At 35.9% G+C, this 57671-nt stretch carries 56 protein-coding genes and 1 riboswitch (1 of these 57 running past the window's edge); of the genes, 43 read left to right on the top strand and 13 right to left on the bottom strand.

The window, feature by feature from the left end; genetic code table 11:
• The 11 genes from BMY14_RS16375 to rsgA all read left to right on the top strand — a co-directional run.
• On the top strand, positions 1 to 13 hold the final stretch of the coding sequence (locus BMY14_RS16375; RefSeq protein WP_019554613.1) for an aconitase X catalytic domain-containing protein. 1187 nt of this gene lie to the left of the window's left edge; the window shows 13 of its 1200 coding nt (coding positions 1188-1200); its start codon lies off the left edge, out of view; the stop codon is at positions 11 to 13.
• A gap of 1 nt (position 14) precedes the next feature.
• Positions 15 to 419, top strand: a complete 405-nt coding sequence (locus BMY14_RS16370; RefSeq protein WP_019554612.1) for an aconitase X swivel domain-containing protein — start codon at positions 15 to 17, stop codon at positions 417 to 419.
• A 13-nt stretch (positions 420 to 432) separates the two neighbouring features.
• A complete protein-coding gene (locus BMY14_RS16365) occupies positions 433 to 1398 on the top strand; it encodes a C-terminal binding protein (protein ID WP_019554611.1) in 966 nt (321 codons plus the stop codon).
• A 93-nt stretch (positions 1399 to 1491) separates the two neighbouring features.
• Positions 1492 to 2526 (top strand): ABC transporter substrate-binding protein, encoded by a 1035-nt coding sequence (locus BMY14_RS16360; RefSeq protein ID WP_091834194.1) that lies wholly within the window; start codon positions 1492 to 1494, stop codon positions 2524 to 2526.
• Positions 2527 to 2601: 75 nt separating this feature from the next.
• The gene (locus tag BMY14_RS16355) at positions 2602 to 4620 is read left to right on the top strand and encodes a urocanate hydratase (RefSeq protein WP_091834191.1); all 2019 of its coding nucleotides are present in this window, start codon (positions 2602 to 2604) and stop codon (positions 4618 to 4620) included.
• 34 nt (positions 4621 to 4654) lie between these two features.
• Complete coding sequence (gene hutI / locus BMY14_RS16350; RefSeq protein WP_091834189.1) at positions 4655 to 5902, top strand: imidazolonepropionase; 1248 nt, start codon at positions 4655 to 4657, stop codon at positions 5900 to 5902.
• The gene (locus BMY14_RS16345) at positions 5896 to 6789 is read left to right on the top strand and encodes an ABC transporter permease (protein WP_091834186.1); all 894 of its coding nucleotides are present in this window, start codon (positions 5896 to 5898) and stop codon (positions 6787 to 6789) included. The genes hutI and BMY14_RS16345 overlap by 7 nt, the downstream gene beginning before the upstream one ends.
• 16 nt (positions 6790 to 6805) lie before the next feature.
• Positions 6806 to 7612, top strand: a complete 807-nt coding sequence (locus BMY14_RS16340; RefSeq protein ID WP_091834183.1) for an ABC transporter ATP-binding protein — start codon at positions 6806 to 6808, stop codon at positions 7610 to 7612.
• Between the two features lie 10 nt (positions 7613 to 7622).
• Positions 7623 to 8216 (top strand): HutD/Ves family protein, encoded by a 594-nt coding sequence (locus BMY14_RS16335; RefSeq protein WP_091834180.1) that lies wholly within the window; start codon positions 7623 to 7625, stop codon positions 8214 to 8216.
• 363 nt (positions 8217 to 8579) lie between these two features.
• The gene (locus BMY14_RS16330; RefSeq protein ID WP_019554604.1) at positions 8580 to 8849 is read left to right on the top strand and encodes a CD3324 family protein; all 270 of its coding nucleotides are present in this window, start codon (positions 8580 to 8582) and stop codon (positions 8847 to 8849) included.
• Positions 8850 to 9018: 169 nt separating this feature from the next.
• Positions 9019 to 10098 carry a ribosome small subunit-dependent GTPase A gene (gene rsgA, locus BMY14_RS16325; RefSeq protein ID WP_091834177.1) on the top strand — a complete coding sequence of 360 codons (1080 nt, stop codon included), beginning with the start codon at positions 9019 to 9021 and terminating at the stop codon, positions 10096 to 10098.
• A gap of 49 nt (positions 10099 to 10147) precedes the next feature.
• Here rsgA and BMY14_RS16320 read toward each other — a convergent pair whose 3' ends face one another.
• Positions 10148 to 10489 carry a winged helix-turn-helix transcriptional regulator gene (locus BMY14_RS16320; protein WP_091834174.1) on the bottom strand — a complete coding sequence of 114 codons (342 nt, stop codon included), beginning with the start codon at positions 10487 to 10489 and terminating at the stop codon, positions 10148 to 10150.
• A 105-nt stretch (positions 10490 to 10594) separates the two neighbouring features.
• Between BMY14_RS16320 and BMY14_RS16315 the strand changes: the two genes are divergently transcribed.
• Together BMY14_RS16315 and BMY14_RS20675 are read left to right on the top strand one after the other, a co-directional pair.
• Positions 10595 to 10978, top strand: a complete 384-nt coding sequence (locus BMY14_RS16315; RefSeq protein WP_091834171.1) for a RidA family protein — start codon at positions 10595 to 10597, stop codon at positions 10976 to 10978.
• Between the two features lie 547 nt (positions 10979 to 11525).
• Positions 11526 to 11681: a hypothetical protein gene (locus BMY14_RS20675; RefSeq protein ID WP_177177633.1), complete on the top strand. Its 156-nt coding sequence runs from the start codon at positions 11526 to 11528 to the stop codon at positions 11679 to 11681.
• Positions 11682 to 11701: 20 nt separating this feature from the next.
• Here BMY14_RS20675 and BMY14_RS16310 read toward each other — a convergent pair whose 3' ends face one another.
• Both BMY14_RS16310 and BMY14_RS16305 read right to left on the bottom strand, forming a co-directional pair.
• Positions 11702 to 12607: a DUF6179 domain-containing protein gene (locus BMY14_RS16310; RefSeq protein ID WP_091834168.1), complete on the bottom strand. Its 906-nt coding sequence runs from the start codon at positions 12605 to 12607 to the stop codon at positions 11702 to 11704.
• A complete protein-coding gene (locus BMY14_RS16305; RefSeq protein WP_091834165.1) occupies positions 12604 to 13056 on the bottom strand; it encodes a DUF6323 family protein in 453 nt (150 codons plus the stop codon). Before BMY14_RS16305 ends, BMY14_RS16310 begins: the two co-directional genes overlap by 4 nt.
• 186 nt (positions 13057 to 13242) lie before the next feature.
• Here BMY14_RS16305 and BMY14_RS16300 point away from each other — a divergent pair, with 186 nt between their 5' ends.
• Complete coding sequence (locus BMY14_RS16300; protein WP_091834160.1) at positions 13243 to 13908, top strand: class I SAM-dependent methyltransferase; 666 nt, start codon at positions 13243 to 13245, stop codon at positions 13906 to 13908.
• 118 nt (positions 13909 to 14026) lie between these two features.
• Here the strand turns inward: BMY14_RS16300 and BMY14_RS16295 are convergent, their stop codons facing one another.
• On the bottom strand, positions 14027 to 14341 hold the full coding sequence (locus BMY14_RS16295) for a winged helix-turn-helix transcriptional regulator (RefSeq protein WP_281246466.1): 315 nt from the start codon (positions 14339 to 14341) through the stop codon (positions 14027 to 14029).
• 233 nt (positions 14342 to 14574) lie between these two features.
• Between BMY14_RS16295 and BMY14_RS16290 the strand changes: the two genes are divergently transcribed.
• The gene (locus BMY14_RS16290) at positions 14575 to 15105 is read left to right on the top strand and encodes an NAD(P)H-dependent oxidoreductase (protein WP_091834155.1); all 531 of its coding nucleotides are present in this window, start codon (positions 14575 to 14577) and stop codon (positions 15103 to 15105) included.
• A gap of 11 nt (positions 15106 to 15116) precedes the next feature.
• Here BMY14_RS16290 and BMY14_RS16285 read toward each other — a convergent pair whose 3' ends face one another.
• On the bottom strand, positions 15117 to 16001 hold the full coding sequence (locus BMY14_RS16285; RefSeq protein WP_091834152.1) for a LysR family transcriptional regulator: 885 nt from the start codon (positions 15999 to 16001) through the stop codon (positions 15117 to 15119).
• A gap of 149 nt (positions 16002 to 16150) precedes the next feature.
• Between BMY14_RS16285 and dapA the strand changes: the two genes are divergently transcribed.
• Positions 16151 to 17014, top strand: coding sequence for a 4-hydroxy-tetrahydrodipicolinate synthase (dapA, locus tag BMY14_RS16280; RefSeq protein WP_091834148.1), 864 nt, complete (start codon positions 16151 to 16153; stop codon positions 17012 to 17014).
• Positions 17015 to 17113: 99 nt separating this feature from the next.
• On the opposite strand, the gene BMY14_RS16275 is transcribed toward dapA, so the two are convergent.
• Entirely contained in the window at positions 17114 to 17962 is an 849-nt protein-coding gene (locus BMY14_RS16275) for a helix-turn-helix transcriptional regulator (protein WP_091834146.1), read from the bottom strand.
• Between the two features lie 189 nt (positions 17963 to 18151).
• On the opposite strand from BMY14_RS16275, the gene BMY14_RS16270 reads away from it, so the two are divergent.
• Positions 18152 to 19282: an MFS transporter gene (locus tag BMY14_RS16270; RefSeq protein ID WP_177177632.1), complete on the top strand. Its 1131-nt coding sequence runs from the start codon at positions 18152 to 18154 to the stop codon at positions 19280 to 19282.
• A gap of 170 nt (positions 19283 to 19452) precedes the next feature.
• Positions 19453 to 20238 (top strand): glutamate racemase, encoded by a 786-nt coding sequence (gene murI, locus BMY14_RS16265; RefSeq protein ID WP_091834140.1) that lies wholly within the window; start codon positions 19453 to 19455, stop codon positions 20236 to 20238.
• A gap of 37 nt (positions 20239 to 20275) precedes the next feature.
• On the opposite strand, the gene BMY14_RS16260 is transcribed toward murI, so the two are convergent.
• Positions 20276 to 21229: a DMT family transporter gene (locus BMY14_RS16260; protein ID WP_091834138.1), complete on the bottom strand. Its 954-nt coding sequence runs from the start codon at positions 21227 to 21229 to the stop codon at positions 20276 to 20278.
• 117 nt (positions 21230 to 21346) lie between these two features.
• Between BMY14_RS16260 and pdxR the strand changes: the two genes are divergently transcribed.
• The 10 genes from pdxR (at position 21347) to BMY14_RS16210 (ending at position 31532) form a co-directional block, all read left to right on the top strand.
• Positions 21347 to 22729: a MocR-like pyridoxine biosynthesis transcription factor PdxR gene (gene pdxR / locus BMY14_RS16255; protein WP_091834135.1), complete on the top strand. Its 1383-nt coding sequence runs from the start codon at positions 21347 to 21349 to the stop codon at positions 22727 to 22729.
• A gap of 51 nt (positions 22730 to 22780) precedes the next feature.
• Positions 22781 to 23113, top strand: coding sequence for a nitrous oxide-stimulated promoter family protein (locus BMY14_RS16250; protein ID WP_091834132.1), 333 nt, complete (start codon positions 22781 to 22783; stop codon positions 23111 to 23113).
• A gap of 94 nt (positions 23114 to 23207) precedes the next feature.
• Positions 23208 to 23864 (top strand): DNA-3-methyladenine glycosylase family protein, encoded by a 657-nt coding sequence (locus BMY14_RS16245; protein WP_091834129.1) that lies wholly within the window; start codon positions 23208 to 23210, stop codon positions 23862 to 23864.
• Positions 23861 to 24409 carry a bifunctional transcriptional activator/DNA repair enzyme AdaA gene (locus BMY14_RS16240; protein WP_091834126.1) on the top strand — a complete coding sequence of 183 codons (549 nt, stop codon included), beginning with the start codon at positions 23861 to 23863 and terminating at the stop codon, positions 24407 to 24409. The genes BMY14_RS16245 and BMY14_RS16240 overlap by 4 nt, the downstream gene beginning before the upstream one ends.
• Positions 24406 to 25665, top strand: coding sequence for a methylated-DNA--[protein]-cysteine S-methyltransferase (locus BMY14_RS21225; protein WP_091834122.1), 1260 nt, complete (start codon positions 24406 to 24408; stop codon positions 25663 to 25665). Before BMY14_RS16240 ends, BMY14_RS21225 begins: the two co-directional genes overlap by 4 nt.
• Positions 25666 to 25879: 214 nt before the next feature.
• Positions 25880 to 26905, top strand: coding sequence for a ParB N-terminal domain-containing protein (locus tag BMY14_RS16230; RefSeq protein WP_091834119.1), 1026 nt, complete (start codon positions 25880 to 25882; stop codon positions 26903 to 26905).
• Positions 26906 to 27184: 279 nt separating this feature from the next.
• Positions 27185 to 28168 (top strand): Ppx/GppA phosphatase family protein, encoded by a 984-nt coding sequence (locus tag BMY14_RS16225; protein WP_091834116.1) that lies wholly within the window; start codon positions 27185 to 27187, stop codon positions 28166 to 28168.
• A gap of 415 nt (positions 28169 to 28583) precedes the next feature.
• On the top strand, positions 28584 to 29870 hold the full coding sequence (locus BMY14_RS16220) for a magnesium transporter MgtE N-terminal domain-containing protein (protein WP_091834113.1): 1287 nt from the start codon (positions 28584 to 28586) through the stop codon (positions 29868 to 29870).
• Complete coding sequence (locus BMY14_RS16215) at positions 29867 to 31132, top strand: Nramp family divalent metal transporter (RefSeq protein ID WP_091834111.1); 1266 nt, start codon at positions 29867 to 29869, stop codon at positions 31130 to 31132. Before BMY14_RS16220 ends, BMY14_RS16215 begins: the two co-directional genes overlap by 4 nt.
• Positions 31133 to 31181: 49 nt before the next feature.
• Entirely contained in the window at positions 31182 to 31532 is a 351-nt protein-coding gene (locus tag BMY14_RS16210; protein ID WP_019554578.1) for a DUF4260 domain-containing protein, read from the top strand.
• A 171-nt stretch (positions 31533 to 31703) separates the two neighbouring features.
• Here BMY14_RS16210 and BMY14_RS16205 read toward each other — a convergent pair whose 3' ends face one another.
• The 3 genes from BMY14_RS16205 to BMY14_RS16195 all read right to left on the bottom strand — a co-directional run bounded on the left by BMY14_RS16205 (position 31704) and on the right by BMY14_RS16195 (position 34451).
• The gene (locus tag BMY14_RS16205; protein ID WP_091834109.1) at positions 31704 to 33008 is read right to left on the bottom strand and encodes a sensor domain-containing diguanylate cyclase; all 1305 of its coding nucleotides are present in this window, start codon (positions 33006 to 33008) and stop codon (positions 31704 to 31706) included.
• 85 nt (positions 33009 to 33093) lie between these two features.
• Positions 33094 to 33612 carry a hypothetical protein gene (locus tag BMY14_RS16200; RefSeq protein ID WP_091834106.1) on the bottom strand — a complete coding sequence of 173 codons (519 nt, stop codon included), beginning with the start codon at positions 33610 to 33612 and terminating at the stop codon, positions 33094 to 33096.
• A gap of 203 nt (positions 33613 to 33815) precedes the next feature.
• On the bottom strand, positions 33816 to 34451 hold the full coding sequence (locus BMY14_RS16195) for an MCP four helix bundle domain-containing protein (protein ID WP_091834103.1): 636 nt from the start codon (positions 34449 to 34451) through the stop codon (positions 33816 to 33818).
• A 350-nt stretch (positions 34452 to 34801) separates the two neighbouring features.
• Between BMY14_RS16195 and BMY14_RS16190 the strand changes: the two genes are divergently transcribed.
• The 3 genes from BMY14_RS16190 (at position 34802) to BMY14_RS16180 (ending at position 37285) form a co-directional block, all read left to right on the top strand.
• Positions 34802 to 35122, top strand: a complete 321-nt coding sequence (locus BMY14_RS16190) for a DUF3781 domain-containing protein (protein WP_245741455.1) — start codon at positions 34802 to 34804, stop codon at positions 35120 to 35122.
• Between the two features lie 158 nt (positions 35123 to 35280).
• A complete protein-coding gene (locus BMY14_RS16185; RefSeq protein WP_091834099.1) occupies positions 35281 to 35760 on the top strand; it encodes a DUF4405 domain-containing protein in 480 nt (159 codons plus the stop codon).
• Positions 35761 to 36007: 247 nt separating this feature from the next.
• A complete protein-coding gene (locus BMY14_RS16180; RefSeq protein ID WP_091834096.1) occupies positions 36008 to 37285 on the top strand; it encodes an MFS transporter in 1278 nt (425 codons plus the stop codon).
• 110 nt (positions 37286 to 37395) lie between these two features.
• On the opposite strand, the gene BMY14_RS16175 is transcribed toward BMY14_RS16180, so the two are convergent.
• On the bottom strand, positions 37396 to 37743 hold the full coding sequence (locus BMY14_RS16175; protein WP_091834093.1) for a hypothetical protein: 348 nt from the start codon (positions 37741 to 37743) through the stop codon (positions 37396 to 37398).
• A gap of 147 nt (positions 37744 to 37890) precedes the next feature.
• A riboswitch (cyclic di-GMP riboswitch) is annotated at positions 37891 to 37974 on the bottom strand.
• Between the two features lie 484 nt (positions 37975 to 38458).
• On the opposite strand from BMY14_RS16175, the gene BMY14_RS16170 reads away from it, so the two are divergent.
• Entirely contained in the window at positions 38459 to 39928 is a 1470-nt protein-coding gene (locus BMY14_RS16170) for a multicopper oxidase family protein (protein WP_143063188.1), read from the top strand.
• A gap of 3 nt (positions 39929 to 39931) precedes the next feature.
• Here BMY14_RS16170 and BMY14_RS16165 read toward each other — a convergent pair whose 3' ends face one another.
• Both BMY14_RS16165 and BMY14_RS16160 read right to left on the bottom strand, forming a co-directional pair.
• Positions 39932 to 41347 (bottom strand): sensor domain-containing diguanylate cyclase, encoded by a 1416-nt coding sequence (locus tag BMY14_RS16165; RefSeq protein WP_177177631.1) that lies wholly within the window; start codon positions 41345 to 41347, stop codon positions 39932 to 39934.
• Between the two features lie 363 nt (positions 41348 to 41710).
• Positions 41711 to 43432, bottom strand: a complete 1722-nt coding sequence (locus tag BMY14_RS16160) for a methyl-accepting chemotaxis protein (protein ID WP_091834088.1) — start codon at positions 43430 to 43432, stop codon at positions 41711 to 41713.
• A gap of 646 nt (positions 43433 to 44078) precedes the next feature.
• On the opposite strand from BMY14_RS16160, the gene BMY14_RS16155 reads away from it, so the two are divergent.
• The 11 genes from BMY14_RS16155 to BMY14_RS16105 all read left to right on the top strand — a co-directional run.
• Positions 44079 to 45836: a DUF4153 domain-containing protein gene (locus BMY14_RS16155; protein ID WP_091834085.1), complete on the top strand. Its 1758-nt coding sequence runs from the start codon at positions 44079 to 44081 to the stop codon at positions 45834 to 45836.
• Positions 45837 to 46585: 749 nt separating this feature from the next.
• A complete protein-coding gene (locus BMY14_RS16150; protein WP_091834082.1) occupies positions 46586 to 49468 on the top strand; it encodes a sigma 54-interacting transcriptional regulator in 2883 nt (960 codons plus the stop codon).
• A gap of 212 nt (positions 49469 to 49680) precedes the next feature.
• Complete coding sequence (locus BMY14_RS16145; RefSeq protein WP_091834079.1) at positions 49681 to 50127, top strand: PTS sugar transporter subunit IIA; 447 nt, start codon at positions 49681 to 49683, stop codon at positions 50125 to 50127.
• A gap of 21 nt (positions 50128 to 50148) precedes the next feature.
• A complete protein-coding gene (locus BMY14_RS16140; RefSeq protein WP_091834077.1) occupies positions 50149 to 50451 on the top strand; it encodes a PTS sugar transporter subunit IIB in 303 nt (100 codons plus the stop codon).
• Positions 50452 to 50496: 45 nt separating this feature from the next.
• A complete protein-coding gene (locus tag BMY14_RS16135) occupies positions 50497 to 51879 on the top strand; it encodes a PTS galactitol transporter subunit IIC (protein ID WP_218144923.1) in 1383 nt (460 codons plus the stop codon).
• Positions 51880 to 51901: 22 nt separating this feature from the next.
• On the top strand, positions 51902 to 53242 hold the full coding sequence (locus tag BMY14_RS16130; RefSeq protein WP_091834072.1) for a sn-glycerol-1-phosphate dehydrogenase: 1341 nt from the start codon (positions 51902 to 51904) through the stop codon (positions 53240 to 53242).
• Positions 53243 to 53336: 94 nt separating this feature from the next.
• Positions 53337 to 54380, top strand: a complete 1044-nt coding sequence (locus BMY14_RS16125) for a 2-hydroxyacid dehydrogenase (protein ID WP_091834069.1) — start codon at positions 53337 to 53339, stop codon at positions 54378 to 54380.
• A 24-nt stretch (positions 54381 to 54404) separates the two neighbouring features.
• On the top strand, positions 54405 to 55100 hold the full coding sequence (locus BMY14_RS16120) for an L-ribulose-5-phosphate 4-epimerase (protein WP_091834066.1): 696 nt from the start codon (positions 54405 to 54407) through the stop codon (positions 55098 to 55100).
• A 29-nt stretch (positions 55101 to 55129) separates the two neighbouring features.
• Complete coding sequence (gene rhaD, locus BMY14_RS16115) at positions 55130 to 55948, top strand: rhamnulose-1-phosphate aldolase (RefSeq protein WP_091834063.1); 819 nt, start codon at positions 55130 to 55132, stop codon at positions 55946 to 55948.
• Between the two features lie 41 nt (positions 55949 to 55989).
• Positions 55990 to 56826 carry an HAD-IIA family hydrolase gene (locus BMY14_RS16110; RefSeq protein WP_245741454.1) on the top strand — a complete coding sequence of 279 codons (837 nt, stop codon included), beginning with the start codon at positions 55990 to 55992 and terminating at the stop codon, positions 56824 to 56826.
• Positions 56827 to 56889: 63 nt separating this feature from the next.
• Positions 56890 to 57671, top strand: a 782-nt coding sequence (locus tag BMY14_RS16105; protein ID WP_143063189.1) for an FAD-dependent oxidoreductase, incomplete at its 3' end; no start/stop codon positions are given.

Here is a 57671-nt window from a genome sequence, read left to right as displayed (position 1 = left end):
AGGGATGTATTAAGATGGGGCAGAGTTATTCATGTCATAAAATTTCTGGTGGCAAGGTACAAGGTGAAATATTGTTTTCGCAGGATGGCTTATGCTTTTATCTGGTTGATCCAAAAACAGGAGTTGTTATTGAAAAAGAACATTGCTTATATGGCAAATCAATTGCCGGAAAAATCATTGTTTTTCCTTATGGAAAGGGAAGTTCTGTTGTACAAGCAGATGGAATGTATCAGATGAAGATGACAGGCATGAGTCCTGCAGGAATGATTGTAGAAAATGCCGATACGACGTTGGCTGCCAGCGCAATTATTTTAGAAGCTCCAATGGTCAATAAAGCAGCAACTGAATTTTATAGAGATGTATCCGATGGAACCAGAGTGGAACTTGATGCAGAAAATGGTGTAATCACTTTGTTATAGGAGGAAAAGGGAGATGTCATTTTTAGTTTGGATTATAGATGAGGAATGGTCAGATTATAAGGATGAAATAGAAATTTTACAAAAAGAACTGCCAAATTGTGAGCTTCGTTTTTCAACCTATACGTATGAAAAAGACCTTACATCTTTTGGCCGACACGCAGATCTTATTTTTGCACAAATTTATGCAAAAATTCCGGCATCTGTGATAGCACAGTTGGAACATTGTAAAGGAATTGCCGTTTATGGTGGTGGGTACGATCGTGTAGATATCAAAGCTGCTAGAGCAAAAAATATTGGGGTAACGAATGTCCGGGGATATTGCTTGGAAGATATTGAAGATTATGTAATGGCAGCAATTTACCGCAGTAATAAGCAGCTGGATACTTATGCGGAGGCGATTCATCAGGGGAAATGGGGTGCTCAGGCTGTACGTGAACCAATACATCGGGTTAGTTCAAGTACTTTATTTATTGCTGGCTGCGGAACAATTGGTTCAGGCGTTGCAAAAAAAGCAAGGGCATTAGGAATGCAAGTCCTAATTTATGATCCGTATGTAAAAACTGATAAAATAACATCCTTAGGTGCTTGTAAAGTAACATTGGAAGAGGGCTTTGCTGCAGCTGATTTTGTCAGTATTCATATAAAGTGTGATGAGACTACCGAAAATCTTATAACGAAAAAACATTTTGATTTAATGAAACCGACGGCGTATCTCATCAATACTTCAAGGGGGAAAATTTTAAATGAACAGGAGTTGATCAAGGCGGTTTCTTCAAAAAAAATGGCAGGTGCAATCTTAGATGTGATTGTTCAGGAACCACCACAAGGAAACGAAAATATCTTTGCACAGAAAAATATACTTATAACACCACATATTTCCTATATATCAATTGAATCTTATAAAGAACTTAAACGGAGAACTGTAGAAAATGCATTAAAAATGTTAAAAGGAGAACGCCCCGCTGATTTGGTGAATTAAATTCGTTAAATTCTCAAATATAAAGGTTAAAAATTTTAAGTAGCAATGACTAGTAACTTTGTTTGTAATAGAAAATAAAAGGAGAGTTAAAAAATGAAAACATACTTAAAAAAAATTGTATCCGTTGCAATGGCCGGTGTATTTCTTTTTTCAGTTGCTGGCTGTGGTACCAATTCTACGGCAAAAGACACAGCGAAAGCATCTTCTTCAAGGGCTGCTTATGATGGTGAGATTATCTTAGGACAGTCTTCCTGGATTGGATTTGCACCATTGTATATTGCTGAAGAAAAAGGTTTTTTTAAAAAGCATGGTGCAAATGTAAAAATACAGTCGATAGAAAGCAAGGCAGATAGTAAGAGTGCTTTGGCTGCAAATCGTATTCAGGGAGTTTCTACTTCAGCGGATACACATGTTGTAAATGCAGCAGCAGGAATTGATGAAGTACAAATTTTGGCACTCGATACTTCGGCGGGTGGTGATGGAATTGTCGCAAAAAAAGAAATTAAGACAATTGAAGAGCTGAAAGGGAAAAAAATTGCCTTGGACACTACGGGCGGGGCGGACTTTTTCTGGTTTCAATATTTACTAAGCGCAAAGGGAATGAGTCTTAAAGACTTTGATGTGCAGGCAATGTCAGCGGGGGATGCTGGTGCAGCCTTTGTTGCCGGAAAAGTAGATGCCGCGATTACCTGGCAGCCATGGCTTTCAAGGGCAGCTGCTACGGACTTTGGTTATACTATGATGGATAGTAAGCAAAGTCCTGGTGTGATTGTTGATACCTTTGCAATGAAAAAAGACTTTATAGCACAACATCCAGAATCGGCACAGGCTATTGTAGATGCCTGGTATGATGCTTTGGATTATTTAAAATCAAATGAAGACGATGCTTTGCAGATCATGGCAAAACGTCTTGGTGAAAAACCAGAAAAACTCAAAGCAGAATTAAAGGATGTACAATTTTATGATGAAGCCGGAAACAAAGCATATTTCGGAACAAAAGAAAAACCTGGTGATTTTTACAAAATTGTAAAAATGGCATCAGACCTTTGGTTACAGACTAAATTAATTGATCAAGCAGTTAATCCGGCTTCTATTATTGATGATTCGTTCTTGACGAGATCAAAATAAATCATGGATTCGTATTGTGATGAGGCCGTTTTTGCCTCATCCAATATTATTTTTAGTTTTGGAGGAAAATGTTTTATGACATCTGATAATAAAAAATTTGTAATTGGTCCGGAAACAGAATTGCCGTCTATGCCTAAATTTAAAGAAGGTATACGACGGGCGCCTTCGAGAGGTTTTCATTTATCTTCAGCACAGACTGAGGTGGCTTTGAAAAATGCGCTGCGTTATATTGATCCAAAGCTGCATAAACAGTTGGTTCCTGAATTTTTGGAAGAGCTAATAAAGTATGGTCGTATTTATGCCTATAGATTTCGTCCGGTAGAACATATTTATGGAAAACCAATCGAAGAATATTCAGGGAATTGTATTGAAGGCAAAGCATTTCAGGTAATGATAGACAATAATCTTGATTTTGCAGTAGCTCTTTACCCATATGAGCTTGTTACCTATGGTGAAACAGGCAGTGTATGTCAAAATTGGCTTCAGTATCGTTTAATCAAGAAGTATTTGCAAGTTATGACAGATTCTCAGACATTAGTGATGGAATCAGGACATCCTTTGGGATTGTTTAAATCGAAACCGGAAGCCCCGCGTATCATTATTACAAATGCTTTGATGATTGGAATGTTTGATAATCAAAAAGATTGGGAAATTGCTGAAGAAATGGGCGTTGCTAATTATGGACAAATGACTGCAGGTGGTTGGATGTATATTGGGCCGCAAGGGATTGTTCATGGGACATACAACACTTTGCTGAATGCTGGCAGAATGCATTTGGGAATACCAAACGATGGCGATTTGACGGGGCATTTGTTTGTAAGTTCCGGTCTTGGCGGAATGAGCGGTGCACAACCGAAGGCCGCAGAAATTGCCAATGCGGTTGGAATTGTGGCTGAGGTCGATTTTTTACGGATTAAAACACGTTTGGATCAAGGCTGGATTAGCGAATGTTATGAAAATTTGGCAGATGTCTTTGCTTCGGCACAGAAACATCTTAAAGATAAAACAACTATCTCGATTGCTTATTGCGGTAATATTGTTGATTTGTTAGAGTACGCGGTAGAACATAAAATTAAGATTGACCTGCTGTCTGATCAGACATCCTGTCATGTCGCTTATGATGGCGGCTATTGTCCACAGGGAGTAACCTTTGATGAACGTACAGAAATGCTGGCAAAAGACCGTATCAAATTTATGCATATGGTCGATCAAAGTTTACGGCATCATTATGAATTAATTAAATGTTGTGTAGAACAGGGGACATTCTTTTTTGATTATGGGAATTCGTTTCTTAAAGCCGTTTATGATGCTGGAGTTAAAGAACTTTCAAAAAATGGAATCGATGAAAAGGATGGGTTTATTTTACCATCTTATGTGGAAGATATTATGGGACCACAACTTTTTGATTATGGCTATGGCCCGTTTCGCTGGATTTGCCTGAGCGGGAAACGGGAAGATTTATTAAAGACAGATCATGCTGCAATGGAATGTATAGATCCAAATCGTCGGTATCAGGATCGTGATAACTATAATTGGATTCGTGATGCAGAAAAAAATGATATGGTTGTTGGAACACAGGCCCGTATCTTATACCAAGATGCAGAAGGGCGCATTCGTATTGCTTTAAAATTTAATGAAATGGTCAAGACTGGCGAAATTGGTCCAGTTATGATGGGACGTGATCATCATGATGTAAGCGGGACGGATTCGCCTTTTCGAGAAACGGCAAATATCAAAGATGGTAGTAATGTCATGGCCGATATGGCAGTTCAATGTTACGCGGGGAATGCTGCCCGTGGAATGAGTCTGGTGGCGTTGCATAATGGTGGTGGTGTTGGTATCGGCAAATCAATTAATGGCGGATTTGGTCTGGTTTTGGATGGCAGTACGCGAGTTGATCAAATTATAAAAAGTGCCCTGCTTTGGGATGTTATGGGTGGCGTAGCACGCCGCAGCTGGGCAAGAAATGAACATTCAATCGAAACCGTGAAAAAATACAATAGAGAATATGCGGATGAAAGTCATATTACAGAACCGTGCTTGGCAGATGATAATCTAATTAAAAAAGCAGTTGCAGGATATTTTACAAAGTAATTTTAGAAAAAGGACTGGGAGGATGGGAAGGAACATGGAAAAACTCTTAATTCAAAATATCTCGCAGCTTGTTACTTCAAAAGGAAAATCAGCACGGCATGGAAATGCAATGCAACAGATCGAAATTCAGGAAAATGCGGCAATTTATATTGAAGCCGGAATTATTGAAAAAGTCGGTAACAATGCTGAGGTTGAGACCTATGCGAAAAAAAATGGTGATGATTTTAAAATTGTAAATGCTCAGGGGAAATGTGCGATTCCCGGCTTTATTGATCCACATACACATTTTCTCTTTGGTGGAAGTCGCGCGGACGAATTCATGGATCGTTTGGCAGGTGTTCCTTATTTGGAACTTTTGAAGCAAGGTGGTGGTATTTGTTCCACTATGCAGTCAACAAGAGACAGCTCAGAAGAAAGTCTATATCAAAGTGGTCGGGCTGTCTTGAACAATATGCTGAAATTGGGAGTTACTTCGGTAGAGGGAAAAAGTGGTTATGGGTTAGATAAAGATACAGAACTGAAACAGCTTCGTGTTATGCATCGCTTGAATCAGGATTTGCCGATTTCATTACAAACAACTTTTTTAGGAGCGCATGCCGTTCCGCCAGAATATAAGGGGAATGGCGATCAATATATAGATTTTTTAGTGAGCGATGTATTAACGCAGGTTAAAAAAGAAAATTTAGCGGATTTTTGTGATGTGTTCTGTGAACCTGACGTTTTTTCTTTGGAACAATCCGAACGTTTCTTATCAAGAGCAGCTCAGATGGGTTTTAAATTAAAAATGCATGCGGATGAAATTAATTCTATAGGGGGAGCAGCTTTAGCTCATAAACTAAAAGCCATTTCCGCCGATCATTTATTAGCCGTTACGGAAGCAGATATCCAAGCCTTGTCTTCAGGTAATACAATAGCAGTTCTTTTACCGGCAACAGCTTTTTGTATGAGAAAACCATTTGCTCCGGCAAGAAAAATGATTGATGCTGGCTGTGCAGTTGCTTTAGCAAGTGATTTTAATCCGGGAAGCTGCTATACGTATTCTATACCATTAATATTAGCCTTGGCAGTGATTTCAATGTGTATGACATTGGAAGAAGCTTTAACCGCGATTACGTTGAATGCTGCAGCGGCAATCGATCAGGCAGATTCTGTCGGCAGCATTGAACCGGGAAAAAGAGCCGACATATTATTACTAGCATATCCGGACTATCGTTTTTTGGTATATCATACGGGCATTAATATTGTTCAACATGTAATAAAGGATGGTGAATTCTTATGGTGAATGAAAAAGTAAATATGCAGGTAGAGCCAATGTTTATTGCAAAAGAGCAAACAGCAAACCGTAATTTAAAAACAGAAAGAAAAATAATTACTAAATTAAAGGATGCTTTTACGCCGAAGGGCAGAATAAAAAAAGTTTATACAATACTACTTGCTGTAGGAGCTTTTCTTTCTATTATTTTACTATGGATGTTTTTGACAGCTTCTGGGACCGTAGATGCATTGTTTTTACCAACAATAGAAAATACCGTGCATGTTGCAATTGATTTATTGTCGGATGGAGACTTTCTGAAAGGCATTGAAATGACAGTATATCGGGTTATGAGTGGATTTTTTATTTCTGTTGTAATTGCTATACCACTGGGGCTTTTAATAGGAACCTATGCACCAGCTTCGGCTTTGCTGGAATATGTTTTTTCATTTATTCGTTATTTACCAGCATCGGCGTTTATTCCTTTATTTATTTTATGGATAGGCATTGATGAGTCGGAAAAAATAGCTATTATTATTTTGGGCAGTTTACCCCAACTTATTTTGATGATTGCAACAAATGTCCGCAATGTTCCCATGTCGATGATTGAGGTTTCGTATACGTTAGGAACTTCAAAATGGGATGTTCTCTGGAAAGTTATTTTACCAAAAGCAATGCCAGATATTGTGGATACCTTGAGAACCGTGCTTGGATGGGCGTGGACTTATGTTATTGTTGCTGAAATGGTAGGAGCTTCCTCGGGGATCGGCTATATGATTATTCAGTCACAGCGAATGATGGATACATCTCGTATTTTTGTGGGGATTTTAACAATTGGATTTATAGGAATGATTATTGATATTTTGTTTAAAGAAGGTCATAACCAATTGTTTTACTGGAATAAAGATAGTCATTGAAGGAAGGTGTAATTTTATGAACACACAGATAGAACAAGGGCTTGATGTTATAGGTGTAAGCAAAATTTATCCTAGTAAAAATGGTGATGTTTTTGCTTTAGATGAGATAAATTTACATGTAAAACCAAAAGAATTTGTGTCTTTATTAGGAACTTCTGGTTGTGGTAAAAGTACGTTACTGCGGATCATTTGCGGTCTTGAAAAAGCAACGCAGGGGAAAATTATGCATTGTGGAAAAGAACTTACTGGTCCTGGAGCTGATAGAGGAATGGTATTTCAAGCATATACTCTTTTTCCGTGGATGAGTGTTTCAGAAAATATTCAATTTGGGTTGAAACAACAAAAAATAAACACTAAAAATGCAAAAGAAATTGCGGCTCATTACATTGATTTAGTGGGCCTTAGAGGATTTGAACATCAACATCCCAATTCTTTATCTGGTGGCATGCGGCAACGGGTTGCAATTGCCAGGGCTTTAGCTAATAATCCCGATATTTTATTATTGGATGAACCATTTGGTGCCTTAGATATGCAAACGCGAGGGGTCATGCAGGAATTACTGCTTGATGTATGGCAAAAATCGCCTAAGATGATTCTTATGGTTACACATGATATTGATGAAGCTATTTTTTTAGCAGATCGTGTAGCTTTAATGAGCTCGCGTCCAGGAAAAATTAAAGAAATATTAAATATTTCTTTAGAAAGACCAAGAGATTATCATGTAAAAACAACACAAAAATTTATGGAATATAAGGCTCAGGCGACAGAACTTATTCGTACGGAAAGTATGAAGCTATTGAAAGGCGTTCAAACGGGAGCCTGATGGTAAAACGATGATGAACATAGAAATATTTGAGAAAAGAGATCAAAATACAACGAAATGGTCGGGTGGCACAACTACAGAACTTTACATTACACCAACTAACAGTCGTTATGCTGAACGAAACTTTTTACTTAGGATTAGTTCAGCAACCGTAGAAATTGAAAAATCGATTTTTACAGAGCTTCCCAACTATGATCGGTTTCTTATGGTTTTGGAAAATAACATTAGGTTACAGCATAAGAATCAAGTGAGTCAAATGCTTCAGCCGTTTGTCGTTGATGCATTTGACGGTGCTGATGATACAGTCAGCTGGGGATGCTGTAAAGATTTTAATGTTATGGTACGAAAGAATAGTGGATCGAAAGTCAATCTGCAGGCATATATTCATTTGCCTAAAAAAATTATAATGAAAGGAAAAGAACACTTTTTTTATTCTGTGGACGGCACTTTTATTTTGCAAACCAACTTGGAAAGAATAAAAGTAAAAAAGGAAACCTTGATTCATATAAGAAAAGCCATAGAGACTATTGTAATTTATGCGGATGTAGAATCGACTACCGTGATACACGTTGAAGTTACTCCTCCGATCAAGGATGTTAGTTGATTGTTTTATAAAAATATCTATAATTCAAAGTCTTCATGATTGACACCTGTTTTAGTATTAATGTAAGAAAATGCTGAAACAGGTGTCAATCTATATGGGGACTTTTTGAATGCGATAATAAGGGAATATTATCATAAAATAAAATTTGAAAACTATTGTTGTATAAGCAGTTTGCTGTTTGACATGTTAGAAAAATCTATATAAAATAATATTAATTGATGATGAAGGGAGAAATGACTTATTAAGTTGTTGATGAAATCGATGATTGTTTACTACAAATAGCAAAAGCTGTTTGTAGTAAAATTAAAGCTCGAATAGCTTTTGCTAAATCCTAAAAAATATTTTTCTTTAGGAGGAAGCAAAATGAGCTATCAGAATGGTAAAGCGGTATTGCCGGAGTCTTTGCTTGCAGCGATCCAAAAATATGTTGATGGTGAGTACATCTATATTCCTCGCAAAAAGGATAATCGACAGCCATGGGATGCGGATGGTCAAAGTCGGCAGATTACGTTCGCGCGAAACCAGGAGATTTTTAGGAAATATGCAGCGGGAATTTCGGTAAAAGAAATTGCGAAGACATATTTTTTGTCGGATAAAACGGTTTATGGAATTTTAACTAAAATGAAAATATGAATTTGTTATTAAGAAAGAGAACGCTATGCAGACTGCAGCGTTCTCTTTCTTTTTTCTGAAAGAAAAAAGGGGAATACATTTTTTGCGAAACAAAATATAATGATATAAAATCAAAGAACTAAAAGTGATATTGTGATTTTTGAATTTTTTTTAACTTTTGGAGGTAAAAATGAGCAAAATAGATATGGAAAATTTGGGATTCAGTGAACGGTTTGTTGTTGAAGCTAATTTTTACAAGAATCTTTATGTAGGCCGAATCGCATCGCAATACAAAAATATGTATAAAGTAATAACGGAGGCGGGCGAGCTGTCGGCAGAAATATTTGGGAAGTTTCGTTTTGAGGTTAAGACTTTGTCTGATTTTCCGGCAGTAGGTGATTTCGTTATGCTTGACCGTAATGAAAATATCAGGGGGAATGCAATCATCCGGCATGTTTTGCCAAGAAAAAGTGCTTTTATCAGAAAAGCTGCGGGAACATCGGAGGATGAACAGGTCGTAGCCTCAAATATTGATACTATTTTTATCTGCATGTCACTTAATAATGATTTTAATATCCGTAGGCTGGAGCGATATCTTAGTGTTGCTTGGAGTAGTCAGGCCATTCCGGTTATCGTGCTCACCAAAGCGGATTTATGCGTGGATCTTACGGAAAAGTTGTCTGAAGTCAACACAGTTTCTTGTGGAGTGGATGTGTTGGTTACTTCAAGTTTAAGCGACCGTGCACTATCTATTGAAAAGTATCTTGGCAAGGGCAAAACAGTTGCATTTATTGGCTCATCAGGTGTAGGAAAATCTACTTTGATAAATAGGCTCGTTGGTAAAAATGTTTTGGAAACTAAAAAAATTAGACATGATGATAAGGGACGGCATATGACTACCAGACGGGAACTTATTGCTCTTCCGGGTTTAGGTGTCGTTATTGACACACCGGGAATGCGGGCATTAGGAATTGAAAGTGCTGATATGTCAAAAGCCTTTGCAGATATTGATGAACTATCCCGAGAATGTAAATTTCAAGATTGTACGCATACGAGTGAGCCTGCTTGTGCAGTGCGAAAAGCCATAAATGATGGGATGGTATCAGCGGATCGGTTTGCGAACTATTTGAAGCTCCAAAAAGAAGCCAAGTATGAAAGATTAAATTCAAAACAGATTGAGATTGAAAAGTTTAATACTATGTTCGCAGGGGTAGGTGGAATGAAAAATGCACGAAAGTTTAGTAAAGAAAAAAACAAAAAACATTTCTAAGCTAGATGAAAAGGCGGCAGTCATTAAAAAAATTGCCTGAACGGGCAGCTTATTTATTTTGATTTCTTGCTCCCCATTCGCATAATCCTTCTAAAACAGGCAAGAGCGTTTCTGCTTTAGCTGTTAAACGGTATTCAACTTTAGGAGGAATTTGAGGATACTCTTTTCGTTCTATCAAACCATCTGATTCCAGTTCTTTCAGTTGTGAACTCAATATCTTAAAGGTAATTGAGCCAATTTGTCTTTTTAGTTCATTAAAGCGAATTGGCTGGTTTTCTGCCAAAAGGTATATGATAACCATTTTCCATTTACCGCCAATCACTGACAAGGTGTATCCAAAAGGTGTATCTTGGATATTTTTTACTTGCCCCTTATATGCAGCCATTCCCATAATTTACACTATCCTTTCTAATAGTACCTATCAATAAAGTGCGTACTATTTTTTTGTTTGCTGTCTTGTTATACTAAATTTACTTTAAAGTAAAGGAGAGAGAAAATGACTAATATTAAAACTTATAATCATAATCTTTGGGATCATGGTATTTCCCAAGCCTACAGCGTGAATGGCACGATTTATATTTCAGGGCAATTTTCTCATGATTCGGAAGGCATATTTATTGGCGAAGGTGATATTGAAACGCAAACTCGCCAGACACTTAAAAATCTTGATCATGTTTTAGCGGAGTTTGGCATCACGAAATCCAACCTCGCTTATGTGGAAATTTATCTGGCAGATGCTGGGGATCATTCGGATTCCGCCATTAAGCTGTTCAAGGAATACTTAGGGAAGCACCGCCCCGCGGGAACTCTTATAGGCGTGCCATATTTTGCTTTTTTGTCACAATTAGTTGAAATAAGTGCTGTTGCATATACAGACTGATGTATAAAACAATCTCTATCTGGCTGTCAGGTAGGGATTTGTTTTATATAGGAATATTGAAGGATTCCCTGTTTATGTAGAAGAATTATACTTTAAAACGGTTGAAAACTATCATATAAAAAGTAATTGATGGTCATATGATTATTGCTGAGGCTACTGTTAATGCATGCAAGATGCAGCCGATAGTTTTGGTATTTGAACGAGAAAGTAACGGGATACGTTTGTGCTAAATCGTTCTTTTTTATCCAGCGCTACTTGTAGAAAAGGGTGTACTAATAGCTTTCTTTGGTCTGTTGGATTGGCACCACTTTTTGGTTCTTTCCATAGCTAACTGCCTTTTTAATTAATTGTGGAAAGAACTAAATTTATTTTTACATTTATAACCATTGAAATTAGCATAAATTTATTATATCATTTTTTTTTAGTAGGAGAGCAGAATCGTTTGGATTTTACATTGTAACAACATATAAAAGAGTTATCATTATAAAATTTGAAGAAACATCATGGGGGATATTCGTGTCGAGTATCAATAGCAAGGAGAAGTTATATGGAAAATTTGCTGAATTCAAAACTCAAAGTAAACAAGTTTAAATTTGCAATCTTTATTCTGATGATAGTTTTGTCTCTTATGGACAATGGAGCGGAGGCAGCTACGACCGCTGTAAACGCAAAAGCTGACATAGAATATAAGTTTGCAGCATAATCTGCCCCCTGACGATAGGGTTACCATGACATAAAAATTCCGTTTAGATTTTGTGCATTTAAAGCGACTTTTAGGCGGGGAATCAAAGAGTCGATGGTATGCTGTAAATAGTCTGTTTCGATAGGAGTGGATAATGAAAGTTCGATTGTAAGCTTTTTGGCAGAAGCGGCGGCTAAGTGGTGAAGCTCTGGTGATGAAAGGTGTTGGAAAAGCTGTTGAAGGAGACCTTTTTCTTGGTGGCTGATATTCAAGGTGTTGTTTGTTTGTACGAGCAGTTGGTGTCCCCAGGCATTTATAGCAACTGGCTCATAGAGATTGATAAGTGATGATTCGTAGTTGGGAATATAGACGGATAACAGGCAGTTCAAATCTCTGATCGAGAAACATTGCAGAAAATGATTTTCTATGAGTAGTTGCTGCAGATACTGCAAAATGTATTCGATACCATATAGGGTTTCAGGAACAGGACAGGCTAAAGGATAATCTATTATACAGGGAATCTGATGGGCAAAGAGATATATATCATATTTTTGAAAAAAGATACCGATATTGGTCAGTGTATCTTCGAGAAAATCGTTTTTGATTTTTGGCAGACTTTGCTGGGTTCTTGTATAAAGGCTTTTCGCCTGGGATATCCTGACTTTTGCAAGTGAGCGGGATTCTTTTAAAAGTTCTTTGAAATCCGCATCCAAAAGCTTTTGCCATGGAATATGGCTTTCTCTTTGATAAAGTTGCAGCAAGAAGCAGATTGAAGTGAAAAGTTCCTCTGCTGTTTCGATACGAAGTGAACTGCTATCCCCCATAGTGTAACGCTTGCTTTGGTAGGAAACGAGCTGCCAAAGCTTTATCTGCAGCCGTTCCGTATCCTGCAAGCTCAAATCGTCTACTAATGGATCTATGAATGGAAACAAAGCCGATGTATTCATAGAGACTCTCCTTCGTCTAGTTTATAACCATAGCGGGCATTGCGGCAAAGTTCCTCAAGCGAGGTTTCTGCCAGATATTCCAGTGAGCCTTGCGCTTTACCGTCAAAGGTCTGCTTCATGAAGGTAATAAGTTCATCATCGGAAAGACGGTCATCGGATTCATTCTTGAAATAATAAAAAGTTTCCTGCAATGCAGCAATCGTATCCTCATAATCAAACTGGTAAAGATAAGGTGAACTGCAGAATGCATAAACGAGTTTTTTTAGTACACCTTCGCCAAATTCAATGCGTCCATTTTCCTGCAAAGTTTCAAAGCGTTCATTCACTAGTCTTTGAATCTGCTCTTCGGTCAAAGTAAGACCAAATTTTTCTGTGAATTGATTGCATTTCTGTAATTCCTGTATAGCTGCAAGTTGTTGCAGTTTTATAGTTTCTAAAGCAAACGTCATATTCATCGCCTCCGTATAGTATAGGATAAGCTTATACTAGAAACTATACAAGTCTTGAAATTTTGCGAATTTTGTGGTAATATAATAGTATAAAATTTATAAAATATAACTTGTTTTTATATAGCACAAAAAAGCGAATGCTGACGGAGAGCATTCGCTTTTTAATTTATGAAGAAGGAAGAGACTATGATAAAATCAAAATCATGGAAATGGGAAATTGTCGATGAGAATAATGCGAAATGTTGGAGAAATCCAGCAATCGAAAGCTATTATCTTATTAATCGTTGGAAACAGCAAGACAAGAATAAGTTCTTGGATCTTGGTTGTGGACTTGGCAGACACAGTATACTTTTTGCTGGAAATGGTTTTACTACCTGGGCCTTTGATCTAAGTGCGTATGCTGTTACAAGAACAAAAGAATGGGCAAAGACCGAAGAACTTGCAATCAATTGTACTGTTGGTGATATGCTTCAATTACCTTATGACGATAGTCAGTTTGACTGCATCCTATGCAGAAATGTTATATCACATTCAGATACCGAAGGCGTAAAAAAGATATTGGAGGAAATATTTCGTGTTATGCGACCTCGCGGAGAATGTTATGTAACTCTGGGTTCTAAAAATGCATGGGGATTTCATCAATCTTGGCCGGTTGTGGATGAAAATACAAAAATTCGTGTAGAAAATGGTCCGGAAAATGGCATTCCACATTTTTATGCAGATATAAATTTAATAGAAAAACTATTTAAAAAATTTGAGATCATTTCAGTACAGCATATTAACGAATTTATCAATGATAATGAATTACATTCGGTAGGCTGGCATTGGCATATTTTGTTTTGTAAACATTAACTGGTAAAAATAGTTTTGCTGGTATTTTCCGACACAATAAGAAGAGCTGCTAATAAAAGCGGCTCTTCTTATTGCTTTGCCTTAGAGGAATATGGTAAAGAATCAATTAAGGCTATAATTATAGTTCATTTTCCAATAATTCTACGGCTTCCCCCTTTTCTTGTCGCATTTTAATATTCTTTCTTCCCCAAGAACACATTACATCGATGATTTTATTCGCGGTAACTCCATATTCAGTTATATAATATTCAACTTTGGGTGGCATTTCATTATATGCGTGCCGACCTACAATGCCATCCCTTTCAAGTTCACGGAGTTGCTGTATGAGAACCTTCTGTGAGATAGCTGGGATAAGACGTTGCAATTCGCCCGTTCTTTTAGTCCCCGTTATAAGTAGACATACAATAAGGGCTTTCCATTTTCCACCGAGTATTTCGAGTGTTGCCTCGATACCTAAATTATATTGCTTAATAGTATCATCTCCTATGCATTGAAAATTATAAATTTTAAATGATAATGCTAGTATGACATATATTTACTTTCAAGTCTAATACATACTTATAGGTAAGCTTTTTACTGACTTTATGGTGCGTATTTACTAATAGTGGGTTGTATATGATAATGGAGTTATCATATGAAAGCAGTTTGAAAGGAAGATGATTTACCATGAAATCACTTATAATTTTAGCGCATCCCTGCATTAAAGATTCAAGAGTAAACAAAAGGTGGAAACAGGAGCTCATTCAACATCCAAGTGAAATTGTGATTCACGAGCTTTATAAAGAATATCCAAACATGGATATTGATGTTAAACGCGAACAAAAACTCTTAGAGACTTACGATCATATTATTCTCCAGTTTCCGTTGTATTGGTATAGCTATCCACCTTTACTAAAAAAATGGTTCGATGAGGTTTTTACTCATGGCTGGGCTTATGGTTCAAAGGGTAATAAACTAAAAGGGAAAAAAATCGGCATAGCAATGTCGATAGGGGATAAAAAAGAAAATTACACATGTACAGGGTCGGTTTCATTTACAATAGATGAATTAATTACGCCATTTAAAGCTAGTACAATACATGTTGGAGCAATTGCATTACCATATTTCGCTGTTTTTGGTTCATCTTTTCAGGCAAGCGATGCAGAAATCAACCAGAGCGCTGATCATTATATTGATTATATAGTTAAGCATAAGTAATCCAGAAACTTTTATTCCAACGTAGAATGCGAAGAACAGTCGTTTAAAAATAGTTTTATAGCGTTAGCGGATGTCTTGTTTTTTCTGGTGGCAATTTGAGTGAACATGTCCGTTTTTTGTCCGATTAATTTTAGGGGGTGCAGTTTGTTTGCTGTGATTTGGTTTAATACAGAAATTTCAGGTAAAAAGGTAACTCCCTGACAGGTGTGGATTAATTCAAGGATTGCGGAAATACTGTTGATCTCTACAATTTTTCGTGGGGTGATATGGTTTTTTTTGATATAGCGAATAAATAAATCATGATAACTGCAGCCTTTTTCTGTCAGAATTATATCAAGTTGATGGAAATCAGCAGGTGTAAGTTCTTCCTTTTTTGCGAGAGGATGCTCTGGGGAAACCAAGACACTCAGTGATTCTTGCGAAAAGACTTGTATGGAAAATTCGGGATCAATAATTTTGGGTGCGAGAACAATCGCAATGTCTACTTTTCCCTGGCGCAGTTGATTGAGATTATCCGTGCAGTTGCCGTAATTTATAACTAAATTGATATTGGGATGGGTAGCCGGATAAGCATGAAAGAGATCTTTTAGGCGAGTTCGACTCAAAGATTCAATGGTGGCAATTGATAAAGTTTCTGGTGATGAAATGCCTGGTTTTATCAATTGTGAGGCTAGACTGACAATTTGTTCGGCAAGCGGTAATACACGGTTACCTTCGGTTGTGAGCTGTACGCCTTTGCCCGTTTGTCGATAAAATAGTTTAACCCCCAATTCTTTTTCGAGGGTGTTGATGTGAGCGGAAACACTCGATTGTACATAACCCAATTTTTCGGCTGTTTTAGTAAAACTCTTTGAGTTTGCAATCTCAATAAAAGAGGTCAAATGCTGAATATCCATAGAAAACTACTCCCATCTAATTTTTCGATCATAGTCATTCGTATTTTTCGTTGTACATATGTTCTTGTATGCCGTACGATAAAAATGTATATTATAGTTGATTATAGCAAAATTATCGAGAAAATAAAATTTAATGGAGGTGGAAGATTTTGATTGAAGGTGTTTGGCTGCCAATAATTACTCCGTTTCTTAACGATCATGTAGATTTTCCAGCACTAAAAAAAATGGTGGAGCATTATATTGATAAAGGAATTTATGGATTTATGCCATTGGCAACAACGGGAGAAATTCCGACGATTGATGAACTTGAATATGAAGAAATCATTGCTCAGATTGTTGAATATGTGAATGGACGCGTACCGATTTTTGTTGGTTGCGGCGGAAATGATACTAGACGTTTGGTAAAGCAACTAAAAATCGTCGAAAAGTATAAGGTGAATGGAATTCTCTCGGTGTGTCCATTTTATAATCGTCCTTCTCAAGAAGGTATTTATGAACATTTTCGAAAGATTTCAGAGGCAACGGACTTAGATATCGTCTTATATAATATTCCGTATCGCACGGGAATCAATATGGAAAATGAGACAATTTATCGTTTGGCAGAACTAAAAAATATAATAGGCTTAAAGGATTCTTGTGGAGATACAAAACAATCCATGCAGTTACTGCTAAATAGACCGGAGAATTTTTCAGTACTTACCGGAGAAGATTGCTTTTTTTATAATTCCTTAGCACTTGGTGGAAATGGGGGAATCATGGCATCGGCCCATATAGAGACGGAAAAATTTATTGCGCTGTATGCGGCGATGAAAAATAATGATCATCATGCGGCGATGAAGAAGTGGCATGATGTAGTCGATTTAATTTCATTGTTGTTTACGGAATCTAATCCAATGCCAATCAAATATGTATTATATAGAGCGGGGCTTATTCATTCAGATGAAGCAAGGCTGCCTTTAATTCCAATATCAGCTCAATTAAAGAAAAAGCTTGATCAAGTTGTTGGGCGATAATATTTAATTTTGTAGATTTATTCTTATTGTGAATTTTTGAATGCCGTTACCAAATGACATAGTGTCAAGGTAACGGCATTTTTAATGCTTATAAGGTTATTATTTCTTATGTTGTAATTCATAATTATTTATTAAATTCTTTATTTTATCAGAGGATTCTTCATCGGTAGGCAGATGTATTGTAATTAGCAAATTAGGATTATCACACCATCGGAAAGATAAATATCCCAAATGTAAAGTTCCCGCAATTGGATGGTGCAATAACTTATCACCATCTGGTGACTCCTGTATATTGTATAAGTCCCACCAGCTTTTAAAGTCTTTATCCAATATGAGATCATTTAACATAGATTCCCACCATGGATCTTTATATAAGCGGCTATAGCTGGCTCTGAACTGTGCAACTCTTTTTTTTGCGTGTGCCCCCCAGTCGTCTAATATATTTTTCATATATTGGGAGTGGAACGCTCGCCAAATAGAGTTGCGATAAAAACGATTCATCTTATTGTAATCTCCAAAGACTACACATGCTGCGTTATTCCATGCGATAATATCCCATTTTAAGTTTGTAATATAGGAAGGGCTTGTTCCTTGCTTATCTAAAAAAGTTTGAAGTGATGGGGTTATTGTATCTTTTTGGGGGACTGTATCCACTGGAACTGTTTGTTGTGACAGTAAGAATAAATAGGTTCGTTCATTCGTATCTAAATGAAAAACATCAGCTATATTATCTAAAACTCTAGAGGATACATGGATATCTCGACCTTGTTCTAAGCGGGTATACCAATCTACGCTAACATCAATTAATAATGAAACTTCTTCGCGTCGAAGACCAGTGGTTCTTCTGCTTTTGCTATGAAATCCATAGCTTTCAGGTATTAAGTTTTTACGCCTTGTTTTAAGAAATACGCCGAGATTTTTTCTTCGCCTATCTTCGTGGATTTTCATATGACTCTCCCTGCTTAAACCTAGGAGAAATAATCCTAGGTTTATAAGTTATCTTGTTCTTTCTATACTAATATTATAAAATAGCAGAGTCAACTTGATTGCACATTAGCGTAGCAAAATAGTGCAATTAAAAATGAATTTATCGTTGAAAGGTTTGGTATAATAATGCGTCTTATTTATTTGATGTCTATGATATGTGCATTTTGTGTAGCCAATATCTATTATAGTCAGCCAATATTAATGATTTTAGCGAAATCTTTTGGCGTTACACAAGCGCAAATCGGAAATATTCCTACGATAGTTCAATTATCATATGCTGTAGGGTTGCTCTTTTTAGTTCCACTCGGGGACAAAGTCAATAGAAAAAGATTATTGCAAATCTTGCTTTTTATTAATCTAATTGCATCTTTTATAATAGCAATATCGGAGTCTTTTTTATTATTAGAAGTACTAAATTTTTTTATTGGAATAACATCCATCGGTGCACAAATTATAATTCCAGCTGCACCATCCTATGTGGACAAGAAAAATCGAGGTAAGGCAATTGGTATTTTACTTTCTGGATTAGTAACAGGAATTTTAGTAGCACGGTTGCTTTCTGGATATATCGGTGAAATTTGGGGGTGGCGTGCAGTCTTTTTTGTGGCTTCGTTTATAGATATAGGTAGTATCTTATTTATATCTTTTAATTTTCCTGCGAATAAAGGAAATCATCAATTGAATTATAAAATGTTAATAAAATCTACATGTTCTTTATTTCTACATGAAAAAGAATTGAGACGTTCTTGTTTGAGTGGTTTTCTTATTTTTGGTGCGTATAGTGCACTATGGGGATCGGTGGCATATTTGACAAGCTCAACGCCATTTTTTCTTACAAGTTATGAAGTGGGATTGCTTGGATTAAGTGGAATCGCAGGAATAATTGTTGCTCCTTATATTGGGCGCATGGCTGATATTTATACTCCGGGCTTTGTTGTTGCAGTGGGGGGAGTGATTTCTTTGCTGGGTTTTTGTGTAATGTATTTTTCTGTATGGAGTATAATGATTGTATTGACGTTTATGATATTATTGGATGTTTCTGCCAGACATAGTGTTATCGGGAATCAGCTTAGAGTTTTTTCTTTAAATGAAAGTGCGAGAGGTAGATTAAATACTGCTTTTATGACAGCTTATTTTTTAGGAGGTGCATTAGGAACCAAAGCTGGTAGTATTTTAGGTGAGCTATATGGTTGGGGTGGATTAGTTCTATTAGGAAGTATAGCCTCAGTTGTTACAATTATCTTAAATAGAAAAGATTTTTTATCAATGTATAAAAAATGAGATAGACTATTTGCTGATTCCTGTGTTGATTATATTTTTTATTGAAACAGCTTATGGCATTGACGAAATTTGAAAATGCGATACAATAGAATATGCAAAAAGACGAGTGATTTTAAGTTTTTTTACAAATTTCTAATTTTTTATAGATGAATAGTATGGGGGAAGAATCAATGCAAATTGCAGTTTTTGATTCAGGACTGGGCGGTATGACGGTTCTGCATGATTTAATGAAAAGAATGCCGGATGAAGACTATATTTACTATGCGGATACGGCGCACGTTCCTTATGGGCCAAAGCCAAAAGAAGATGTAAGAAAATATATTTTTGAATCCATGGACTTTATTGTTCAACAAGGCGTTAAAGCGATTGTCATTGCATGTAATACGGCAACGAGTGTAGCCGTTCAGAGTTTGCGCGAAAAATATAAAGATTTGCCCATTATTGGAATGGAACCAGCTGTAAAACCAGCACTGGAGAAGAAGTCGCAACCAGGGCGTCGTGTTTTTGTAACGGCTACTGCGTTGACGCTACGGGAAGAAAAGTTGCATAACCTTATAGCAAAACTTGACGGTGAAAATATAGTAGATCTTCTGCCTTTGCCCGGATTAGTAGAGCTGGCAGAAAAATTCTCTTTTGAGGAAAAGATGGTTCGTCCGTATTTGGAAGAAGTCTTTGCACCGTATCATCTTTCAGATTATGATGCTATCGTTCTAGGTTGTACGCATTTTCCATTTTTCAAAGATACTTTCAGAAAAATACTGCCACCGGAAATGGCAATTATTGACGGGAATATTGGTACAATAAAAAACCTACAGCACCAGTTGAAGAAAAGAAATGCCCTAGGCGGAGGCAGCGGACAGGTTGTATATTATAATTCATCGATTCGATTGGAAGATGGGGATATGTTAGAACAATATAAAGGCTTATTGAAAAGACTGGATAGTCTCGAAATATAAAAACAACGCAGCGAGTGTGAAAACCGCTGCGTTGTTTTTATATTGCCTCTTTTGATTCGGAGCTTATTTTAATATTTGAAGATTCTTTTGTGAAACCAATTAAGACCATACTTGTTATCAGTAGTATACAACCAATCCATTGTTGCATAGTGGTCTGTTCCTTTAAAATTAAAACGGATAAAACTAATGCAGTAAAAGGAATCATGCCGGAAAAGGCAGCTGCAGTCGCAAGTGTACAATGCTTAATTCCCGCATACCAAAAAATATATGCGAGTGCAGTTACGAAGACACCATACCAAATAAGTGCAAACCATTCTGTCTGGTCTGCCTGTGCAAGAAGCGCAAGTGGCTGTTCAAGACTGGCCGGGAGCAGACAAAGAACGATTGCAATGAGACTAACCAGTATAGTCTGAATTATGGGGGACAGTGTAGTGCTTGACCCAGCTTTTTTTGTGGTAATGGCAATCTTAGAGCAAGTGTTAAATAGAGATTCACAAGTCGCAGAACAGATGACGAATAGGTTCCCGACAAGATGTGCCATAGAAAAATGATCTGTGGCTGTAAAGATATTTTGGATTAATAAAATTCCGGCAACAGTACAAAAAATACCAAATAGTTTAATGGACGTTATTTTTTCTTTTAAGAGAACTCTTGAAAGAATTACTGTAATCGCGGGAGTTGCTCCGGTTAAAATACCAGCTTCTGCAGAACTTGTATGAAGTAGTCCAAACAATAAAAACATACGATATAAAAAAACACCACATACGGACTGAAAGAATAAATAAATCCAATCTTTGCCTGTTAAATGGAAAAGACTCTCTATGGTTTTCCATCGGGTGAGAGGTAATAAAAATAATATGGCAAAAAGCAGACTGACACACGTTATAGTATACGGACCTAATTTTCCGGTAACATATCGCGCTGCAACTACAGAAGTACCAGCCAATGTAAATGCCCCTAATAAAAACAACATTCCTTTTATTTGCTGCATAGTGTATCCTCCTAAAAATGTGATCATTTCAATCTGATATGCTATAATTATATTTGATTAACTGGTATGGATAAAGTTCCAGTATAACCAATAATATACCAGTCCAGTGGAGGATTTATGTATAGCATTCAAGTACAGCGGAAAAGTGCGATTCCGATAAAACGACAAATTTATCAAAAAATACGCGATCAGATTTTTACAGGAGTTCTTACCGCAGGCGTGGCATTGCCTTCTACGAGAGAACTAGCTGAACAAATAAAAGTATCGCGTAATACGGTATGTGAGGCTTACGAGATGCTCATTGCGGAAGGGTTTGTTCTGCATCGTCAAGGAGCACCGACCCGTATAGCAGAAGGACTGCAGCTTGAAACAGCTTTAGAAAAAAAGATTGAGATTAAAGTCAGAAAAAAACCTCATTATATCGTTGATTTTCAAACCGGACGTCCAGATTTGAAGCGTTTTCCTCAATACCTTTGGCAGCAAATGATGCATAAAACTACTGCAACATTGCAATTGGACGATTTCGGTTACAGCAATCCCCAGGGGCTGATTACGCTGCGCAGCGAGATTTCTGCATGGCTGCTTCGTAGTAAGGGATTAAGTGTGCAGGAACAGGATATTTTTATTAGTTCAGGTGCTACTCAGGCGTTGCACCTGATTAGCAATCTTCTTGGCGGGCATGGAAATAAAATTGCGATAGAAGATCCATGTAATCAGGGTGTTTTGAAAACAATTCTAAATACAGGATGCAGCATCGAGCCTATTCCTGTTGATGAGCACGGAATTCAAACAGAGTTGCTGAATAAAACCAAGGTTCGAGCAGTATACACGACGCCGTCCCATCAATTCCCTTTAGGTGGGATTTTACCAGCTGTTCGCCGAGCGGCGTTGGTTCGATATGCTAAAGCCAATGAAGCTTATTTGGTAGAAGATGATTATGACAGTGAGTTTCGTTATTTGGGAGATCCGATAGCGCCACTTTACGCCATGGCACCAAATAAGGTGATCTATATAGGCACGTTCAGTAAAACATTATTTCCAGCAATTCGGATTGGTTATGTGATTTTACCGCAGGAGCTGCAAGCGGACTGGTGTGAACTTCGTTTACACACGGATGTTCAAAATACGCCCTTTGAGCAAGCTGCTTTGGCAGAATTTCTTCGTACAAGAAAATTTGATCGACATATTCGATCTATGAAAAAATTGTATGGGGAGCGAAGAACGGTATTATTAGAAGCCTTGAAATTCCATTTTGCTGATACTTGGAGAAGTTGGGGCGATGCTGCGGGTCTGCATCTTGCCATAGAATTTCAAAAGGGGAATTTTGATTCGGATTTTTTTGGACGTTGCAAGAGGAATGGTCTTAAAATCACTTCAGTCGACTATCATGGAATTCAAAAAGGTCGGCATTTAAATAAACTCTTGTTAGGATATGGACATTTAGAACCTGAAGAAATTCAAAAAGGGATAGGGATTTTGCATTCTGTAATGAAAAAATAATACAAAATGTAGTATAAATTATTAGCGTTTAGCTGAAGAGGAGTGTGCGATTTGACGGGGAAAAGAATTTTGCGTGAAAAAAAGACTGCTGAAAAAATGACTGCGATTTATTGCAAGGCGAATCATAAGATAGATAGCGGATTGTGCAGCGAATGTAAAAATTTGTTAAACTATGTACAGAAGCGGCTGGAACATTGTTTCTTTGGTGAACATAAACCGGTATGTGGTAAATGTCCAATTCATTGCTATCAAAAAGAGATGCGAGAAAAAATAACTACTGTGATGCGGTATGCGGGACCTCGCATGATATATAAGCATCCGGTGTTAGCAATCGATCATATTATTCGATCATTGAAGAAAGTGCCAGTTCTAAAAAAACGATGAAAAGAAAGTACACTTTTTTCGAATTGAATATCCAAAATTGAGAAGAAAATCACCGGACACTTATGCTATAATTGCAGCAGTGGGGGTGATTTTTTTGCATTTTGAATATGGCAGTGAGGCCATGGAATTCTTAAAAAGTCGTGACGATCTGCTAGGAGAAGCGATTGATCAGATCGGGCATATTTATCGGACGGTCGACAGCGATCTATTTTCATCGGTAATTCATCACATTATCGGACAACAGATCTCTACTCAGGCGCAGGCGACGATTTGGCAAAGGCTGAATGACAGACTTGAAAATATAAATCCAGATACAATCTGTTCTATTGAATCAAACGAACTTCAAAAAATTGGCATGACATTCAAAAAAACCGAATACATCAAAGACTTTGCACAAAAAATAAAAAATAAGGAATTTGATATTGATGCACTGGTCAATCAGCCCGATGCAGTGGTTGTCAAAGAACTTTCATCCCTAAAGGGGATTGGTATTTGGACTGCGGAAATGATTATGACCTTCTGTATGCAGCGATCTAATATTGTGAGCTATGGAGACCTTGCAATTCATCGAGGCATGCGGATGCTGTATCATCATAGAAGTATCGACAGAAAAAAGTTTGAGAAATATGCAAGGCGGTATTCACCCTACGGAACGGTAGCAAGCCTGTATCTTTGGGCAATTGCGGGAGGCGCGATTGATGGAATGCGAGACTATGCACCGAAAAAGAAACGTGATGTGGTAAAAAAATGACACAGGAAGAAATGTGGAAAGCAGTATATGAAAACGATGGCTCCTATGATGGGATTTTCTTCTATGCGGTTCAATCCACAGGAATTTATTGCCGTCCTTCCTGTAAATCTAAAATACCGAAACGAGAAAATGTATATTTTTTTGCTGCTGCAGAAGAGGCGAGACGCGCGGGTTTTCGTCCCTGTAAGCGTTGTAGAAGCGACCTTTTGGACTATCAACCAATCAAAGAAATCGCGGAAAAGGCAAAACGTCTTCTTGATGATTCTTTTCGCAAAAGCTGTGATCTGAATCAGAAACTGCGGCAGTTGGGCGTATCCTCACATCGTATGGTTGAAATCTTTCAAGAGGAATATGGTATTACATTGTCCGAATATGTGAGTAAGTTGCGTCTGACAGAAGCAAAACGGCTGCTTTCAGATACCGATGGCAGGATTATCGACATCGCGTATTCTGTAGGTTTTGCTGGATTGTCATCTTTTTATCGCTTTTTTAAAACCGGAACAGGAGTTTCTCCTGCTGCATACAGGAAGGAGTATCGAAAATGATACGGTACGCATTTTATAATTTTAAACTTGGAATTCTAAAAATCGGCTATACTGATACGGTTGTTGTTTCATTGGACCGAGTCGAGCAGGTTGACACGGACAATGAACCTTCAACGCTCACCAATCTGGTTTTTAAACAGATTAGTGAATATCTCCACGGACAACGCCAAAAATTTGACTTTCCCTATGAGCTTTACGGTACGGAATTTCAGAAAAAAGTGTGGGAGGCTCTTCGTCAGATTCCATACGGAGAAACTCGCACATACAAGGACATTGCGACGGTAGTTGGCAACCCGAAAGCCAGTCGTGCGGTGGGAATGGCAAATCATAAAAATCCTTTGATGATCGTGGTTCCGTGCCATAGGGTTATTGGAACGGGCGGAAAGCTGGTCGGCTATGCAGGTGGTTTAGACATGAAAAAAGCGTTGCTGGAACTTGAGCACAAGAAATATAAACACACAATCCTAAAGGGGGAAATTAAAGCAGAAATTTCCTCCTTTGTGAAAAACTATGAAGCGAAAGCAGAAATATCAACAAAATGGGGGATGCCGTTGGTTGGATTTGCTGATGCAAAACATCCTTTTATCCTAAATCTTAAAAACATAATAGGTCCTAATCACGAACTGCCAACAGATGTATTAAAAGATGCTTCTATTGTCATTGCCTATTACATCCCCTTTACGAAAGAACTTGCTAAAACAAATAGTTCGAAGCATAGATTAGCATCATCTCAGTGGGCTTTAGCCTACGAAGAGACAAATGCCATGTTTAAATATTTAAACCAACATATAATAGAATATTTAAATTCAAAAGGTTATAATGCCGCTGTTTCTAAGGAATCTGCAACATTTAGTACAGAAAAACTTATAAGCAATTGGTCACACCGGCATTTTGCTTATATAGCAGGGCTTGGAACATTTGGTATAAATAATATGTTGATTACCAAATGTGGCTGCTGCGGTCGTTTTTTCACGATCGTAACTAACTTGGATATAGTGCCAGACAGCCCCCTGGTAAATGAATTATGTTTATATAAAAAAAATGGAAGCTGTAAAATTTGCCTGAAAAATTGCCCTGCCGGTGCACTTACTGAATTACGATATAATCGTGCGAAATGTTATTCTCTGTTAAAAGAAAATGCTGCTGTTTACACAGAATTTGGTGATTCTTATTTTGATGAAACGTTAACGAAAACAAATAGTAAGGGAAGTGAAGTATGCGGAAAGTGTATTACTTCTTCCCCTTGTGCTTTTTAATACCCAAAATTCTATAAGAAAAAAGTTTTACACTGCCAGTAACCCTTTGAAATGGGCTGCTGGCAGTTTTTATTTTCTAAAATGATTGTGGTTTAACTAAAATCGTTATATAATAAGAATAATTAAAAAACGTATACTTAGTATACGGAAAAATAATATATATTTGTAAATGAAAATAAATTGAGTATATAAAAAATAAAAGGAGATTTTTAAAATGAAAAACATTAAAGCAACAAAAATTAGAATGGATTTAATTGATCCAGATGTTATCGAGGAAATCAACATACGAGAAGATCAAAAAGAAAAATCAAAAGAAGAATATAAGGCTGATATCGAAAATATAAAACATACTATTAAGCCGGTAGGACACTTGCAGCCAATCTTAATTAGAGAATTGACCGTTGCAGAAAGAGGAAAATCCACTAAAAAAACCGCGATATATGGTATTATCAACGGAAATACACGTTATGCAACGAATCCTAAAAAAGATATTTTTGCTACTATTGTAGAAGTGAATGATATGAATGATGATCAAAAAAAACTTGCATTGATTGCAAATTTTGCAAAGTCTGAAATGACTACAGAAGATAAAGCAGCAATCATATATCATGAACAAGAAAGACTGAAAAATTTATCAAAAGAAAGTATAATGGCTGGCAATAAAAAAATAAGTGCATCTCTTGAAACATTGGCACGTACTTTTGGTATTAGTAAAGCGTATGCTCAAAAACTTGTGAATATTTATAAGAGAAACATGAAATTAGCAGCAGATAATAACGCTGCTAATTTAGAACCTGAAATTATTGATTTTGATCATCAATATAAATCAATAATGATGGACATCCAAAATAGTATGAAAATTATTATAGAAGATACGGATGCAAATAAAACTTTAGATAGTATTCAAAAAGCAAAAAAGTTAACGAAAAAAATTATGGAATATCTTAAATATATAGAAAAAAATAAACCGGAAATAAAAGCAGCTAAAAACAGAAGAGCGGAAATTGTAAAAGCCTTAAAAGATATTGACAATAAAAATAAAAAGACTGAAAAAATAGACTTAAAAATAGAAAAGCTTAAGGGGAAAATCGATTCTGAAACAAAATATAAAGTAAAAAATGATTTAGAAAAAAAGATATCCGAAAAACAGAAAGAATACAATCATTTAAAAAATGAGCTTGAAAAATTAAAACAGATAATAGATCCAGCAGATCAAGGTACTAGACAAAAAGCAGAATAAGAATGTAAAGGTTAGATCCCTCAATTATTAAGTTCCTGAATCAAAAGAGGAAGGCAAGACGCCAAATTGATTTAAGGGCTTAATAATTGAGGGATCTTTTTCTCTACAGAACAGGTAGTTATCTGATTTTTTAATAGCAGATAACTTAACCATAAATTAACATAAGTTTGCTTGAATTATATTATAATAGATATAGGAATTTTGTGTATACGCATGAAGCTTCATTATCTTACATGATAATTTAGTTGTAGAAAATATAGATTGATGGAGTGATTTGATATGGTTCAGGGAATTATTAATATTGGCTCAAATTCTATCCGTTTGGCAATATACAAAATAGATGACAGTCAATTAACAGTCTTATTGAATAAAAAGCATTCTTCTAGTTTGGCTTCTTATATTAAAAAAGAAAAAATGCTGCAAGCTGGCATTGATAAAACTTGTCAGGCAATTTCTTCATTTAAAACTTTATTGGAGACATTTCATGTTACGAATATATCAGCCTTTGCTACGACGGCTTTGCGAAATATTTCAAACAGTGCAATGGTTATTACACAAATTATGCAAAAAACAGGTGTAAGCGTTACTGTCCTTTCGGGAACGGAAGAGACAGCACTTGATCTTTTCGGAGCAACATATGCTATGCAGAATCAAAACGGCTTGCTCCTTGATATCGGTGGAGCGAGTACAGAACTGGTTTTGTATGAAAATGGACGTATCGTTAATTCCGTAAATCTGTCGATAGGTTCACTTAATGCTTATGAACAGTATGTTCAATATTTGCTGCCAAATAAAAAGGAACAAAAAATGATTAAAAATGCGGTTTTAGTGGAATTGGCACAAATTACTGATTTTGCTCCGAGACCACAAACCTTTATTTGTGGTATGGGGGGGTTGATTCGTGCAACCGGAAGAATCAATATATCTTTATTCAATTTGTCGATGAATACAGCTGAAATTAAAGTGTCTAACATGAAAAAAATGATTAAGCTTTTAGAGAATGATGAAGAAAATGAACTTCTTTCGAGTGAAACATTGAAGGTTCTATTAAAAACAGTACCAGGACGCATTGAAACAATCGTACCGGGACTAATTATTTTACATACGCTGAGTAAATATTTTAAAAACGAAAGAATTGTGGTTAGTAAATCGGGCATTCGTGAAGGTTATTTATATAAAAACATACTTACTGTAAAAAAACAGACTGCCCAAACGATTTCTCCGATAGAAGCCAAAAATGAATCAAATTATGCTGCAAGTTGACAAAACAACGATAAGAATTAGGTGCTAAACGGAAGAATGAACAAAGTCTCCGAATAAAAAATAGCTGAGGCAGAATAAGATGTATAACAAAAATCCTGATATTAGCTATACATAAAAATCGAGAACTATCTCGATTAACGATTTTTTCTTGATATTTTTAACTTATTGGTGATTAACCATTAATAATTAGGAGTTGTAAAATCAGCTAAGTATGAACTATAATTGTTATATGAGAAAAAGTGTATAAATTTGCATCAGCTAGTCGGAAGCTTGGGGTTTAGTAACGAATTTTTACAAGCAAACAGACATCATTAAATAGTTTGAGTGATGATAAAAGTATGTCACTCAAACTATTTTTACGCAGGGGGGCATTTTACATAATCCGCTTTTAGTGGATAAAAGGAGGTATTCTACTATGGTAGAGGTACAAGTTTTAGGAGAATTTTGCTTTAGTCGATTGTTAGGAAAGCCCATCTATGATAAAAGTAATCGAAAGATAGGCAAAATCAAAGATATGGCTGTACGGTGGGAGAATTCTTATCCACAAATTATCGGAATTAAATATGAATCAAGAGAACATCAATTAATTGCTATAGATCAGATAGAATCTTGTACGTATCGAGAAATAAGACTAAAAGAAAACTTTGCGATAGAAAAAACTATCATATTACATGAAACGGATATTTATATTAGCAAGTGGTTGCTGGATAAGCAAATCATCGATTTAAAAGGATCGAAACTTGTTCGTGTTAATGATATTATTTTGTCATGGGTCATGCAGGAAAATATTGAATACATGACATTAGTTGCTGTTGATATTGGAATAAAAGGACTTTTACGTCGTCTTGGCCTAGAGTTTTTAGTCGCTGGTTGTAAAAACAATTTATTGGATTTGCAATATGTGAATCCTTTAGAAAATTGGAATTCCTATCTTCAGTTGAATCGTGAAAAACAACAAATCAGTCAGCTTCATCCTGCAGATATTGCGGACTTACTAGAGGAAATGGATTATAAAACGCGTGCAGGTTTTCTTGAGACTTTAAATGATCAACAAGCAGTTGATACATTGGGGGAAATGGATTTAGATGCGCAGGTTGAAATCATTGAACAAATGGATCAACAGCGGGCATCTGATTTGTTGGAAGAAATGCCACCAGATGAAGCCGCCGATATTCTAGTAGAAATGACAGCAGAAAAATCAGAAGAACTACTCAATTTGATGGAAGTCGACGATGCTGAGGGCGTGCGTGAACTTATGCAGTATGAGGAAGGTACTGCTGGTGCATTGATGACAACGGAATTTATTGCATTTTCTGCAGAGCTTACCGTGGAAGAAGTCATTAACCGTCTTAGAGCGTTGGCACCAGAAGCTGAAACAATCTATTATCTTTATGTGGTAGATAATGTTGGAACACTACAGGGCATATTGTCCCTGCGGGAATTGATTATTGCAGCACCAGATAAAATATTGCGAGATTTAATGCATACGAAGCTGCAGACGGTACAGCCGGATGATGACCATGAAAGTATAGCACAAGTTATCAATAAGTATGGACTACTGGCTGTGCCGGTCATCGATGAGCAGGGGATTATTTTAGGTATTGTTACGGTAGATGATGTTCTGGATCTCTTGTTGCCGGAACAGGGGAAAATCGATATGCACTCTTGGTTTACCCTTCGCAAGTGGGGAGGTAGAAAATGAAAAATATGCGCATGCGTTTAAGTTTATTTTTTGCAGTAATGGGGCCAGGTGTTGTTACTGCTTTTGCTGATAATGATGCTGGTGGTATTGCTACCTATGCTTCGGCAGGGGCAACTTATGGTTATGATTTATTATTTACACTTTTAGTTAGTTCGATTTGTCTTGCTATGGCGCAAGAAATTTCAGCACGAACCGGCGCGATTACCGGGCGCGGTTTATCCGATTTGATTCGTGAATCCTTTGGTGTAAAATGGACTTTTTTTGCTATGATTGTATTAATGATTGCGAATGTGGGGACGACTGCATCGGAATTTTCTGGTATTGCTGCCAGTTTTGAAATGTTTGGTGTCAATAAAATTATTGCAGTACCTCTTATGGCCTTTACGGTTTGGTGGGCTGTTCTTAAAGGAAATTATTCTCGAATTGAAAAAGTGTTTTTTGTATTGTGTGCAACTTTTTTAAGTTATATTATATCAGGAGTTATTATAAATCCTCCGTGGGAAGAAGTTCTTATGACTTCATTTACACCTACATTTCACAGTGATGCAGCGTTTCTTATGATGGCTATTGGTATTATTGGTACAACAATCACTCCGTGGGGACAATTTTATATACAGGCGGCAGTGGTTGATAAAGGTATAACTGTAAAAGATTATAAATATATTTTTTGGGATGTTATGCTGGGGGCATTTTTTACTTGGCTTATTGCATTTTTTGTAATTGTAACTACAGCGGCTACTTTCAATATCAACCATATTGAAATTGAATCGGTAAAAGATGCAGCAATGGCACTGGAACCTTTGGCTGGAAAATATGCAAGTATGTTGTTTTCTTTTGGGTTATTGGGAGCTTCCATGCTTGCAGCATTTATATTGCCATTGAGTAGTGCCTATGCTGTTTGTGAAGCATTTGGTTTTGAAAGTGGTGTCAGTAAAAAACCAAAAGAAGCATCCGTTTTTTTTGGCGTATACACCGTGATTATTTTATTAGGCGCAGGGATCGCACTGTGGCCAAATATATCCTTAACGGATGTCATGTTAGTATCCCAGGTTGTTAATGGGGTATTATTACCACCTATTCTGATTTTTATGGTACTCATTGCTAATAACCAAACGATTATGGGCCAGTATAAAAATTCGGAATGGTATAATATTGTTGCATGGATATTCACAATCGTATTAATTGCTTTAACACTTATGTTGTTATTGTCTACAATTGCACCTGAATTTATGAAAAATTTAATGGAAGCAAGTGGATTTTAAATAATCGTTCTAAATAAAAGTACTTATAGTAAAGTCAAGGGATGGTGTGATGATGATAAAATTTATTCTGAGAGCTGAAAATGCTGTTATTTTAATAAGTAGTATCTATTGGTATTCTTTTTGCCAGTTTAATTGGATAGTATTTGCAGTATTATTATTAGCGCCTGATATTTTTATGATTGGCTATTTTGTAGATAAAACTTTAGGTGCATATATATACAATATTGGACACACGTATGTATTGCCTGTGATTTTGCTAGTGTATGGTCTATATACAGCACAGCAGACCTTCATGATGATTGCTACCATATGGATCGCTCATATTTCATTGGATCGTACATTAGGGTTTGGACTGAAATATGGGTCGGACTTTAAAGATAATCACATGCAAAACGTGTAATAACAAAAAATAAAAAGCTATACGTTTCTAATTTTAAGTTTATAGTTTTAAAAAGGGCTGATGCACATGTTTTATTATGTGCATCAGCCCTTTTTTGCTTTATAATTGTGTATTTTGCTAGTAAATAGGCAAGTATTAGATTTCATATTCACGTGTATGGATTATATAAATTTATGTGCAAACTCTATTACGTCCGGTAGATTTCGCACGATAAAGTGCCTTATCTGCATGATTAATAAGCTCTATTACTTCTTGTTCAGGGGAACACTGCATAGTTACAATGCCTAGACTGACAGTAAGATATGTTGAAATTTTAGACCCTTTGTTAGAGATATGAAGATTTTCAACTGCAATTCGCATTTTCTCAGCAAGGGTTTCGGCGTCCTTCTCATTTGTTCTTGGTAACATACAAATAAATTCCTCACCGCCATAGCGCGCAATGAGCTGGGTGGGATCGGAAACACTTCCAGCTAAAGCCTTTGCAACTTGTTTCAGGCAATCGTCTCCAACCAAATGCCCATAATAGTCATTTAAACCCTTGAAAAAATCAATATCAATCATAATAAAAGATAATAGCTCTCCATGTTTTGCTAATTTATCGTATTCTAAAGATACTATATTATCAAAATATCGTCGATTTGCCAGATCGGTCAATCCATCAACATTACTTAATACTTCAAGCTTTTTTATGGCGGCTTTTAATTGTTCTTCAAGCATTTTTCTCGCATGAATATCGGTCAGCATGATAAAGGAGCCCATATAATTGTTTTTGTTATCCATCATTGCTTTTACAGAAATAGTTACCCAATGTTTAGAACCATCTTTTTTTCGTAAATATTGATCGTAGGTTGCATCTTTTCCTTGTATTCTTTCCAATATTTTTCTTTTCAGATCTTCCAAATGTTCTTCAAATAATAAATCTTTAAAACGTTGTCCCATCAATTCTTTGATTTCATAGCCAAGCATAGATGCTAATTTATTATTAACAAATATAATTTTCAAATCGTGCCCAGTAATTAGAATTCCTTCATTGGCAGTCTCAACCATAAAACGGTAACGAGCTTCGCTTTTTTGCAATTTTTCTTCGGCTATTTTGCGATCGGTAATATCAGATCCAAGAACAATAAAAGAACAAACTTTTTTATTTATGTCAAATTCAGGTATATATTCTACCTTAATCCAACGCTTTCCAATATGCATATTAAAGTAATATTCATATGTGGCAATTTTTCCTTTTTTTACGATTGAAATGTATTTGATGGCATTTTGATAGTTATTTTCTGAAAGTATTTCATTCATATGTTTACCTATAATTTGTTCTCTTGAGATATTATAAGCTTTAATAAATGCATTATTAACAAATTTATAGCGCAAAGTAATGGCATCAATATAGGCAACATAAGCAGAAATGTTATTCAGTATGAAAAATGGTTCTGCTTTGAAAAAGTTTTTTAATAAAAAATGTTTTCGTTTCAAAATGCTCTATCCTCCCTGGAATAAGTTTTGTGTAGAATTTGCCAAGGCTGCTGTTTCATTGTTTTAGATTATTTTTTGAGAGGACCTATACTATTTCACCAAGTGGGAGATCGTTCTTATTATCTATATTTGAATTGGTCTCTGCTTTATTCCTTGGAGCATTAAGAAATGTATTTGCATATTTTTCACCATACAATTGTTTAAATAACATAATGGACTCTTTAAATGACAAACTAGAAGGATCAACGTGAACTGGAGGTTCATCACGAATGGAGTTGTATGAAATGCTGCCATCTTCTGTATGGGCAATGTTTTGAGGGATTTGTAACTGTATGCTTTTTGTATTGAAGTCATAATAGTATATTACTGTGGTTTTAGCCGTAATACCGTCAGCTTGATCAAATTCGATATTATCACATTGAATCGTGTAGTAGGGTGGGGCATATTTTACGGATTTGATAGAGGTTTTATCCAGATAAGTATTAAAGTCTGCACCAGAGTCGATTTTTATATACTTGTCGGGATGATCATCATATTGATTGGCAAAACAAAGACTGCTTAAAATTACCATAAATATTATAACAAAAGGAAATATTCGTTTCATTTAATACCTTCTTTCTTTTGAGCTTATAAAAATTGATGATATGATTAGCATAAGAAAAATGAAACCTGTGCTGTGATTATACACCAAAATTGTTTCTAAATCTACCAAATATAGGAGGAAAATTGTGGTTACTTATTTCTTTTAATGAAAATAACAAAACCCGTGTCTCTGCGAAGAAACACGGCATTATTAGCCTTATTGATTTAAGAGTTAATATACCAATTTACACCTAATAAAGTGGCAATTAAGGTGATTATAATAGATGTCCATACAGATTTAACCATTTCGGTCTTGCTAAGTTCATTCATTTCCGTGGCAGCTTGATTAGAATCGTTTGCAATCTTATCCAAAGCGGACAGAACGTTCTTAAATAAAGGTACTGTTTCTTTCTGATATAACGCATATGATTCTTGTTTCTTGTTTTGTGTTGCCAGGTCTATTATATGATTGTCGGCAGTGCGGAGTTGCTGCAAAGCATCTTTCAAAGCGTTCATTTCGTTAATTTGTGTTGCTGTTAATGATAGCTGCTCATAGGCTGAAAAATTTTCATCCAGCTCTTTTCTTTTTACAATGAGATCGTTTTTGAGCTTTTGATTTTCGCTGTCTTCGGTCGTAAGCATTAAACTATATACATCTTCTACAGTTTCATGTAATAATACCTTGCTTTTATAAGCGGATTGCATTTGCTTCATATTTATGGTGAAAAGTTGATCCATTCGAGCACTACCTTGCTTTACAGCCAAATTTCCTGTTATCGATACACCGATAATAGAAAAAATAAATACAGTAATTAAAAGCGTCAGTTTTTGCTTAGCTTGTAACTGTTTAAACCCTTTCATCTGGATAAGGACCTCCTTGATTTTAGAAACACATTCCTTCTAGGCCATATCGCTTTAAATTTATTATATGCAATCTTATTGAAAAAAAGATGAAATACATCACTATAATTTATTTTTCTCCGAATTATTTTTTCATCTCTCACTATATCGTGTAGCAATATTATTTTGTATTGCAGGATAAAAAGTTAAATATTGCTGTGAATTATATTTTTGTATTATACTATAAACAAAGAAACAGTTGATGTGTGGTTGAGTTTGTTCTCCTCTAAATTATTGATTTGAAAAGAACCCGCTTACCGTTTTAGACGGTTTTTTTCATGCCATTTACGGCATGAAAGAATGGCAAAAAGTTGTATATAATAGGGAAAAGGCTGTTTAAAATCCATGAACTTTGCAAAAATACGATCAGGGAGTTGAATATTATTACTGCAAATGAATTGCTTTTAAATTTAAATAAGTTGCATACAACCGATTTGGGAATTGTACGCATCAAAAGAAATCTTTCGTTAGAAACAGATGAAGTCGTCAATTGGTGCAAAGAAAAGATACAGAAGGCTAGTTCGATTACAAATAAAAAAGGTAAAAATTGGTATGTGAATATAGATAATTGCATCATTACAGTAAATTCTTATAGTTACACCATTATAACAGCGCATATGATAAAGAAGTAGTTGTTCTACAAAGGTGCATTCATGTTACAAGTGCATAAAAATATATAAACTGCCAGAATTATGCTGGTGGTTTGTTATTTACAGGTGTGTGAAATATTTGGAAAAGATAGAATAGATTTTTAATAGTTCTTAAATCATACGAAGGGGAGGTAGCTAACATGTTTAAAGGAATATCTTCACGACAGCTTGTTTCTCTATTGACTTTGTATTTGTTTATTTTTATGGTGTTGACTGGTTTGGTATTGTATATAGTACCGCCGACCAGGGTAGCTCGTGAGTTACAGTGGACATTGGCAGGAATTTCTAAGACGGAATATATTAGGTTGCATACGATTTTGTCTTTGGGTTTCTTAGTAGCAGTTTTACTGCATGCTTGGTATAATCGTTCCGTTTTGTGGAGATATCTGTTATTAGGCAGGCAGGAAAAAATATGGAATATCGAGTCCATATTAGCACTTGTATTTATACTAGTATTGCTGGGAGCAAGTTATTTTAATGTGCCGCCGGTGGATAAAATAATGTCTTGGGGCACGTCATTCAAGGAAAGCTGGGGTGGACCTGGAGGTGGACAACGATTGCGAGATGGGAAGAATCGTGCTGTGCAACAGGTGGACCAAACTCAGAGAGAAATGCAATAAGCAAATCAATATGAACGCTTAACTGGTTCGCGACGAATTTCAGTGCAGTTCCACACAGCTTTTTCTCGAGGCGACGAAAGACCTGAGCTCTATAGAAAATAGGGCTCAGGTTATTTTTACGTCATCCCGTAAACGTAATCCTACGTGAATCTGAAAGACTTTTCATGCAAATACATATATTTTTTGTTACACTTCAATACAGACATATTCGTAATCTGAAAAGAGATACCAGAAAGGAGCATCCTGCTTGCTAAAAAATAAATTAATTCCAATTTTGCAAAGAGTTTTTTCTTCTTTGAAGCATAAAGAATTCCGCTATTTTTGGTTTGGACAATGTATATCCTTGATTGGTACCTGGATGCAGCGAACAGCACAGGTCTGGCTTGTTTATACGATGACGAATTCACCTTTTATGGTAGGAATGGTTGGGGTTTGTCAATTTACACCGATCCTTCTTTTTACTTTATTTGCGGGAGCTCTGGTCGATCGCTTTTCAAAACGAAATATTTTGTTGATGACGCAATCTGCTTTGATGATTCAAGCGATTGCTTTAACTCTTTTAGCTTATCTTAATATGCTCCAATATTGGCATATTCTGTTGCTTAGCATTTTTTTAGGATTAACACAAACCTTTGATATGCCGGCACGCCAGTCTTTTTTTATTGAACTCGTTGGCAGGGGGGATATTATGAATGCCGTGTCACTCAACTCGACAATTGTGAATTTGGCAAAGATTATTGGGCCTGCTTTATCGGGAATTGTGATGGTGAACTTTGGAACAGTGTATTGTTTTTCGATCAACGCCATTAGCTTTTTTGCAGTATTATTAAGTTTGTTTTATATTAATGTTTTACCGCAGCAGATTATACGGAAAAAACAAAAGGTTATCAAAGAAGTGAAAGAAGGCTTATCCTATATTAAACAGAGTAAAGCGTTGATGATCAATATAATATTTATGGCAATTATTTGTACCTTTGCAATGAATAATGCAGTTATTATCCCTGTTTTTGCCAAAAGTGTACTAGGTATGGGGGCGGCGGCTTATACTGGTTTGATGAGCGCAGCTGGAATTGGTGCATTTATTGGTGCAATTTTTATGGCTTTTCGTGCCGAAAAAGGGGTAGAAAAAAGATTTTTTCTGCTTTGTTTATGTACAACCGCACTTTTACAAGTTTTTATGGTCTTTGTTGCAGATTATAATGCAGCCTTTCTTTGTGTTGCCTGTATCGGTTTTTTGAATTTAGCTTTTATGAATATGGGAAATTCGATTTTTCAATTAAATTCTGATGATGAACATCGTGGCAGGGTCATGAGTGTATATTCTTTTCTTAATCAGGGATCTACGCCTGTGGGAAATTTTTATGCAGGAACTGCGATGGAATATCTGGGTGGAGTATGGGGATTTCCCTTATGTGGAATAGCAGCATTGGGATTATTGGGTGTCGTATTTATTTGTGAACGCCAAGAGCTTTTTAGTTGGATTCATGATAAGGAGAAGCGAGCAAATGAAAAAAATTATATTTGAGGGAATCAGATGCTCGGATAAGTCGAACACCATCAACTATCTCTGAGTGAATGATACCCCCCTGAACATCCTCATATTTCAATAGGTGTATTACATCGGATGAATTTTGATTATATTTTCCTTATTTTAAAATTATCCAGTCCACATTGTTTGCTTAAAATTTTAAAAGCAGGTTCTAGTAATAAATTGAGAAGAGTTAATTCATAAGGAGGCAAATCAGGATCTGTATCAACTTTACATAAGAAGTTCATGCGAACTGATTTAGTTAAGCATCCTTTAGTTTGACAATTTTTATTCTTGTCAAGATTATGTCTTTCTGCATCTACGTAAAGATGAAACTGTCTTCCAGATGTTATAATCTGATTGTCAAACAGACATTTTCGTATTGTATTAGCAATTTTGGGCGGATGCTTGTCGCCGCCTTCTTTAAAATTAAAAGAAAGATAGAATTCAATCATATTTAACAACCATTTCTACAGTTAATATTTTTATACTTTAAATGTGCGTACATCGCTCACCGATTTTTTTCGTATACATTTATTTTCTTCTTACAAAAAAAATACTGCCAGTACATAGGATATCGGTATATTTTATACACGATTCGCTTATGCAACCTGGCAGTCATGGAATACTTCTTTAGACCCATAGTTTTGCGCCCTTGTTTTTCAACAAGTTTGCCAATATATAATACAAAATTTTTAAAAGAAAAATATTTCAGAGCTTTAATCATTATTTCTATTCATTAAATTATAATATATTATTTTTTGTGAAATTGCAATCATAAGTTAAGCAGTAGATTAGTCGACGAAACACATACTTGCCATTGACATTCACGCTAACCAAAACAACAAGAGTTCATCAAATATAATCCGTCATTCTTTTTGATGAAGTTTTTATTGAAATAATAAGAGGTAAGACGTATACTTACAGAGTAGTTAATTCTTTTTGAATAAAACTTACATTGAAATACTTTAAGTATGAACAAATTTTGTTATATTTTGCTTTTGTAAGACGAGTAAGCCGATAGATAGATTGGTATTAGTCGTCTATTTTACGTTCTTAAAAGCTATATACTAAAAACATGGTGAAACAGAAAATTAGCTGGTGTTTTAGGCTAATAAAAATGCACAGATCATGTACAAATTATTATATTTTATATGAGGGGGAGAACGTATGAAAAAAAGATCTATGATTATTCTTGCGATTACTATTGGCATATTGATTGGAGCTTTATTCATTTATATGAGTTTTTTTGGCCGGATGAGAATGAATGGATCATCGAATCATATGATGGAAGGGATGCACGACAGTATAGCAAAGCTTGAAAATAAAACGGGAGAACAGGGATATTTAAATATACCACCTATAATAAAAGGAGAAATGAATAGTAGTGGAGATATCGTTTATTCTTTGACTGCGGAGAACGGTGCTGTACAATTTAAAGATGGTGAAAAGACAAAAACGATGGGATATAATGGAAGTTTTCTTGGACCAACAATTGTAGTTAAAAAAGGTCAGAATATACAGATAAACTTGATTAATCATTTAAATAATGAACAGACGACATTTCATTGGCATGGACTTATCGTGCCATCAGATATGGATGGTGGTCCCCATAGTCCGATTGATGCAGGAAAACAAACAACAATTGCATTTCATGTAAACCAAGAGGCTGCTACATTATGGTATCATCCACACGTAATAGGAAAGACAGCTGAGCAGGTCTATTTAGGTCTTGCTGGTATCTTGATTGTAAAAGATGAAAATGAATCGAAGCTTGGTTTGCCCGAAAAGTATGGAATTGACGATATACCGGTAGTCGTTCAAGATCGCACGTTTACTGATACAAACCAATTTGATTATGAGAAAGACTATAGAGCAGACGGAACTGCAGGAAATACGCTTCTTGTCAATGGAACGATTAATCCTTATATTGATGTTACAACGAATGAAGTAAGATTGCGCTTGCTAAATGGATCGAATGCTAGAATTTATACCTTTAGTCTGAGTGACAACAGCACATTTAAACAAATTGCTACAGATGGTGGATTGCTTAATAGTCCTGTAGAAATGCAGGCACTTTCGCTTTCACCAGGGGAACGTGCAGAAGTTATAATAAACACAGATAAGATGTATAAAAATGGTGATGTTTTAAGTCTGATGACTGGTGATATAGCGGTATTGAAGATGCAGATAGGAGAACGCAAAGATACGAAAAACACAATGCCTATAGTATTGAATCAATTGCCAGAAATAAATGATTTCTCAATGATTGATAGAAAAATCGTTTTATCTGGAATGGCCGGAATGGTTGAGATAAACCAAGAAAAATTTAATGAACATCGGATAGATGCCTATGGAACAGTTGGAAAGCGAGAAATATGGGAAATTTATAATCAAAAAGATATGATGGGGGGAATGGTTCATCCATTTCATATTCATGGAACTCAGTTTAGAATCATTTCACGCAATGGAATATCTCCAGCGGCGAATGAAAGAGGCTGGAAAGATACAGTTGCCATTAATCCTGATGAGCGAGTGAAACTTGAGGTTATGTTTATAGAAAAAGGGATATTTATGTATCATTGCCATATTTTAGAACATGAAGATAATGGAATGATGGCGCAGATAAAGATTGAATAATAATCAAGCTTGTGTATCAGCCATGGTAATGCTGTTTCTATTTTTTTTGCTGATGTACAAGGCTTTATCGGCTGCGAGTAGTAAATCTCTTATTGTAGCAGCATTTTCAGGATAGCTTGCAATTCCAATACTAGTTGTACATGGAGCTAGTGCTTTTTGGCACAGTGACCGAATTTCTTCGGCAGTATGCTGAGCTTCTTTTAGAGAGATATTTCGTAGAATAATCGTAAATTCATCACCACCAAAACGAAAGACGGACTTAATTCCGGCTACAGCTTGGCATAGTTCAGTGAAATTTTGCAAGGTATCATCTCCGCTTGCATGCCCCTGCGAGTTATTTAGTTCTTTGAAAAAATCAAGATCTAAAATCATTACAACAATTTGGTCTACTGCATGGGCTTGGATTTCTTGATCCAGTTTTTTAGCTAACCTGTCAAAAGCACGGCGATTATACGCTTTGGTTAAACTATCTAATTCCGATTTTTCTTTTAGTGAAATATGCAGTTTTTGCAGTATGGATATCGTTGAATTGTAAGCATGAATCATTTCATGAAATTCTCCGGCATAGTCCATTGTATTAATTTCTTTGTATTTTCCCTGACGGATTAATGCGAATGCTGAAATTAAACGCTCAATAGGGTCCGTGACCCGACGAATTGTATAGATTGCAATCGTGATCAATACAATTGTGATAATAAGAGCTGATATCATATTTTGATAAAATAATAATTGACGAAATCCAGTTAATTCAGAAGTAGGAAGATTGACGGTAACCAGCCAGTCTAATGTTGGAACCTTGCTATAACCTACGTAATTTTCTTGCCCGAAAGGGTTGGTATGAATTAGCGCACCATTTTGATCTGAAATTATTGAAAATATAGATGATTTTTGTCCGATTCGTTCTGCTAGATGATGATAAAGAATAGTACCCTGTTTGTCAATAACGGATATATAACCATCACGACCAAAAATCGTATTGTCAAAAACCAAGGGGAAACTATTTTCATGGATACGAATTGAACCGATAAGCACACCTGTAATTATGCCATCTTGCAAAATAGGTGTTGCGATGGCGATGATTTGATAACCAGCCGTATTGATATAGACGTCGGTAATGGAGGTTTCACCTTGAAGGGCTGCCTGAAAAAAATCTCGTTTTGCTAGATTGACGGTGGGGAGATCGGGTATTCCACTAATTCTAATGAAATTCCCCTGTAAATCTAAAACTGCCATGACGGTTATATTTGGTGTTATCTCATTCATAAGATCTAATTCTTTTTGATTTTGCCAAATAGCAGGGGTATTTGCAGTTTTTTTTAAGGTATATTCAATATTTTCCAAGGCGGAAGAAAGTTGTACGGCAAAATTTTTTGCAGCCCGTTCATTGATAGATAGTATTAGATCATCAAGATTTGACATAACAAATTTATCGAAAAGTATAAATTGAAGTAACGTACTGCTGAGCATTAATATGATAAGTAAGAGTGCAAATTTATGAAAGATGCGCAATGATATCACCACCTTTTAGAACTATATATTCTCTTTATTGTAAGAACATCCCTTTTTTAAAAAGAATATGAAGTTACAAAGATTCATGATAACGAGAAGCAGGCGGATAAAAAAATTCTATTTAATTGCAGACAAGAAAAGACCTCTGATCCTTTTTTGGATGAGAGGTCTTTTCTTTAAATGATATACTATTATCCCGGAAGAAGAAACACTTAAAATGTCATAATTTATTATACTGATACAGGACAACATAGGTATGAAGCGAACCGAATTTTACACTTTAAATTTGCGTACAATAGTTTGCAAGTCTTCCGCCATTTTTGCTAAATGTGTGCTTGCACTAGCGATTTCTTCCATTGAAGCAGATTGCTCTTCTGTTGCCGCTGAAATTGTCTGTGTTTCACTAGCGGCTTTACGGGATTCTTTATCTATATTGTTTGATGATTCAACAACACGCTTTGTTCCAGCATCCAATTGAGTCGTTGAAGCTGTAATTTCTTCGATGCCATTTCCTATTTCTGTAATCATAGTAAAGATATTGTTAAATTTATCGCCTGCACTATTAGCAAAATCCTCGCCAGATTGAACCTCTTTTTTATTTTCATTCATATATGAAACAGCTTTTTCTGTGTTTATTTGAACATTTTTTATTAAATCTACAATTTCTTTTGTAGATTGAGCAGATTGTTCTGCTAATTTTCTGACTTCTTCGGCAACAACAGAAAAGCCTCGTCCAGCATCGCCAGCTCGTGCTGCTTCTATAGCGGCATTTAAAGCTAAAAGGTTTGTTTGATCGGCGATAGAGGAAATTATACCTATGATTTTATCAATCTCTTTCGAATACTGACTTAAAGCATGAATGACTTCTGCAGCATTTTCAGTTTTTTCACCAATACGTGCCATTTGTTCTATCGTTGTTTTAATAGCCTTTGTTCCTTCAAGTGCTGTATCAGAAGTTCTTTTACCAGAGTCATTGACTGTCTGTATATTTTTAGTTACCGTATTAATCCCCTGAATCATTTCACTAACAACCGAAGCTGTATGTTCAATAAGTTTGAGTTGTTTCGTACTACTATCAGCTACATGCGTCGTTGATTCTGCTACCTGTGTAGCCGCCTGAGAAGATTGTTCTGCACTTGCTGTGAGTTGTTGCGAAGAAGAAGCCATTTGTTCAGCCGCAGCTAAAATTTGTTGAATTAATTTTCTTATGTTACGAGTCATTTTATCCACGGACTGAGATAATATACCAAATTCGCTTCTATCTAGCAGGCTTTTTTCTGAAATATTATTTGAAAAATTTCCATCAGCAAGATGTGTCAAGAAATTTACAGTCGTTTTTAATCTGTTTCCTATTTGCTTAACCGTTAATATACCTATACTTAAACCTAATAAGATGGCAATTAAGGTAATTATACTAGATGTCCATACTGATTTTACTATTTCGGTCTTACCGAATTCATTCATTTCAGCGGCGCCTTGATCCGAATCATTTGCAATTTTATCTCCAGCAACTAAAATATTTTTCAATAGTGGTGCTGCTTCTTTTTTAGATAAAGCATATGCTTCTTGATTTTTATTTTGTGTTGCTAGGTCGATTATTTGATTGTTAACAGCACGGTATTTTTGTACAGAATCTTTTAGGGCATTTATATCGCTAACTTGTGCTGCTGTCAATGGCAGCTTTTCGTAGGTTGCAATATTTTCATCTAATTCTTTTCTTATTTCAGCGAGATCCGTTTTGAGTCTTTGATTTTCGCTAGCTTCAGTTGAAATTATTAAAGCATATATGGTTTCTACGGTTTGATGTAATAATACTTTGTCCTTATAAGCCAATTGAATTTGTTTTACATTCGTTGTGTAAAGCTGATCCATTCGAGAGCTGCTTTGCTTTAATTCTAGGTTGTTCGCTAATGAGACACCAATAATGGCAAAAACAAATACAGCAATTAAAAGCGTCAATTTTTGTTTAACTTGTAAGTTATTAAACCAATCCATATTAATAAGTACCTCCTCGAATTTCGAAATATTATATATTTTATAACATATAATACGTATTTTTTATTATATGTTCCATTTTTGAACAAGAAGATTTCAATAATAAAGCCATGTTTCGCTGAGAAACATGGCTTATTGGTCCTATCTGTAATATTCATTACGCGTAGGCTCGTTCAAACCCAATAATGTAATGCTCCACATAAACCACCAATTTAATAAGAAATAAATGTCTGTTTTTTATTTGTAACATACATAATATTTATGATGTATGTTGGGGTGAGGTAATATCCCTGTTGTGTATAAAAAGTAATTAAGAATAGGACTATTATACCATATTTTATGATTTGTGTAATATATTGTACGATATTATATTATAAAATTTTTATAGGCAAAAAGGTATCTCTTGTGCTGGGGCAGTAGTTCCAACATAAGAGATACCTTGAATTTATGATACTGTAAATTTTTCAAGACCAAATGAAGTGGATTTTGTCGGCTTTCACTCAATAAAGAGGGGTTTGCGAATTTATAGGGAAAATATATTTAGGCTTAGTTTGTTTAATTTTAAGATATATGGTTGGATTGATAGTAAATTGCTGTTCGGAAAAGGAAGCATTTCCAGCCCCCTATATAGTTAGAGGAGGTACATATGTTAGAAAAAATCATTTCATTTTGTCAGGGATTAGTAGCAAAATTTATTGCAAGCAGTAAACGATTCCCCGTGACAATCTTGCTATCAACGGCTATTGCCGTTATTCTCGGTGTGGAACAGCATATGCTCAGCGCATTAACAGAAGAAAACAGAAATTTACTGCAACATCTTTGTATGATTTTAGGATTAGCGATTCCTGTATCGTTAAGTATCAAAGTTTTTTTTGAAAGAAGACCATCCTTAACCAACCGTGAAAAATGTATGATCTATGGGATCGCAATAGGTGGATTATGGCTTTACTACGCATTTTTGCTGGCAGATCTGCAAATCACAGCGTGGATTCGATATACAGCGGTTACGATTTCGTTTTATTGTATGTTTCTTCTCATCCCTTATTTCTACAAAAAAGACAACTACGAGCTCTATATTGTTCATTTAGTAACAAGATTTTTTGTTACCTATTTATATTCCGTAATATTGTATGCAGGGCTTGCAGCTATACTCGAGATGATACACGTACTCTTTTTAATTACGGTTTCTTTTGAGGCTTATTTTGATATTGGACTGCTTATAACTGGAATTTTTGCTCCTGTATTTTTCTTGGGGGATATACCAAAACAGGATAAGGAACTTTCCATTTCGTCCTATCCTAAAGTTCTCAAAGTATTATTACTTTACATCATAATGCCCTTAATTGTGGCATATTCCACTACATTGTATATTTATTTTGCTAAAATACTGATTCAAATGGAATGGCCAGCAGGAATCGTCACAAATCTTGTGATATGGTATTCCTTACTCGGTGTTACCGTTATGTTTGCTATTTTCCCAATGTGTCATACGAGCTCTTGGGCAAATAAATTTATTAAAGTATTCCCCATTGTGGTATTGCCCTTATTGGCAATGATGTTTTTGTCGTTAGGTATGCGAGTTAATGCCTATGGCATTACGGAAAATCGCTACTTTGTTTTTCTTACAGGGCTTTGGCTGGTAAGTAGTATGATATATTTCATTACCCATAAAACTCCTAGAAATATTGTCTTACCCATTTCGCTAGCGATTTTATCATTGCTGTCGGTGATGGGACCATGGAGTTGTTTTTCGGTTTCTACAACGAGTCAAAGTATGAGACTTGAAAAAATTATTAGTAAATATGATATGATAGAAAATGGTAAAATAAGTAAAATGAATCCCGAGATTACAGTAGACGATAAAAAGGAAATTACGAATATTCTTTATTACTTTAACAGCTATCATAAGTTGGATGAAGTGAAAATTCTTCCGCAAAATTTTAAAATAGGCGAGTTTAAAACAGTATTTGGATTTTCACCAACTGATAATAATGGCCTTAATGGAAACGCAGCGAAATATTTTAATCATGTCATGCAAGAACAAGAAAAAGTCGCAAGTATCAATGGGTTTGACTATTTATTCGAGCTGTCCACAATAAATAGTCAAATAGAGAAACCGGAAATACCCATTTCTGTTGTGTGTACAGGGAAAGACAGTGAAGTTAAGATCCTAGAAAACGGCCAAGTTATTTACGCCAAAAAGATCAATGATATTGCGCAGAAAATACATACTGCGAATCAAACCAATTCTGTAAAAAAAACAGAAGATATGATGGTTACAGATGAAAATGAAAATGTAAAAGTTATTTATTTTGTCAAAAGCATTTCTGGGACTGATGATGAAGGTGTAATTAATACTCAATCGCTGGATTGTTCCTTGTTGGTCAAAATGAAGAATCATTGAAAATTCCTAAAACTTCAAAGGATTGTGAGCTTTAAAATATCATTTTTAGGTGATTGTTGTGAAAGTAGGGCTCAGGGGATTTTTTTTATGTCTAACCTTGAAATAATGAAATTTGTTTTTAGTTTTAAAGATGAATCTGTAATGTGAGATTATAGAAAAACAGCTGAAGACCAACGGTTTTAATCGTTGATTTTCGGCTGTTTTGTCGTCAAATGGTAGTATAAAAGAAGACACTTTCTGAATAAGAGTATAATGAATCTGCTATACTAAAATATTACAGAAAGAGGGTTTGTTATATGTCACATAAAAGAAAAAATTCTCAGCTAAATTAAAATCAGATTTGAGTTTATCGACCATATCCACACTGATAATCCTGCAGGGGTGCTTACGAAATATCATCACAGCTCAAGCTGGATATCATATTGGTCGAAAAAAGGCACGGTGCTATATTTTAAAAGATAACATTATGATTGAACGTGCTTCATACGTTAAAGTATGAACCGGATTATCTAACGATACTAAAAATATAACTCCATGGGATGAAGATTCCGTATCTTTCCTATGGGGTATACTTTAGTTTAATTCCTGCTTACATTTTATACATTACAAAATGCGAATATACTCTAATATTTACATTTTGTATAAGATGTTAAATAGCAAACGTAATAACGCGATATGGATCTGATAAAAAACTCAGAAAAGTATGGCATACATCTTGCTTACTATAATATAGAGGAGGAGATATGTTTATGGAGATGCAGAATAAGATCATTAATATCATCAACACAGAAAATAAAAAAAATCCTTTAACAGATATGGAAATTGCTAAATTCTTGAATACGACACGAGAAAATATTACGAATATCAGAAAAGAATTAAATATTCTTAATTCTCGGCAACGAAGGTATCCTTATTTAAAATCGGCAATTTTAGCCATTGAGAAAAATGCTAAAACAATCAATATTGCTGATATAACAAGAGCGTTATTAGAACAGGGGTTTACTATATCACGTCGGGTTGTAGAAGAGGTTTTGTCAAAAGAAGAAACAACTTTTGATGTGGCTGTAGAGAATCATGCCATGAAAGATCCTTTTACAGATTTAATTGGGTATAAGGGCAGTTTGAAAAATTCAATTGAACAGGCAAAATCAGCAATATTGTATCCGCCCAAAGGTTTACCGACCTTGATTGTTGGCGAAAGCGGTGTGGGAAAAAGTTTATTTTCAAAAAAAATGTATCAATTTGCTGAGCAGGAAAGTATTTTACGGGCTAATGCTGAGTTTGTTGTATTTAATTGTGCGGATTATGCGGATAATCCGCAATTGTTATTGTCGCTTTTATTTGGTTATAAAAAGGGAGCTTTTACGGGTGCAGTAAATGATAGCCCCGGTTTGGTGGAACAAGCTGATGGCGGCATGCTGTTTTTAGACGAAATTCACCGTTTACCGCCAAAAGGACAGGAAATATTGTTTTCTATTTTAGATCGAGGCAGTTTTAGGCGGTTAGGCGAAAGCAGCGGTGAACGGAAAGTAAGTATTATGTTAGTTGGTGCTACAACTGAAAACATAGAAACAAATTTATTGCTTACCTTTCGTCGCCGTATACCAATGGTGATTTATCTGCCTTCCTTGCGTGAACGATTTTTAAAAGAAAAAGTTGACTTAATATATCGAATTTTCCAACAAGAATGTAATCGAATTAATTGTAAAATTTTTGTAGATAAAAATGTGGTTGAAATTTTGGCACTTAATAAATTTAATGGCAATATTGGGGAATTACAGAACATGATTCAAGTGCTCTGTGCCAGATCTTTTCTGAAAGTTATGCATAACAAGGCAGATCGTCTAGTTTCGATCGATGTGAATGAAATTTTAAAACTGATTGATTCCGTCGATGAAAAGACTTTAATGGATGAAAACCATTCGGAAATTAGAAAATATTTAAATAATTTAATGCTGATTCCTTTTAAGCCTGATAATCTGGCAGCCTCGTTTCCTATAGAAGAGCAAGATCCAGATATACAAGATATGTATCAGAGTATCGAAGCAAAATACGATGAACTCAAAATATTGAATTTATCGGAAGGTGAAATAGAAAATATTCTCTGGGCATTTGTTATAAATCGCTTTACAAGTTTAAATGTAAATGATATTAGACAGCCAGACCTTTTTTCAATGAATAATTTATGCAGTTTCGTCAGTGAAACGGTTATGTCTGAAGTGAAGTTTTTGATGCAAGAGCTTATTGAAAAAGAAGCAGGACTCCAAATCAATCGTAGTGCATTTAAATATTTGGCAATTCATCTGGAAGAGGCTATAAAGAGAATACGTTTGAATCAGAAAATCATTAATATTCATCTGGATAAGATTAAACGTGAGTTTGCGGCTGAATATTCGATTGCTTTAGCAGCTACCAAGCGCCTTGAACAGCAAGAAAATATTAATATTCCCGAAGATGAGGTTGCGTTTATTGCTTTATATATCAAATCTGCTTTTAATTCTGAAACTTTAAAAACAAGAATTGGCTTAATTATGATTTCGCATGGTTATATTGCCAGTGAAACAGTAAAGGTTATTAAAGATCTGCTCGGAACGAATTTCCCTATTGCGCTTGATATGCCATTAACGGAAAAACCAATCAATATTTATAATAAAGCGATTGAACTGGCTAAGGTTATCGATCAGGGACGTGGGGTTTTGTTCTTAGTAGATATGGGATCTTTGAGCAATATTGGTGATATCGTTTACGAGCAGACTCATATCAAGACAAAGACTCTCAATCGTGTTGATCTTGTTTTGGGGCTTGAAGCTACGCGGCGGGTATCTTTAGGGGAAGATACTTTAGATGAAATCTATTTTTACTTAAAAAAAGATAAGTTGGGTGATTTGTACTTTACTGAAAAAGAAAATAGTCATAAAGCAAATTTGATTATTGCGATGTGTCTGACTGGCGAAGGCAATGCCAAGCATATTGGTGAGGTGATTAAAAAAGAGTATACGCATATCCCTTGTTATGTTATGAGTGCCCTTGATGAAAATTTGCTGAATGAAATCACCGATTTTCAGAAAGAACATAATGTATTAATTGTCGGGACGATGAATCCTAAAATTGCTGGGACTACTTTTATTAATTATGACAAAAATCTATTGAAAAACATTGAACTTTATTTTGAAACAAGGCATGAATCAGAACTTACGAAATATGAACGCAATATAACTCGTGATTTTATGTTATTTGAACCTGCTATTTATTTTAAAAATGAAATTTTAGAGTATATTTGTTCTTTGCTGATTAATAAAGGGTATGTTGAAAAAGAATATTTACAGTCGGTACTCGATCGAGAAGCTTTATTGCCTACTTTTAGTGAGGGAAATACAGCAGTACCGCATGGTAATTCAATTGCTGTGAATCGCACGAGTTTTGTTTTTGTGAAGTTGAAAAATCCGATTGACTGGGGCGTCGGAAATGTTAATTTTATCTTTATGCCAGTTTTTAAATCAAATGACCAGGAAGTTGTAAAAAATATGCTGCAACTTTTACGTGACCATGAATTTATGGTCAAAATTAAAAGTTGTACAAATCAAGATGATTTTCAAAATATTATTTTAGATAAAATTGCACAGTTAGAATAAGGTGGTCATAAAGCAGAAAATTGAGACTGTTACATAATGTTTAGACAAAACTTTCAAATGTATTTTTGTTTGCAAATTGTGGAATGGTTAAGAAAAGTCTTTAGAATGCAGGCTTTTCAGAGAAAATAATGGATTTTTTTTGTTGGCACGAAACTTGCTTTAATATTAAGTGGCAGGTTAACTCAGAGAGTTGATAGAGGGGAGGAAAAATAATGGATTTAGATTTGATTGCATTAAACGTTGAAGCAGAAGATCCCAAAAGTGTCATTCGGGAATTGGGCACACGAATGCTCGCCAAAAATTATGTCAAAGATACGTACATTGATGCAGTGTTAGAACGAGAAAGTAAATTACCGACAGGGTTGGATTTAGGTGAATTTTGTGTAGCAATTCCGCACACAAACACAGAACATGTAAATATATCTAACTTTGCGATCGGAATTCTAAAAAATCCAGTCGAATTTCATTCGATGAGTGAACCGACAAAAACACTGAAAATTGGTTTGGTCTTTTTACTGGCGGTAAAAGATCCGGCTTCACAAGTGGGGTTGTTGGGAAATTTAATGAAAATATTTCAAAATGTAGACTTAATGAAGAATATTAGACATGCAACAACAAAACAAGAAGTCGACGATTTATTAGATTTTATTCAAATTTAGACGTAAAGGGGCGATTTTTTCATGAAAAGAGTCAATATTTTATCTGTATGTGGTTCAGGAACGGTAACGTCTTCGATGGTAGCAGGAAAATTGAAAGAATATCTAAATGATAAGGGATACCATGTTGAAACAGTAGAAGCAAGACCGACAGAAGCGATGAACTTAGCCCAGTCCGGCAAGTTTGACCTGCTTACTTTTACCAGCCCGCTGCCGCAGGGTGATTATGGGATTCCTGTAATTAATGCGTTTGCTTGTTTGACCGGCATGGGAGAAGATGAATTTTTGGAGGAAGTAACGAAAGTCATTGAGGGTTTGGGAAAATAACTTTTTGTATTAAAAAATTTAACTAGAAGAGAGGACTGTTATATTTTGGATATATTAAAAGAGATTATTGATTCATTAGGAGCAGCCGTAGTAGTACCAATTGTTATTTTTATTATTGCTAAAGTGTTTAAAGTTACAACTAAAAAATCTTTTTTAGCAGCTATGTATGCAGGGGTAGGTTTGGCTGGATTTATGTTATTAATCAATGCCTTTACACCTATTATTAGTCCGGTTATCCAGAGAATGGTGAATAATACCGGCGTCAATCTTCCCGTATTTGATGTGGGCTGGCAAGCTACATCATTGGTCGCCTATTCGACCGATGCGGGCATGTTGTATCTGGGAATAGGAATTGTACTTCAGACCGTCTTATTCTTGATTAAATGGACGGATGTTTTTCAACCATCTGATTTATGGAACAATTATTCTTATATGGTATGGGGAGCTATGGTTACTACTGTTACAGGCAGCTTTACTTTAGGGATTACTTGTATGATATTGATGAATTTATATAGTTTATTGATTTCTGAATTGCTGGCTAAGAGATGGTCAAAATACTATAACTATCCGAATTGTACGATTATAGCAATGCACAATGTAGAGCCTTCTATTTTTGCTATTGTTATAGAACCAATTTATAATTTTTTTGGGCTTAACAAAATCAAATTAAACCCACAGACAGTACAAGAAAAATTTGGCTTCTTAGGTGAACCGATGACCTTGGGTCTCGTTTTAGGGATGCTGATTGGTATTATTGGGAATATGGATCGTATTACGACTATTATGGCATGGGGCGAAATTTTTAAAGTAGGTATTTCAACGAGTGCAGTAATGGCTATTTTCCCAAAAGTTGCAGCTGTATTTTCCCAAGCTTTTGCTGCGATTACAGAAGCTGCACGTAAAATGATGTCGAAACAAACAGATCGTGAATGGTATATTGCTGTGAATGATGCCTGTGGTTATGGTGAACCAGCAACACTTACGTGTGGTTTGATCTTGATTCCAATTATGGTATTCATTGCGGTTATTTTACCGGGAAACCAGACACTTCCGGTTGTGGATTTGCTTGCCATACCATATATGGTACAGGGGCTGGTAGCTGTACATAATGGCAATATTGTTAAAATCGTTATTTCTGGTGTGATTTGGTTTAGTCTGGGGCTTTTGGTTTGCACTGCAACAGCACCATTATTTACTAGTATTGCAACGACCGTTGGTGTAGCGATTCCGGCAACTGCTATGCTGATTACCAGCTTTAATATTTTAGGTAAACCATTGATGTCATTAGTATTTTTTGCCTTTATTACAGGAAGTCCGCTTTGGATTGGTTTGGCAGTTGTAATTTATTTTGCGGGTTTTGCTTTCTATAAACTGAACAAGCAAAAAATTACTGATTATATAGATGTACAGGCGGCGAAGAACGCTTAAAAATATATGGAGGCAACTAATAATGGATTGGAATAATTATTTGAATAAAAAAATTGAATGTGCCTGCGGCAGAGAACATAGCTGCGCTATCAAACATGTTGCTATAGGTGTTAATGTCATTGAATCTTTGCTAGAGTACATCAAAGAAAAAGGTTATCAACATGTGGCAGTCGTTGTTGATAAAAACACAGAAAAAGCAGCTGGAGAGATGGTATATGCTGTTTTAGAAAAAGGTGAAATCTTTTTTGACAAAATCAGACTAGAAGCTGACGAAATCATCCCGGATGAAATTACGTTAGGCAATCTTATTGCTGATATAGCAGCGGAAACCGATTTGATTATAGCAGTCGGTTCAGGAACGATCAATGATTCCTGTCGGTTCATTTCTCATAAAATGAAAATTGATTATTTTATTGTTGGAACAGCACCATCTATGGACGGTTATGCTTCGGATGTTACACCAATGCTGATTCATAATTTAAAAACAACTTATGAAAAAATGGGCCATGCTAAAGCGATTCTTGGTGATGTGGATGTTTTGTCAAAAGCACCTATGCGTCTGATTACAGCTGGTGTCGGCGATGTTTTTGGCAAATATATTTGCCTTACAGAATGGAAACTGTCCCATTTGATTACGGGAGAATATTATTGTGAGTTTGTTGATGGTATTATGCAGGATGCCTTAAAAGCCTTGGAAACATCGCTTGATGGTATCCCATCACGTAACACAAAAGCGATGGGAGCAATCATGGAAGGTTTGGTACTTGCCGGAGTAGGGATGAGTTATGTAGGCAATTCCAGACCTGCATCGGGAAGCGAACATCATTTAGCGCATTATTGGGAGATGATGTTTTTACAAAATGGTCAAGAGGACCCGTTGCATGGAACAAAAGTCGGTGTTGGTACGGTTATTGCATTATTACTTTATCAATATGCAAAAAAAATATTGGCAAGCGACAAAGCTTTTCCACAGCCTTCCTTTGATGAGAATATCTGGATAAAATCCATCAAAAAAGCCTATGGAATATCGGCTCCTGGGGTTTTGTCGTTAGAAGAAAAGGTACACAAAAATAGTGATGCCGCAGTAGCTAAACGATTAGCTGTATTACAGCAGCATCGAGAAGATTTTATAAAATTGGCGAAGGCCTTGCCAGCACCGGAAAAAATCATTGCTGCCATGAAAAAAATTCAGGCACCATATCTGCCAAAAGAGATTGGTGTGACGCCCGAATTGCTCAAAAATAGTATTGTTTACGCTAAAGAATTACGTAATCGGTATGGAATTCTACAGTTATTGTTTGATATGGGCGAGTTGGAAAATGCCGCGGACTGCGTATGTAAACAGATTGAACAATATAAATAAGGAATACTAAAATGGTGAATATATTACAGCTTACTATAGTTTTGAGCTGTAATATATTTTTACCAGAAAACTTCTTTCAAGGAAGGTCAGTAGTATGATAAAAATCATTGTTGTCGGCGATGCTTTGGTTAGTAGTGAAAATATGGAAAAAGCAGCGTATATGCTTCATTTAAATGATGAGATTGAAGTTGAAAAATTTGAATGGTTTTCCGAATTGAGTAAAGACGAATTTCAAAAAAAAATTTTATTAATTGAACGTAGTGGTTCAGAAAAGGTACCGATTCCTGATGGAATTTTGGAGCTCCTTCCAGATGCTGACTATCTATTGGTGCATCTTGCACCCGTTTCCCAAACCATGATTCGTGCCGGGACCAATTTAAAAATGATTGGGGTTAGTCGTGGTGGCTTGGAAAATATTAATATACAAGAAGCAGCTAAGCATAATATACCGGTAATACATGTAATCAGAAATGCTGTACCGGTAGCAGAATTTACGTTGGGTCTGATACTGGCAGAAACACGAAATATTGCGAAATCACATTATTCTATAAAAACTGGCGGGTGGGAAAAAGAATTTAGCAACGCGTTTTATAAAACAACATTATCAAATCTGACAGTAGGTTTGGTAGGGTTAGGCAATATAGGTAAATTGCTAGTTGAATATTTACAGGCGCTCAAAATAGAAGTACAAGCATATGATCCATTTGTCAGTGAAGAAGAATTGATGAGAGAAAATATTACAGTCAAAAAAGTATCTTTACAGGAAATATTTGAGAACAGTGATATTGTATCTTTGCATACACGTCTGACGGAAGAAACTACAGGAATGATAAATAAAGATTTACTTTTTTTGATGAAGAAAAATGCTTATTTAATTAATACGGCACGCGCTAAGCTGGTAAACAAAGTGGATTTACTGGAAGTGCTGCAAAATAAAAAAATTGCCGGAGCCGCATTGGATGTTTTTTGGACAGAACCAATTCCGGTAAATGATCCTTTCCTAAAATTGGATAATGTTACACTGACTGCGCATATTGCTGGTGATACAGTGGATGCTATAGCACGGTCACCATATTTGTTAAAAAATGTTATGAATGATTATTTTGCTGCCGGATTCAGTAAAATGATCATTCATTAGAAATGAGCTATGGGGGGCTGGAGTATGCTAGAAGAATTAAAAGAAATAGTATATAAAGCGAATGAAATGCTGCCACAATATAAAATGGTTACCTTTACTTGGGGTAATGTTTCGGGGATTGATCGAGATAAAAATTTAGTTGTAATTAAACCTTCGGGAGTTCCATATGAAGACATGACAGTCGACGATATGGTAGTTGTTGATATGGAAGGCAATATTATAGAAGGAAATAAGGCCCCTTCATCGGATACACCAACACATTTGGAATTATACAAAGCTTGTCGAGATATAGGCGGGATCGTGCATACGCATTCACGTTATGCAACATCCTGGGCGCAGGCTTGTCGCAGCATACCTGCATTGGGAACAACACATGCAGATGATTTTTATGGGGAAATACCTTGTACACGGGCAATGACAGACGATGAAATAAATAGTGAATATGAAAAAGAAACAGGAAAAGTCATTATTGAAACATTTCAGAAAAAAAAGATACATATGGAAGATGTTCCTGGTGTGTTGGTTTATTCACATGGGCCGTTTGCTTGGGGAAAGGACCCGCTGGCAGCTGTTAAAAAAGCGATTATCTTAGAAGAAATTGCTTTTATGGCCGAAAATACGCTATTGATTAACTCACAGGTTCAAGCGATGCAGCCTGTTTTATTGAAGAAACATTATTTTAGAAAACATGGCAAAAATGCATATTATGGTCAGGGTTGATTCGTATTTTATAAGGAGATGTGTTTTTCTTGGATATATTAAAAGCAGAGTTTATAAAAGGTTTTATTCGGTTAACAGAGGATGGTTTTCAAAAAGGCTGGCATGAGAGAAATGGCGGAAATTTAAGTTATCGTATTAGCATAGAAGAGATTGATTCTGTAAAAGAAAATCTAAAGGAAAATCACCAATGGACGCGGATTGGGGTTGCTGTCCCAGAATTGGCTGGCGAATATTTCCTAGTGACCGGCAGCGGAAAGTATATGCGTAATGTTGTTTTGGCACCACAAGATAATATTGCAATCATAAAAATAGATGATCATGGATTAAACTATGAGGTTGTTTGGGGGGTGAAAAACGGAGGCGTTCCAACCAGTGAACTTTCAACACATTTAGCGAATCACAGTATAAAAAAACAATTGAGTAAGGGAAAAAATCGTGTTATATATCATGCACACACACCCAATTTAATGGCGTTAACATTTGTTTTACCGTTGGAAGATAAAGTATTTACGCGGGAATTATGGGAAATGGCTACAGAAAATTCCATTGTATTTCACCAGGGAATCGGTGTATTACCTTGGATGATTGCTGGCAGTGCCGATATTGCCGAAGCAACAGCTAGTTTAATGAAAAAATATGATGCGGTTGTTTGGGCCTATCATGGGTTGTTTGTTGCTGGTAACAATTTGGATGAAGCTTTTGGACTGATGGACACAATAGAAAAAGCGGCGGAGATCTATAGCCGGGTAATGTCTATGGGGGGCAAGAAACATACCATTACCAAAGAAAATTTATTAAACTTGGCGGAAAGTTTTTCACTGAAGCTGCCAACAGAATTTTTGGATTAGTCTAAATTTTTTTAGAAGGGTTTTCAAAATAAATTTTAGCTATGTTAAAAAAGAAAAGGAGTTTAAAATCCATGGTATCTTTGGGGGAAATACGTTGTTTTTTATTGGATATGGATGGTACGATTAATCTTGGTGATACTTTGCTGCCTGGAGCAAAAGAGTTTATGTCGTATCTTCGATCAAGTGGTCGTCAGTTTTTGTTTTTGACCAATAATTCATCGCAGGACGGTGCTCATTATGTAAACAAGATGCAAAATCTGGGTATACGTTGTAACCGGGAGAATGTATTGACATCGGGTGACGCGACGATCAGTTATCTGTCGGCCTTAAAACCGCAGGCACGTATCTATCTGCTAGGTACATCGGCATTAGAAAAAGATTTTAGGGAAAATGGATTTGTTTTGACAGACGAAAATCCGGAATTTGTGGTACTCGGTTTTGATACAACTTTGACTTATCAAAAATTGGTTAAAGCATGTGACTTTATTCGTGATGGAGCGATTTATATAGCGACCCATCCTGATATTAATTGTCCGGTGACGGGTGGTTATATTCCCGATACTGGATCCATGATTGAATTTATTAAAGCATCGACGGGGAAAGTTCCTAAAGTCATTGGTAAACCCAACAAAGAAATTATTGAAAGTGCCTTTAGAAAAATCCCTGGTGTATCCAAAACTGAAATGGCTATTGTCGGTGACCGTGTTTATACGGATATTCGTACCGGTGAAAATGCGGGGATTGCTTCTATTTTAGTTTTGTCGGGAGAATCCACAGAAGCAGATTTGCAGAAATATGGTGTTACAGCCACGCTGGTATTACCAGGGGTGCGTGATATTTACAGAGAATTGAAAAAATATGATATAAATAAAAAATAAGTTTTGTAAACAAGAGCGGCATATTGTTTACAAAACTTATTACATAAAGAAGGTGTAATGATGATGGAAAAAGCGACAGTACTTGTAATTGGCGGTGGTGCCACAGGAGTTGGCATATTGCGCGACTTAGCGATGCGTGGCGTAGATGTCATGCTGCTTGAAATGCGTGACATGGTACATGGAACGAGTTCTCGTTATCATGGCCTATTGCATAGCGGTGGACGTTATGCTGTGAAAGATGCAGATGCTGGACGCGAATGTATTGAAGAAAATACGATCTTACGTAAAATAGGCAGGCATTGTGTGGAAGCTACCGAAGGATATTTTGTTCGCTTGCCAGAAGATGATCCGGCCTATGAAAAAGAATGGGTTGAAGCCTGCAAAAAGATCAATTTACCGGCCATCCAAATCGACACTGCGGAAGCCTGGCATTTGGAACCAAACTTAACCCATCGTGCCCAAGCTGTATACCGTGTGCCGGATGCAGCCATTGATGGATTTCGCATGGCCTGGCAGAATATTGATTCTGCGAAGAGATATGGCGGCAGAGTAAAAACGTATACCGAAGTGGTTAAGATTCATTCTGTAAACGGACAAGTAACTACGGTTACCGTTCGTGACTATTTCACCAAACAACAATATGATATTGCCTGCGAATTTATTGTGAATGCAGCGGGTCCCTGGGCGGGACAGGTCGCAGCCTGTGCGAATATTCCAGTCCATGTGCAGCCGGATCGAGGCACACTGGTTGCATTTAATCATCGTCTAACCAGCCGTGTTATTAACCGTTTACACAAATCATCCGATGGAGACATCTTTGTTCCCCATGGATCGATTACGATTTT

This window comes from Propionispira arboris, from assembly GCF_900109225.1.
In the GTDB taxonomy this organism is placed as follows: Bacteria; Bacillota; Negativicutes; order Selenomonadales; family Selenomonadaceae; genus Propionispira; species Propionispira arboris.
The sequence above is the reverse complement of the archived record's forward strand: the minus strand, read 5'-3'. Positions and strand labels throughout refer to the sequence as shown.

Excerpts from the sequence above, each read along its gene's own strand:
- BMY14_RS16260 (WP_091834138.1), bottom strand. The coding sequence starts at position 21,229 with ATGCAGCAAATAAAAGGAATGTTGTTTTTATTAGGGGCATTTACATTG.
- BMY14_RS16335 (WP_091834180.1), top strand. The coding sequence starts at position 7,623 with ATGATGAACATAGAAATATTTGAGAAAAGAGATCAAAATACAACGAAA.
- BMY14_RS16240 (WP_091834126.1), top strand. The coding sequence starts at position 23,861 with ATGACACAGGAAGAAATGTGGAAAGCAGTATATGAAAACGATGGCTCC.
- BMY14_RS16340 (WP_091834183.1), top strand. The coding sequence starts at position 6,806 with ATGAACACACAGATAGAACAAGGGCTTGATGTTATAGGTGTAAGCAAA.
- BMY14_RS16185 (WP_091834099.1), top strand. The coding sequence starts at position 35,281 with ATGTTTAAAGGAATATCTTCACGACAGCTTGTTTCTCTATTGACTTTG.
- pdxR (WP_091834135.1), top strand. The coding sequence starts at position 21,347 with ATGTATAGCATTCAAGTACAGCGGAAAAGTGCGATTCCGATAAAACGA.
- BMY14_RS16215 (WP_091834111.1), top strand. The coding sequence starts at position 29,867 with ATGAAAAATATGCGCATGCGTTTAAGTTTATTTTTTGCAGTAATGGGG.
- BMY14_RS16140 (WP_091834077.1), top strand. The coding sequence starts at position 50,149 with ATGAAAAGAGTCAATATTTTATCTGTATGTGGTTCAGGAACGGTAACG.
- BMY14_RS16310 (WP_091834168.1), bottom strand. The coding sequence starts at position 12,607 with ATGAATACATCGGCTTTGTTTCCATTCATAGATCCATTAGTAGACGAT.
- hutI (WP_091834189.1), top strand. The coding sequence starts at position 4,655 with ATGGAAAAACTCTTAATTCAAAATATCTCGCAGCTTGTTACTTCAAAA.
- BMY14_RS16290 (WP_091834155.1), top strand. The coding sequence starts at position 14,575 with ATGAAATCACTTATAATTTTAGCGCATCCCTGCATTAAAGATTCAAGA.
- BMY14_RS16370 (WP_019554612.1), top strand. The coding sequence starts at position 15 with ATGGGGCAGAGTTATTCATGTCATAAAATTTCTGGTGGCAAGGTACAA.
- BMY14_RS16120 (WP_091834066.1), top strand. The coding sequence starts at position 54,405 with ATGCTAGAAGAATTAAAAGAAATAGTATATAAAGCGAATGAAATGCTG.
- BMY14_RS16365 (WP_019554611.1), top strand. The coding sequence starts at position 433 with ATGTCATTTTTAGTTTGGATTATAGATGAGGAATGGTCAGATTATAAG.
- BMY14_RS16110 (WP_245741454.1), top strand. The coding sequence starts at position 55,990 with ATGTTAAAAAAGAAAAGGAGTTTAAAATCCATGGTATCTTTGGGGGAA.
- BMY14_RS16360 (WP_091834194.1), top strand. The coding sequence starts at position 1,492 with ATGAAAACATACTTAAAAAAAATTGTATCCGTTGCAATGGCCGGTGTA.
- BMY14_RS16275 (WP_091834146.1), bottom strand. The coding sequence starts at position 17,962 with ATGAAAATCCACGAAGATAGGCGAAGAAAAAATCTCGGCGTATTTCTT.
- rsgA (WP_091834177.1), top strand. The coding sequence starts at position 9,019 with ATGAGCAAAATAGATATGGAAAATTTGGGATTCAGTGAACGGTTTGTT.
- BMY14_RS16170 (WP_143063188.1), top strand. The coding sequence starts at position 38,459 with ATGAAAAAAAGATCTATGATTATTCTTGCGATTACTATTGGCATATTG.
- BMY14_RS16355 (WP_091834191.1), top strand. The coding sequence starts at position 2,602 with ATGACATCTGATAATAAAAAATTTGTAATTGGTCCGGAAACAGAATTG.
- BMY14_RS16270 (WP_177177632.1), top strand. The coding sequence starts at position 18,152 with ATGATATGTGCATTTTGTGTAGCCAATATCTATTATAGTCAGCCAATA.
- BMY14_RS16345 (WP_091834186.1), top strand. The coding sequence starts at position 5,896 with ATGGTGAATGAAAAAGTAAATATGCAGGTAGAGCCAATGTTTATTGCA.
- BMY14_RS16210 (WP_019554578.1), top strand. The coding sequence starts at position 31,182 with ATGATGATAAAATTTATTCTGAGAGCTGAAAATGCTGTTATTTTAATA.
- BMY14_RS21225 (WP_091834122.1), top strand. The coding sequence starts at position 24,406 with ATGATACGGTACGCATTTTATAATTTTAAACTTGGAATTCTAAAAATC.
- BMY14_RS16225 (WP_091834116.1), top strand. The coding sequence starts at position 27,185 with ATGGTTCAGGGAATTATTAATATTGGCTCAAATTCTATCCGTTTGGCA.
- BMY14_RS20675 (WP_177177633.1), top strand. The coding sequence starts at position 11,526 with ATGGAAAATTTGCTGAATTCAAAACTCAAAGTAAACAAGTTTAAATTT.
- BMY14_RS16165 (WP_177177631.1), bottom strand. The coding sequence starts at position 41,347 with ATGTCAAATCTTGATGATCTAATACTATCTATCAATGAACGGGCTGCA.
- BMY14_RS16195 (WP_091834103.1), bottom strand. The coding sequence starts at position 34,451 with ATGAAAGGGTTTAAACAGTTACAAGCTAAGCAAAAACTGACGCTTTTA.
- BMY14_RS16330 (WP_019554604.1), top strand. The coding sequence starts at position 8,580 with ATGAGCTATCAGAATGGTAAAGCGGTATTGCCGGAGTCTTTGCTTGCA.
- BMY14_RS16285 (WP_091834152.1), bottom strand. The coding sequence starts at position 16,001 with ATGGATATTCAGCATTTGACCTCTTTTATTGAGATTGCAAACTCAAAG.
- BMY14_RS16300 (WP_091834160.1), top strand. The coding sequence starts at position 13,243 with ATGATAAAATCAAAATCATGGAAATGGGAAATTGTCGATGAGAATAAT.
- BMY14_RS16125 (WP_091834069.1), top strand. The coding sequence starts at position 53,337 with ATGATAAAAATCATTGTTGTCGGCGATGCTTTGGTTAGTAGTGAAAAT.
- BMY14_RS16145 (WP_091834079.1), top strand. The coding sequence starts at position 49,681 with ATGGATTTAGATTTGATTGCATTAAACGTTGAAGCAGAAGATCCCAAA.
- BMY14_RS16230 (WP_091834119.1), top strand. The coding sequence starts at position 25,880 with ATGAAAAACATTAAAGCAACAAAAATTAGAATGGATTTAATTGATCCA.
- BMY14_RS16130 (WP_091834072.1), top strand. The coding sequence starts at position 51,902 with ATGGATTGGAATAATTATTTGAATAAAAAAATTGAATGTGCCTGCGGC.
- BMY14_RS16150 (WP_091834082.1), top strand. The coding sequence starts at position 46,586 with ATGGAGATGCAGAATAAGATCATTAATATCATCAACACAGAAAATAAA.
- BMY14_RS16160 (WP_091834088.1), bottom strand. The coding sequence starts at position 43,432 with ATGGATTGGTTTAATAACTTACAAGTTAAACAAAAATTGACGCTTTTA.
- BMY14_RS16155 (WP_091834085.1), top strand. The coding sequence starts at position 44,079 with ATGTTAGAAAAAATCATTTCATTTTGTCAGGGATTAGTAGCAAAATTT.
- BMY14_RS16320 (WP_091834174.1), bottom strand. The coding sequence starts at position 10,489 with ATGGGAATGGCTGCATATAAGGGGCAAGTAAAAAATATCCAAGATACA.
- BMY14_RS16315 (WP_091834171.1), top strand. The coding sequence starts at position 10,595 with ATGACTAATATTAAAACTTATAATCATAATCTTTGGGATCATGGTATT.
- murI (WP_091834140.1), top strand. The coding sequence starts at position 19,453 with ATGCAAATTGCAGTTTTTGATTCAGGACTGGGCGGTATGACGGTTCTG.
- BMY14_RS16305 (WP_091834165.1), bottom strand. The coding sequence starts at position 13,056 with ATGACGTTTGCTTTAGAAACTATAAAACTGCAACAACTTGCAGCTATA.
- BMY14_RS16220 (WP_091834113.1), top strand. The coding sequence starts at position 28,584 with ATGGTAGAGGTACAAGTTTTAGGAGAATTTTGCTTTAGTCGATTGTTA.
- BMY14_RS16175 (WP_091834093.1), bottom strand. The coding sequence starts at position 37,743 with ATGATTGAATTCTATCTTTCTTTTAATTTTAAAGAAGGCGGCGACAAG.
- BMY14_RS16200 (WP_091834106.1), bottom strand. The coding sequence starts at position 33,612 with ATGAAACGAATATTTCCTTTTGTTATAATATTTATGGTAATTTTAAGC.